Genomic DNA, 57,671 nt, shown 5'->3' on the forward strand with positions numbered 1-57,671 from the left:
CTTCTCCTAAGTATTGTAACTGGTTAATCTGGCTCGCTTTTATCTGCCCGGATAGGTTGTTCAGTACAAGCTGATAACCCGCCTGTAATTGCGAGAGTTTTTCTGCATCTTTTTTCTCCAAGGCGACCAGCAATTCACTACCTAAACGCGCAACCTCCGCCGTAACGGAACGTGCTTGCGCCATCATATAATTGAACCGATACCAAGGCACAACCGGAGATGTAGAAGAGGCCATCGTATTTATAGTATCCCCTTTCGCTACAAGAGATGCCGCCGCTGCAGGGTTAATCGGCGAGGCGTACAAAGGGATCGCATTCTGCGCGCCACTAATAGAAAGTCCATGACGGATTTTGTATAAACGATCGACCACCAGCTCCCAGTATTTTAACAACTGCTTATTGCTTGGAATACAGTAATAAGCGTCCACTATACTCTGAATCTGCTCTGGCAAGGTAGCATCCGCTCCAAGTCCCGATAATTGATTCTCCACTTCAATAAGAAAAGGTGGTACCTTCCCTTCTCCATATTCAAGTTCCATGCTGTTATAATTCACCGTAGGCTTCGTTTCTTCTGTAACTTCTTTCACCGGCATTCGGCCCAGCAAGGTGGTTGCAAGCGTGTAACGCATCGTAGCATCGGAAATGGTTTCCCAAGTATTTTGGGTAAACAAGGAATCCCCCCAGCTGATGAGGTTGTCCATATATCGCATAAAAGTAGCTTTCTGCCAAGAATTCACACGCAAGCGAGCGAGCGTATCCGGATCAAAGGGGTCGTATTCATACACCGCCATCTGCAGTGACGCCGTATAATATTGCGCTGGTTGAAAGAACGATTCCTGCCAGGCATCTCCATTTAGGATATGATAGAGTGATTGGGCGTTAATCCGGCGGAAAGGACGGAAATTCCAGAAGTTGCTATTGAGCGACAATTGTGGATAATCCTGATATATTTGCAGTAATTCTCCTTGCGATAAGGCATGGTCAAATAACATAACTTCGGCAATAGAACCATCAAAAAAATTGCTATTCGCGTCGACGGAATTTCCGCTTCCAATCGTCAATAGCCTGGCGGTGTTGACTATATAGTTTTCACAAATGACCTCCTCTACAGTAAGCGCAATACCATTTATAAATACTTGAAGGCTTTTACCATCGTAGGTTCCCGTCACGTGGATCCATTGACCAGTGCCCACATACAGTGGGGAAATCGCATTTATCCATTTCGAATCAGACGTACCCATAGTGAGTATTAGACTCCATTGTTCATTCCCTGTACCCCAAATAGCCAAATGAAAACCCTTATTTTCGGATTGCGAGCAGACCACGGAATAAGCCTGGCTATTAGCAGGGACAGACGCCAGGTTTATCCAGGCAGCTACTGTAAATTCAGGAGAATTGAGCGCTTTAGCATATGGAACAGAAAAGTAGCTGTTATTTTTCGGGTCGAGTTTCCAAATCTCTCGCGGCTTGTTCGAGAAAAAAGGTGTTTCTTCGCTGGAGGCAGTCGGGCCATTTGGTATAGCCGCCTCTCGCCCAGTCAAATTCGGAAACTGATCATTAAACGTTCGGTTCAATGGCCAGTAAGCAACTGGCGTTGCCTGATTGGTCGGATCAAAAATATACTGATACCATTTTTCGGCTGCCGGATATTTATTCGCAGTGCGTAATTTTTCAGCGACATAATAAGGTGCATAAAAGAAAATTTCCCAGAAATAAGCACCAAAAGCTCCGGAGAAGTTCATGAGATCTGTTTCAGGAAGTAGTAGGTTTGCTCCAGCGACCACAGGAGGTTTCTCCTCTGGTAAATACTGCATTGCAGGTCTTAACAAGGTATTCACTCCACCTTTGGCTAAAATGTGTATTAGTGTTGGCAGCGTATCGGTATTGACGCGTATCAATTTCATTTTCGCCTCTTGATATTCATTAACGGGCGACTGGGAAAAGTAAATATTCAAGTGTCTATTGCTCATGTAATAGTTCGGCATCAGACATTCAGATAAAAGTGCCGACTCAAAACAGGGAAGTGCTAGATAGGATTGCTTCCGTACGTTATAAATAAAGCCTGCTGCACTATTTCCCAGTCGCAACATCTGCTCCTGGCTGGGAGCCATACCACTAGACTGATATTCATCCAACAACTCTTCCGTCGAAAGTGGATTTTCCCAGACCTTTAAATTGGCAATAGAGCCAGAAAGCTGTGAATAGCTATTATTGTTTCCGTTGTTTTTTCCTATCGTTAGTTGCGGAGAGGATGATACGGGCGAATAGGGTATAGTATAAGCCGAGGAGGATGATATATCGACAGTAACTACAATTTTCGACTCAGAATTTACTGTAAGGGCAACGAAGTACCATTTCCGCTCATTTGCATTTCCGTATTTGATCTGCGTACTTATACCATTCTGTATGCCTATGCCAAACTGGAATTTACTATCTTTAATAGATATATCCCAACCACACTTTGAAGTGCTATTCGAAGGAAAAATGAAAGACAGCAGATTCTGATTTGTAGTAGGAGTTTGCAAATAGACCCAGCAGGAAACCGTGAATTTAGTAAGGCTCTGATATTTATCCCAGGGAATGGTAGCATACAGTTCGCCATCAAAAAAAACCGGCTTTAATGTGTTGTACAGCGAATTGGTTCCCGTAAGTACCGTTGGGCTTTTGGAAAAAGTTCCCGGCGCATCTGTATAAAGGGACTTGATCGTTGTATCCTCTACCAAATTCATATTCATCAGCATCGGCCAAAATGCGTCGGGAACTTTGTAAGGATTATCTATTTCAGCATCATTGCCCAATGTATCAGCAAAAAAGACCAGACTCGTTTCATCATCCAGAGGTAGCGTAGCATAATCAATAAAAAAGACGTTTGATTGGTTTATACTTAATTTCCAGGTATCGACTTCCATAGTATTGTTAAGCGTATGAACTTCTAGAATGGTAGTCACATTTCCCTTCCGAATATACGCTCTTTTTGCGGCCAAACGTAACATATTCTGATAGTCAGCAGCCGCAGGAATCATTTCGGAGGTATCCTCTTTGGGGGGATTTTTTTCCATAGAAGAGGGACAACACACCAGTGGACCATAAGTAACCAGAATTTTTTCACTCTCTGTATCAGTGGACGGCAAAACCTGTACCTTTACTTCTTTCCAGTTTCTTGCTTTATAGAATTTATCCTCGGTTTGGGAATTGCCCAAACGAGCGCCAACAAAATAGTCTTCATAGTAATTAATCGTATCTATCCCGATTGCCGGACCAAACACATCTACCAGGATGTCTTTTACGAATAATATGGGTGCTTCCCATTTACCTGAAAAATTCCGGTAGGAGTAGTAAATAGCAGCATAAACGGATGTATATTTGTTGCTGTTATTATCTGTATCTATAATTTCTGTTTGTTCTACCCAAAATATAAACTGTCGCCCAAATGCCACAACAGTTGACACATAATCAGCGTTGATTTGCAAGTTAATTTCCTGCCAGGGCCCAAAATGCATATAGGTCGCATCTTCAAATGGAGCCTTCCGGTCCAAGGCAGCAGTACTGGTAACAGCAAGCGCAGTGCGCGAGTAGAAAACAAAAGGCTTCTTCCTTGAACGGCCAATGAGATGGATCGCTTTTTTCTCATCGTCTTCCAACTCACCCGCAAGTGCCAACGAAAAAGCAGCAACATAACCATCCACCAACTCAAGACTAGCCACTTCATTAATGGTTTCCAAGTAGTTAGTTAGCGACTGTTTTACATTTTCATCGGTGATTTGTCCTTTTGATACGTCACTGATAAACGTTTTGAATGCAGGGCTTTGGAACTTTCGCAACGCGGGGTCAACATAATTTTCCGGATATAGATATATTTCACGATTCGTCTGCCAAACACGGTAGTTACTCATCCACTCCCACCAGATTTCGGGAATCTTATTTTCCGTGCCCGGTTCCAGATTGTTGATGATTCGGTTTACGTACAATTGCAAACTGTTCATGGCTGTTACCATCCAAGATATTTTTACATCGGGCGACATGCTTACGTCAATGAGCAGATACTCATAAAGATCCTGCTGACTTTTCAGCCTGTTAATGCCTCTCTGCAGTTCCCAGATCAGCCAGTCGCAAAGTACTGTTCGTACTTGAGTAGCATCACGGATTTTTAAGGTTTCGACAGCCGATGCCCCCAATTTCCCTTCCAGCATTGCCAAAGTGGTCACAGCAGAATCGGTATATTGTTGCCAATATTGGTCGTTCGTTCCTACGAACAGATTTTGCACCGAAAGTCCACGCAAAAGATTGAGTGTAGAAATATCGGTTCCGATTTTCTGCTCCAATGTCACAACATTGGCGAGCTTACGAAGACCGCCAACAGTATTGAAGTTGATAGCAGCAAAATAGGGTTGATTAACAATAGATTCAAGCTCCGTAAGATTCCAGCCTGTCATCTGCGATAGTAAAGCAAGTTGATCGCTGGATGGCGTATTGGCACCAGGGTCGTTTGCCTGCCGAAAATAATCCAGTAATCCATTTACCTTGTTGCAGCGGTTTTGCAATGATTTGTAGTCCGTCAGGGTTATCAATTGTTGCAAGCTCAGAAATTGAGTACCGTAGGATATGGATTGACCCCCGATCAACTGCGAATAGTTAAGCATAGCGCTCACTTCCTGTCCAGTAAGTTTAAGCCAGCGGGCCATCGCCGTATTGCGTTGTAAAACCGACAAATAATTATTTAGGATGTCCGGTGCTTGGCTGCCAGTATTCAGCAGCAGATTCACAAAATACGGATACGGCTCACTCGATGGGTTTGAAAACATACTTGCATTGTTAACTTCCCGAGAAGTTAAAAAACAAATTCCCGCCATGGTATCTACACTTACCGCAGCAAGCGATGCTATGGCTTTAACCACTAAATGATTTTGAGCAGTAAAGGTTTCTTGTAAAACCTGTAGTACATCTTGCTGATCGCCTTCCGAAGGTAAAAAATCTATCAGCTCCTGCGGAAGTTTCGGATCATCCTGCAATACCACACCGTCGCTATCGATAATCTCTGCCTGTACTAGTTGCGTGTAGATACCTTCGGCAGCGGCAGCGTCAACCCGATCGTTGACAAAGCTCCCGGAACTAAGCAATACCTGCTTGCTTGATTGCATCATATAATCAAGCGCTTTGCTGATTGCTGATACATCGAGTAGTTGCAAGCTTAGGTCTGGAGCGGCAATCGAAGTGAGGTAAGACAACTGCTTCATGGTAAGACACATTGCTTGCATCCATTCGGCTATTTCTATTAATCTGATTACCTCTGAAATCTTCCAGGTAAATTTGGTATCGCTGATTGCACTACCTGCAATTAAACTTAATTGAATAAAATCGGGCACGCTTAAATCGAGCATTTCAGCAAAACGCGCAATACGATAAAACCGGGATAATAAAGAGACACTAAGTGCAACGGGACTTCGAGTAACATCCGTTTTTATAGTCGACTGAATAATTGCATACAGGTCTTGAATGGAAATCTTCAGTGCAGCTGCCAACTGATTTGCTAACCTGTCGTCTTGTGACCCGACTGCGTCGAGATAAGCCCAATGTATTACAGGAGAAGTAAAGAGCGGGTTCAACGTATATGTTGGTCGGTAATAAGTAGGTTGATCCGGATCTGTACTGTTTGCCATTAAAGGTGGTCTGTTAAAGACACGATCCCAAAGCGCCTGTGAATCGGTCTCGTTCCCTCTTCCGTAGGTTTTCATCTCCGACCAAAAACTGCTCAGTTCGTCGATAGGGATTTTGTATTTCTTTACTAGCCCAGCTACCTGGCCGAGCGATTCAATAATTGCCTCATTGATTGTTGATTGTGTAGGGATATTCAAGCTATTCACAACCGTTTTTAATAACCAATCGAGTTCACCGAACGACCAACCTGTTTGTGCCTGTAAGCGAATATAGACAGCGATTTGTCTTAAAACCTGATCCGAAAGGCCTACCACTTTGGGGTCTGCAAATAAATTTAACAAGGGATTGTCCTGTGAAACTGTAGGCTTAGCGATGCCAATAAATTGACCTGATGGGAGCAAGTTATTTAAAAACAAGCCGTGTAAGATAGTGGGATTTAGTTCAGAAGTACTTCCAATAGGCACCCCCTCATAAAAAGCTGTTTCGTAACCACCCGTTGCGTCGTAATGATAAGGTCCGAAATCATAAGCCGTTTTGCCAGTCTGCTCGTTTAATGGCCAGTAAGCAAATAAATGAGCGTCCGTATAATTTTGCAAGCGGAGGTACATCATTTTTCGGATCAAATCCGCTGAACGGGCTTCTGACCAGATACGAAGCTCTGTAATTCCACCATGAAACGATGAAGCCCCTGAAATATAACCGATGCCAATTGAGGAGTTGTTTATCTGAATAGTTCCCGACACAGGGTGGGTAGAGTCGGGCACTCCATTGATATAAATCGTATTTTCATTACCATTCCTCGTCCAGGCGATATGGGTCCATGCGTGTAGGTTAAGTTCGGCCACCGAACTAAATCCGTCCGCATCTCCATACTTACATCTTATGTTTTTATTAGCTAAGTAAAAATAAAACTCCTCTCCTTTGCCTTTACCTATAATAGACATGTTGGTATAAGTTGAAGTCGGGTAAACCCAGCATTCAATCGTAATGGATCCTGCCAGTACAGCATCCGGAAAGGCTACAGTTTTAGCATCTTGACTACCTTTATCCTGCATGACATAGCTTCCACTTCCTTTTTTCAGCTGCTGATAAATGAGCTCTTCCAATTGATCCGGGCTAAGTCCAGTCTTTTGTAAAAAAACCTTTTGATCCGTTAAAGCTTCGCAAACTGCCTCATCAGAAAGGGTTTCATCATGAAATCCGTATAACTGCGTCAGAGAGGCTTGATAGGAGCCTGTTACCAGGGATAACTGTTCGGGTGATAAACTCAATGCTTCCGCCGAAGCAGCAAGTGCAGGCGCTTCAAGCAATCGGTATATAGAAGAAAGGCTAGTTCCCAATGCCTCCAGTCCGCCACGAATCGTATATAAAGAAGAATTAAAGGGTGTGCTAAACGGATAAACCCTGGCAGCCATTTGCTGCATCGGATCGGCATTATGTAAATAATTTACTTTAAGATGTTGGCAAATGACTTCATTTACGATATCTAGATAGGCTATTTCCGAATCGGAAGATCTACAATCTAAGGGCATGGTCCATAGATCGGGCCGACGATATCGTAAGGAAAAAAGCGTTTCTGGTGGTGGGCTTACATATTGCGAAACCACCCGCATCAAATCCGTAAAATACGCTGCCGGACCGAAAATACTCTGGCAATCCTTACAATCACAGGTAAACATCGGACCGAAGAGCCGTTGATAATCAGGAATACCTTGCTGAAAAATGGCATTTATCTCTTCCCCCAAAGGTTCTGCAACCTTCGCTGCCACCGTTTGGGGTACACCGAGCGCCAGTTCAAAACTTGCGCGACGGATACGTTCAGCATTTCCGAAAAGCTGGGTACAGAAGGCCCTTGGAGATTCTATATTGCTAAGCTGGGATAATGCCGGCATCACTTTTTGTGTGAAAGCGGATTTACCGGTAGCGGCAATATGATGGGCACTATGAAAACCCAATGATTCCAGCACCGCCGCAACCTTATCGTCTGGATTAATTTTCAATAGACGCTGACGGGTGCGTAAGCTTTGCAGTAGTTCCTGCTGATGAACATCCTCCGGCCAGTTATATTGAGCAAGTGCATTGGCGCTAAAGAGATCAGCAGTTTGCAGGTCGATCTGGGGGTTGGCAGTAAGGAAATCAGTGATCATTTTTAGATTCATTTGCAAGTTTATATTTTTCGTTGAATTTGGCAAGCTTCTTCCGAACCCATTCCTCATGAAAACGGTCTTTTGCTAGCTTTTTCCTTTCCCGTAAGCCTTCATTTTCTGTATCATATCCTGTCTGCTCATCATCGGCTATGTTATTAAATACAACTTGTTGTTCATATGGAAGAAACTGTACCAGTTTACGATTTTCTGGTTGACTTAGCGCTTTGAATAAAGCAACCTGCTTCCTACCCTTGTCAGCGCTCAATATGTAACGAAATGCCTTACGAGCGACTTCAAAAGTAAAGTCTAAGCTCTTTTTACTTACAGCATTAAGAAATCCTTTAAAAAGTTTTAGCGCACCATGCTTACGCCACTGTTCCGCGACAGAAACGATTGTCTCAAGTTTAAATGCATACCTCTTCTGATCATCGGTTTTAAGGCCACCAAAATCACCCCCGCTGTGTAAGATATCGGCAACTTCATGCCCCTCTTGTTCGCCTTTAATCCCGGGAAGTATTTCACGGTAATCGTTTGGTGATTCACCACCAAATACAAACGGAGCTCCACGATTATAGCGAATATGTACTTGATGATCGTTGTTTTTTACAGTAACTCCTTCATTTTTAGTGAATGTATTATAAACTATAGAATGTGGTTCACCGAATTCCTTATTTATTTGATTGTTTATATCTGTAATTTTATAGTCGTTCGATTTTTTTCTCTTTGCCGCTGGTTTATCAGTTCGGTAGCTTTTCCTTTTTTTACCCAATACAGCCTTATCCGAGCTTGTATTTTCTTCTGGCGTTGCCGGAATATGATGTCCTAATCGTTTTGCTATTCTAGCCGAACGACGTGGCCATACTGTTTGATTCTTACTCATCCCCGTCGGATCATTATAATTCACCGGATTACTGCTCACATATTCATACAGATTAGGTCCGTCCACTGGCCCCACGGGGTCCGGGCTCATCCAACGGCTTAACCAACAAGCATAGTAACGTGCGCCGTAATAATAAAGGCCGGTTAAGGCATCGCATTCTTTAGCACAAAATCGTAGCTCTTTGGCGTCGGCTTCCAGCTGGCTCCGCGCCAGCGTAAAGGCCGTTCCTCCATACACATAATATTGTTCAAAAGTGAGGAGCGTTGCCTGTTCATTCACTTCCATTGTTACCGAATCGAGCGGGTCACATAACTGATAACGATATTGAATATCACCGACCGAAATATTCCTTTGTACCGAAGGCACGATAACCCAACGATGGGTAATGAGTGCGGGAGCGTTGCCATCTTTTAGCACAAGGGTATGCTTTTCGGATTGCAGTTTTGCCGGAGCAGGAGAATCGACGCCACCGGATGCCGTCCAAGTACGCAATTGTTGGTAATTACCCAGGTAAATTTTTTCCGTGTATTCAATTTGTGTTCCACCATTTACCACGCGTTCGCTTACTTTCCGAACCCGGTTTCCGCTGCTGTTATACTGATAATATTCGGCATCATTCAAGCTACAGACTTCACCCGTTTCTGGATCCGTTATTTCACGGGCAATCATCACCACACTGGAAATATGATTGAGGTAATTCCAGTTAACCTGCGCCGTGCTACCGGGATGGAGGGTCAGCATATTGCCATTCCCATCGTATGCAAATGATGCTGAACTGCCAGAAGAATTTCCATTAGCGATACTATTTAAGCGGTTGTTCGTATCAGCAACCGTTATTTTCTGCGTCCAATTACCGCTGGCAGCCTGATGTTTTTTCAAGATCAGGTTATCTCCAAAATCATAAGCAAATTGCTGGGTATAATTTTCCAACTGCTGCAAATCGGCGGTATCCGGTGCTTTGGGAAGCGGGATACTGGCATCGATGGCGCCATTTCTTTCTTGCTTATTCAGTCCGGGCAAGGTGCGCCCCGTGGCACGGACAATACGGTAAAGCGGGTCATATCGGTACCGGTTGTAAGGCTCCATTTTCTGATTTTTATGGAACACCACAGACGCATTATTATCCAAGGTACTGATAGTATGGCCCGCCGGGTCGTACGTATAATAAATATCCTGTAACACGGCATTTTCTTCCATAGGGTCAGTTATTGTTCGTGTAGTAACGCTTCGCAGGAGCTGTTGCGTGCAGGCATCGTAAGTATAGTTCGAAATTACGCCGTTCCCGTATATCACCCGTGTATGTTTCCCCTGGGCATCGTATACTATATCGCTGATAACGGTTTGCCATTCTTGCGGATTGTCAGCAACGGCATCCATCAGTTTTTGTTTACTACCCTGTAATAAACCGTTGATATCATAGCTAAAGACATGTTGACTGCCATCCGGCAAGGTTTCAGCAATTAGTTGCCCCTGCGCGTTGTATATGTTCGATTGGGCATAATAAGGTTCACTTAAGATTTTCTGTCGCGCTTGCTCCGTCCAGTTTGATTCGGTTTTATAATCCGACCGTAGATAGGTTTTTCCTCGTAAAGGTGCTCCGGCAAGGTCATATATTTCCACAATTGATAATCCAGATTCGTCATAATCCTGATAGGGTTTCCCCATGAGGTTATAATTGGTTGCATTTGGAACCGTTTCTCCATAAACCGTTAGCTGCACCCAATGGGCAAGTGCATCCGCTTGGTCTCCCCCACTCACATACAGACCCAAAGGACGCTGCAGGTTATCATATTTACTGTCGGCTTGAAATTCACGACTGTCCCATGAACAGACTATATTGCCAGCCATATTGGTGAGCGACCAACGTAAACCGGCATCCGCACTTTCCGATTGCAGTACCTGCCCGCCTAAGCCATATTCGCTACGGAAATTGAACAGGAATGTTTCCTCCCGCACCGTTTTCAAAAAGAGGCGTGGATCGGTATGGTACAATTGCCGTCCTTGAATATCATACAGGCTCAGCGAAGTCATACAGCTTTGCGCGAGGTAATCTTCCAGGGTTTCTCCATTATCGGGAAAATGCTGTAGAAAAGTTTGATGAAAATCGGATTGATAGGGTTGAAAAGTAGGTGTAACCCAAGCTACTGCATCATCCGGGTTTTCTTTCGCCAGGTAACCGAACTCCAACAAAGCAGCCCAAGTTGCTTGCGGTGTCATTGATCCAGTTACTTTTTCCGGAATAGTATCTTCGCTGATCGCGCCCAGGTTACAAACGATGGTTCGGATCGAGTTACCCAAGTTGTCAGACACAACAGTGGAGGGTGTATTATAGCAAGGCAGCGCGGCTTGCAACGCAAATAATTCCGCTTGTTGCCAAGCTTCGGGCTGCACCGGATAGTTTGCCATAAACCATTGGTAATAGGGCGAATCGGGCATGGTATCGTTAAAATCGTAGGAGCTTGTTTCCCAAGGCGTATAAACTGTTTTCGAGAAAAAACCTTTCGGTGAATCTGTTCGCACAACCCTGCCCACCGGATCATAATGAATTACTGTAGGAGGTGGCACGAGCTTTTCCTCAATTATCTGTTGTTGATCTTCAACATAAGGTGTCGCGCTGAAATAAGCTTGGTATTGTTCTACCGGTAGGCCCTTATTGTTGTATACGGTATGCCCACTTACCAACCAACGTTCTTGGTTTGAAGTATCAGATGAAGGATTAACAAGCGTACCGTCCATTTTGCGTAAGCTTACCTCACCAGGACTCATTTTGGCTTTGCTTTGTAAAAGGGCGCCTAAGCCATTGCTATATGCAATGTTGATAGGCATTTGCAGGTCGTTAGCTGTCCCTTCCACCGCTTCCAGCTCTTGTACGTGTATGGTACGTGTAATGCTGATCGCATTAATACCCTGCCGTCTGTTTTTCCAAGCAAATAAATCATAAAAAAAATAGCTGGTTGCGCCTTGCAGGTACTTGGCCGGATTGGCAATGACATCATCAAAGGTAGCTCCCGGTTGAATGGTGTATTGATCTATCGGTAAATCGCCGCTCTCCGTTCCATTCACTTGTCCGTAAACGGTGGTAGCGATTACCTGTCCTAGGGGGTCACAGAGCACTTCGGACGCATTATTATTGGCATCGACGCTTCGCATCGGCGACATGCTCTGGTAATCATATTCATAGCGTTCATCGAGCGAAAGCGTCGTAGAGAGAATGGATGATGTTTTGGTAATTAATAACCAGTAGCGATCATATAACACCGTTGTACATCCATTAAACCCGTTTTCGTCCAACACACTTTCATCTAGCAATCCGGTAATCGTTGCTTTAGTTTGCGATGGCATATAAAACTTTGTGCTATCCCAATTGTACAGCTGCATCTGTCCGTAATTCCACCAATAGCCCTGCTGAAGCACATAACCACAACGAAGGCTGAGCAGCTCATCATTTACTTTATCACCGAACGATCGTTCTATCTCATCCGGATTCAGTATTGCTGATTCCTGATGGTGCAATAAAGCCAGTTCATTTATTTCTCCATAAGGCAATGCAGTTATTCCATCGCTGTTCCAATAAACCTGCCTGCTCCAGCTGAGCAGTCGACTCCAAGCTTGTTCGGGAGGCCTATCTGTTGGTCCTACCTGCTGCTGTAAAGCAGTTTGGATTTGCGGTAATAAATCAGCTCGCGTAAATGGCGCATCCATTGGCGCTGTTATGCTCCCGATTTCATAATCACGCGACTGCCAGTTTACACCTAGGTATTGCCAACAACTATTCGAATCTGCTGGATTATTATTTATGGTGTTAATATACGTAGCTTCATTTAGCAATAGACGCAACTGTTGCTGTTCTGGATAAATGACAGCGCTGGTTACGTTCCTACGTGGGAAGCTGATCGTTGCGCTGAGCAAAGGATGGCCATATTCGTCCATGGAAAGCACTAAATGCTGACCAATACGTGGATCTTCAGGATTACGATCATAGGTATAACTCAGCTTATTCACCTCTACTGGCATTACACTACAATAACGCCCATCCAGCCGCGGTTGCACCAGACATACCTGTAGGGTAGACATCGAAATTGTGTAGGGATTTTCCGCCAAAGAAGAATGGTCTGCGGCGTACACTTCCGCGCGAATAGGATGTCCTGTTAAGGATGCATAGGCCTGCCTTACAGAAAGCGCGTCCTGATTATTCCAGACGGATTCCAATTCAAAGGCAACGACAGCCCATTGCTGCGCGTCGCCCTTGTAAAACTGGTTTTCATATTGGGTGCAGATGGCCGGTGTCTGTTCATAAGCGCCGGTAATAAACCAAGAACGTGTATAAACCGGTGGCATCCATAAGTTTTTATCCAATAAGGCCGCTGCTTCCGGATGGTTTGTAGCAGCGTACTGAAACTGCTCATACGTTTCGCAATCCCAGGTTTCTACAAATCCAAAACCACGAAACTCACGTTCCAGTGGGTCGAAATAGCCATCATGATACCGGTACCGTTCCGTATAAACCGCATCGGTAATCTGATCGGTTGTTTTGCTTTCGCTTACTACACTTACAGCAATAGGTAGGCGTGTTGGCCAGATCCGGCCCTCCTGTTTATCACGTAACTGCTCAAGAACAGATGTGGTATAGGTTAAAGATGATAATCCCCCCACGCCATTATCAACGGTTTGCAGTAAATAGGGTTTCAGCTTATTGCTGAAATCGTAATACAGGTGTTTCACTTCTGGGGCCGTTACCGTAAAAATAAGCGAAGTGGTACCGTAACCACTCACATCACCGGCTGTTATCGCGGTAATAGCAGAATATGTAGCCGGGAAAGTTACGTCTATCGGCGCGCTAAAAGAGTTACCGTTCTGATTGAACCAGATGCGGGCATATTCCGGATAACAATACACCATGTCAGTTGTACCGCTGCCATCGGCATCAATTAAAAATACCCGTCCTGCATCAAACGAACCATCGATGAGTGGGACATTTGCAAAAGTAATGGCTTCACCAAAATGGCCATGACCAAGACAAGGCCAAACAGTGAGGTGCCCATTACGCAAACAAAAGCGATGTGATAAACCATCCCCAAGAAAATTGGAAAAACCGGTTAGCTCTTCTGCTCCATGCTGTGTTGTCATGGGGAAATGGCTGGGAATCCAGGAATATGAGGCCTCCTCGAAACCGGCTTTACCTTCAGAACGATAAAATTTCAATTGACTATTTTCAGCAAATAACAGGTCACTGCGACCCGTTCCGCTGAGATCCGTCATCTCTTTTTCAGACGATAAGTCTTCGACAGGAAAGCTGTAGAAGGGCTGAAAGGATTTCCAATCCGCACATGCAGTATGTTCAAAAAAACCATTGCTTAGACCATCACTCATGACTAAGTCGAGTACATTATTCCCATCCAATGAAGTAAGATTCGCTTGTCCAGCTTGCAGATTACGAAAAATCGGAAAGCTGTCCAATACACGCATCTGCGCATATCTTCCATTGCCGAGTGGTGCTAGGTAGCCTACAAAGGTATCACTGCTGTATAATAAACCGTCCATACCAAGGCCATCAAGATCAACAGGAATGAAACCCGATGAATTGAAATACCCAGGTGCGTCGGCCTCGAGCAGTTGCCAGGTTGACGCAAGTGGATTAAATTCCTGATAGGTTAATGCTGTTGTGGGTGTATCCGCTATCCACAAAGGTTGTTGGGGCTGCGTACGGTAACCGCGATGCATAATGCTTTTTACGATGCTTATTCCCGAAACGGGAGTTGTATCGTATGTTGGAAGCAATGCGGTTGTAGTAAAAGGAACACCACCATTTTCTTCGGTAAAATGATGTCGTAAATAAATACCTTGGCAAAGTCGTGCGGTACGAATCTCAAACCCGCTTTTATAGCTACTAAAGGGGTCGGTACGAGCCGTCCAGACAGTTGGCGTCACATCAGGATTATCTTTATCCAGTTGCCCGTAATCAAAAACAACTTCAAAAGCAAAGAGTTCCTGTTGTACATTATTTTCTGTTATAAAATAATTTCCATACTGAATGGTGTCTGGATAACGTTGCGAGGTAAAATTTCGATCTTTATTATAAACCGTATCCGGAATATTAACCGTATCACCAGGTTTATAATTATAAATAATTTTATTTCCATGCGCATCATCACTCATTTCAATGAGCCATTCGAAGATTTGATCTGGATTTTCAGGATTATAAATACGGCCATTATCGGAAACGCCATAGAGACTGGTCACATTATTTGCGGTGACCACTTTCCAATAACTTAACTGCGTAACTGTATCTGTCCATTGCTCAATAAGCGCAAAGCCGCTCTCCAGACGTGGACGATAAGCGATAATATTCCAAATTGTACCTTCAATAGTATGTTCGTATGCTGATTTTATCCATCCCTGTCCAGCTTCCGTATATTTCGGGAGCAATTCGCCGGCGCTGCTAAGAATAAATACATCCGTAGGATCATATCTTGGAATGCCATTACTGGTTTTTCGCACTACCGAGTCCAATGACACGGAAAAGCCCAACCCGAATAAACCATTGCCGGAACCTGAACTGTAAGACAAATTAATAGCCGGAGAAAAGCCGCGTGCATCTGGCAATGGAAAAGGAACAGAAAAACCACCTGAACCTGTAAATGATTGCGCTTTGAAAGGCTCGCTAATTCCGCGTAAGGCTCCACCACCAGCAGGCATGGAAACCTTAGGAGCAGTGATTTGGTTTGAATCGTTTCGTTTATTCATGAATAAAATTCAGGTATATAGTCGAATATCAAATTCAGATAATTTAATGGTTCCTATTCCTGTAAACAGGACTTGATCAAAATTAGAATTATAGAAGCAAAGCTCAGTGAATAAACTGAATAACAAAACTAAATTAGTAAATATACTTTATAAACACCTATTTTTTTGATAAATAATAATTTAAACGTAACACCCCTATATGTTGCCATGAAAAAGTACGGCTAATTTCAAAGGTACCAGGGAAACACATCCATTCGTATTGTTTTCGAACGAAAATTGAGGAATAATACAACTGTAAACACTATGTACGGCATTAGACTTACATTTACTAACGTTGATGAGCAAAAACAATGAATTATTGAGACATAATGATTTGATTGATCCATGAAAAACTTTCTTTATTTGTGTTTTTAACGCTTGCAGTCCAACTGCATAATAAAACCAATTATATCCTTATGAAAAAACGCGAACTCCCAAACATTCATTCCTTTGGCATTAACTTCTCTGGCTTGCTATGCCTTTTGCTCCTGTACGCTTGTGAAAGAAAAGGTAGCGATTCATTAAAGCCGGTAACGCAGGAAGCATCAGAATTCAATATCGATAACACCTTTACAAATCCTATATTACCGCGAGGGGCTGATCCTTGGGTTACTCAAAAGAATGGAATTTACTACTTCACTTATACCCAAGGGGGTAGATTGGTGCTGTACGAAACAACAAATATGTCTGAACTGGCATTGGCAAGTCGTCATGATGCCTGGGTTCCCGAGCCGGGAATGCCTTATTCGAAAAACATTTGGGCACCGGAGCTTCATGAAATCAACAATAAATGGTACATGTATTTTGCCGCAGACGATGGTGCTAATGCCAATCACCGCATGTACGTGGTAGAAAACAGTTCTAGCGATCCTATGCAGGGTGAATGGGTGCTAAAAGGAAAGGTGGCCGACCCGTCAAATCAGTGGGCAATAGACGGAACAGTGCTTGACTATAAAGGCCAACTCTATATGCTGTGGTCTGGTGGCAATGCAGGTGCGGCTCCCCAACAGATCTATATCGCTAAAATGAGCAATCCGTGGACGATTAGCAGCGAAAAGGTGATCATCGCCAGCCCTACATATCCGTGGGAAATGAATGGCAGCGCTATTAACGAAGGCCCTCAGGTGCTGATTAACCCAAATGGACAAGTGCAAGTGGTTTTCTCGGCAAGCGGCTTTTGGGTTGATACGTATTGTCTAGGTCTGCTCCGCCTTAACGTAGATGGCGACCCAATGAATCCGGCAGATTGGACAAAAACACCGCAGCCGGTTTTTTCAATGAAAGCGGAGAGTGGTGCTTATGGCCCTGGACATAACGGGTTTTTCAAATCTCCAGACGGCACGGAAGACTGGATTATTTACCATGCACGCAGCTTACCTAATGGGGGCGACGGAAACGGCAGAAATGCCCGTATCCAAAAATTCACTTGGAACGGCGATGGTACCCCTAATTTCGGTGAACCGGTAAAAATTGGCGATTCGATACCAAAACCGTCTGGTGAACCTATACGGAAGGTCTATCGCACAGAGAGCTGGTCAGTTACCGAGTTCAGCTCAGAGGAAACCGTCAACAACCGCCTAGCCATAAAGTTAATTGACAATGATTTAAGCTCTTATTGGATAACACGGTATTCAACTTCACCCACCAATTATCCCGATCACTTTATAACGATTGATATGGGTAGTATACTGGATGTGGATGGTTTTATGTTCGCCCAGAAAAATGGTGATCGAAAAATTAAGGAACTAGAGATCCTGGTGGGTAATGATAATGAAACATGGGAAAATCTTGGCACATTCGAATTGGCCAATGTAGATCGTGTCAAGCAATATTTAAACTTGGATGTACGGAAGCAATTTCGATATTTTAAGCTAGTCCCGATAGCGGGCTATGATAGTCAGCTTCAACCCGGATTGGCCGAGGCTGCTACCTACGTTTTGGGAGATTAGCCTTTTAAACACTTGTGTTAGCGACCTTCATATTGTTATGGAGGTCGCTACTTTATTCCTTAACCGCCGATGCCATCATCGAACTTGTAGATTTAGTCTGCACATGTTACTAGTTTACTTTATTAGCCCGGCCTTTTGCATTAAAAAAGTAGCATTTTTATTTTGCGCAATTCCCCTAATTATTTTATAATCGAAACTAAGTTTATCAGACTCAAGCCGACTTTCGAAGCAGTAATTACTTACATCTTTCGGATAGCTATTTTCGAGTGCTCCCAAAGCAAGATCATGGGTAGCGATCACGCATAGACATTCATGCGCTAAGAACTCTTCAATAAGACCAATAGATCCATGTAATTTATCAGCCGAGTTTGTTCCTTTAAGAATTTCGTCAAGGAGAATTAGCATCTTTCGTCCTTTACGCAAATTATCCATTATTTGAGAAAGTCGTTTAAGCTCCGCGTAGAAGTATGAGGTGTCCTGATCCAATGAATCTGTCACACGCATACTTGTATAAATAACTGCATTACTACAGGTGAATTTTGTTGCAAAGACTGGAGCGCCGCAATAAGCCAATATCAGATTGACTCCAATTGTCCGGAGAAATGTACTTTTACCAGACATGTTGGCCCCCGTGAGAATCACCACTTTTTCTTCTCTTAGAGATCCGAAATTGTTTGATACACATGGATGATTTTTAATTAGTGGATGTCCCAAATTTTCAGCTTCTATGAAAATTGATGCAGAAAATTTGGGGTAAGAATAGCTAGGATTGTTAAAAGCGAAATTCGCCAGTGAATTTAGTTCATCAAACGTGAAAATACTATCTAACCATTCAGGCATTTGTTTTTTATGTTTCTTTTTCCATCTGTAGAGTGCCACAATACAATGAATGTCAGAAAGAAAGACTCCATTTAATACAACTGCCACCAGATCATTTAACCGCTGATCAAAAAAACTCATGATACGCGATAGCCTATTTATCTCTGTATGGGCGTTCTCACTGTTTTTTAATAGTGTTATTAAACGTTGATTGCTAAATGTCTGCGTGTTTAAGTGTTGCAACAATTGAGCATATTTCTTTAATAGGTTGTGTTTGCGTGAAATGATAGCGTGAGCTCTATTTATGGGGCTATTGAATAGTTGTATAAATACGAGATTTATTAAAACGGAAACAATTAAACCAACATATGATATCATTCCCACGATAGCAAAGATTAAAATGGAGAGGGTGACTGTAGGTAGTAAAAAGCTAAAAAAACGAATAATGGGCCTATTTAGAGTGTTTTTTGGAGATTCTAGCCATGCGGTAAGTTGAGAAATATCTTCTGAATCCTCCCGGTTTTCTAAGCCTATTGCCATGAAATGCTGTCGAAAGTCTACCAAACACGTTAGCTCCGACACTGCATGTTGGCGTTCGAGTATCTTCGCAACATTTACATTCGTACATTTAAGACTCTCTACCAGAAAACGTTCACCGGAAAATGTGCACGTTCGATTCATATTCTGGAAAAGAGAGTTGGCTCCAAAAACGTCTAAATCGTATGAAAAGGGGTGATTTGTATCTACATATATGGAACCAGATGGCAAAGACGAATATTCCCCTCTTAAGGAAGATTTTTCTTGTTCATTGATTGTTTTTAAACGATAAAAATGTAAACGCTGTTTATTTGCCTTGGCATCGGCAATAACTATCACAAGAAAACTTGCTGTGCTAATTAGTGCTATTGATAGCCAAAACGTAGACAAATATGTCATAGCCATCCATGTTCCAGCTACTATAAAAATCCCAAGAACTAATCTCAAGGAAGAAAAGAGCTTGCCTCTTTTTTTGAAATGGGCTTCTTTTTCTGAAAAATCGCCAATACGGTTGGCATAAAGTATATCCAAGTCTTTTGCCATATAAATATCTGAAGGTATATTGTTGTTACTATTTTGTATCAAAGTTCAGTGTTTTTTGCGCAGCTTTTATATGATCTTATACTTTTTTAATATTTACATCATTACAAAGTATAGTTGTGGAACTTGAATATACTTTCTTTAAAACCAACCTTTCTCGTAAAGAAAATTGAGTTGGATTGCCCTTTTCGGTACAAGCCATCTCCTATTCGTATTCTCAATCGTATTTATTAATCTCCCGACGGCCGCGCGCTGTGGAATACTATTTGTTCACTTGAATCATTTTGAACAAACTTGCTTCAATCTTGCTCAACGATATTTTCAACAAAAAGGTAATTTGCTGAACGAAATATAACAAAAATTAACGGTCATGTATCTTAGCATCATTAAATCAGGTAAAACCTATAAATTAATTTCTCTATATGTTTTATGTATAATTTCGACTACTGCTTCAATTGCACAAACGTTGTTCGTTGATCCAAAAGGAAAAGATGATGCTACAGGAGCAATGCATGACCCTTTGGCTAGCCTTGAAAAAGCAGTTTCCTTAGCAAATGGTTTTAGTGGAAATGATCCCATTACAATAAAATTGGCCCCAGGTTTGTATTCACTTACCAGGCAGGTGGTTCTTGAATCCAGCGGTATAACAGAAAATAGCGCAAAATATACAATAGAAGCTTCTATTTTGCCCGATAGTGAGGATTGGTTGCCGTCCAAAATGCCTGTGATACAGTCTGTCTCTCCCAACAACAAAAATTATGGAAATTTCGATCATTGTATAGGTATTCAGGTTGAAAGAAATAATACTTGCTTTAGGGGTATAAAATTTGTTGGCAATAGCCACCCTTCAGTCGTTTATTATTACGCCATTGAACGTCATCGCCCCGAGCTGGAAGGTATGGAAATATCGCAATGTTATTTTGTCGGGAATAAACATGCTGCTCCAATCCAGGGAGCGGTCTTTGCCCAAGGGAGTGATATTAAAATAGACCATTGCATATTTTATGAATGCAAGAATGCACTTTTGCTATTTTTATCCGTCACGGGCTTTTCATTAACTAATTCTATCTTATACGGATCTTATGAAGGCGCTATCTGGTTTGGGAAATATTCAGATTTTGTTTTCAGCGATAATATTGTAGCCAATAACAATTGCTTTTGGGTAAGTATGAAAGATTATAAATCACACTACATTTTTAACAATTCCTTGATCACCAGCAATGCCCGCTTTATGGGTCTGAATAATAATGGAACTATTGAGAAAGATACAAGTAATATTCCAATAATGTGGAACATTCAGCAATCGGGCCGGGTTATTTTGAATGAAATAGATCAGGATACTATTCCTAGGGATTATCTACATCTATCCCCAAACTCTGCTGGAAGACATATCTCAGCCGGCATATTCCGATCCCCAAAAAAACGTTAAAACTTGCAACTATTTTTTCTTTACCTAATGACCATAAATTCTCCCTGATCTTGTGGCAGAACAAGAAATGTATAGTTCAAGAAAATATACTAGCATTATAGGTACAGAAGCTGGTAAATTATAGAGGTATACCAAACGAATAGATCGAATCTATTATTTGCTTTGATACACATTATCGAAATTTTGCAACACATTGACTTTGTTAATAAAATCACTTTGCCTTATTTTGTAGAAACCCATTATAAATGAATTACATGCTTATCCGCCCAATTGTTATTCTCTTTTTTATTTGTTGTACAAATATTATTTTAGCTCAAACACCCGCAATAAACAGCCAAAAGTTCGATAAAAAAGCTGGGGCAAGCTTAACATATGGAGACAAGATCTTAAAAATAAAATGGCCTGCCGGTAATAATGATTATGGACAAGTTGAGCTCGATATGGAAAACGGGAAACCCCTGTTTAGTCGTATCCTGTTAGGAAAGGTGAAATCGGCCAAGCTTGTTTCTTCAAATCTAGACCCTTCTTTTTTGTTAACTATCGGTAAAAGAGACTTGGTCTCACAAAACGGTTGGAACATTTTTTTTGATAAGGTACCAAAAAAACCTTTTAAAACTTACGACGTAAAACTGGAAAAATCTAGCGCAGTGGTGGAAACTGTTGGAAGCCACACGGTAGTAAAAATCTCCTCGCTTAAGGCAGATAGCTTCAACGGCGACCTTGAAATCACCTTTTATAATGGTAGTCCGCTTTTTAATATTGCGGCAGTAATGGCCACAGATATCGATTCTTCTGCTATCGTTTACGATGCTGGTTTAGTAAGCCAGGCCCCAGAATGGGAAACTGTATCCTGGATCAATACAGCCGACAGTTTGCAAACCACTAATATGGTTCCGACTGATACTTCCAAAAATATTGCTGTAAAATACCGCACCATTGCCGCAAAAGGAAAACAAGGTACGCTAGCGTTGTTTCCTGCACCGCACCAATACTTTTATCCGCTTGATGAAGCCTTTAATCTTAAATTCACCTGGTATGGTAATAACTATCGAAAAATGGTTGACGGATATGGTATTGGCATCCGACAAGACCTGCAGGGCGACAAAAGATTTGTGCCTTGGTTCAATGCTCCTCCGGGAACCAAGCAACGCCTAAATTTCTTTTGCCTGTTGAGCACGGAAGATGAAAACAGTACCTTTTCCGCCATAAAAAAATTCACGCATAATGATGCGTATGTTAAACTTCCGGGTTATAAAACGATGTCAAGCCATTTTCACAACGAATTCATCATGAACGTTGTACTGGCAAATAAGCCCATCCCTGAAGTTCCTGATTTTGTTAAGGTATTTAAAAGAACAGGGGTTGATATCGTGCATTTGGCCGAATTTCATTATACAGCACACCCTAAAGGACCAGATGAACAAAGGTTAAAAGAACTACACGCCCTTTTTGAACAATGCAAACGACTGTCGGACGATAGGCTTCTCCTTCTGCCTGGCGAAGAACCCAATGAATTCTTTGGGGGCCACTGGCTTTCTCTTTTTCCCAAGCCTGTTTATTGGATTATGTCGCGTGAAAAAGGGCTCGCATTTTCAGAGAACCATCCATCATATGGAAAGATATACCATATTGGGGATAAAAAGGATATGCTTAAACTTCTTGAACAGGAAAATGGTCTAGCGTGGACAGCCCACGCACGGACAAAAGGCTCAGTGGAGACGCCCGATCTCTATAAAAATGAAGACTTCTTTTTATCGGATCATTTTATGGGCGCCGCATGGAAGCCTATGCCCGCCGACTTATCCCAACCAAGACTTGGCAAACGGGTACTTGATTTAATGGACGACATGAACAACTGGAACTTAAAAAAGACCGTCATCTCCGAAGCCGATCTTTTTACAATAACACCGGAAAACGAGATGTATGCCCATATGAACGTAAATTATCTGATGCTCGACTCTCTACCTAAATTTACTGATAGCTGGCAGCCAGTGCTCAATAGTATGCAAAAAGGCCGGTTCTTCACCAGTACCGGAGAAGTATTAATGCCAAGCTTAACCATCAATGGTAAGCAATCAGGAGAAACGTTACAACTCGACGATTCCGGGCTTGCCACGGTTAAGCTCGATCTAAACTGGACTTTTCCAATGAATTTTGTGGAAGTGATTTCGGGTGATGGGAATAAAGTTTATAGAGAAAAGATCGATCTTACTAAAACAGAGGCTTTTGGATCACAGTCATTACAGTTTAAAACGAAACTTAGTGATAGAACATGGGTTCGAATTGAGGCCTGGGACATTGCTGCAAATGGTGCCTTTAGCCAGTCTTTCTATATAGCTAAGTAATCTTGTTATTGGATATTAGATAGGCTTTTATATTTAGTTAAAAAACTATTAAAATAAAGCAATTATAAATCTTTATAACAGCAAAACCAGCTATTGCATTGTCGTATTGTTTATAGTCAATTCTTCATCAACTCAGCATTGGTGGTGGTACTGACTGACTTCTGAATTTTGTACTATCCTATTTCTGTTAAGTTTCTCTTGCTTATAAATCATTATTTTTACGTAGGTTTGGCTTTTATATTTTTTTTAGACAAATGTTAAACAATACAACCGAAAGAGCTTATCCTTCCTCGTTTAAGAGGCCGATCCTCTTTACCGAAGCGTTCTTCAACGACTCACCCATTCGTGCAATCTAATAAATAGAGCCTTTTCCTGCTCTATATCCCCTTTGGTATCGACATCATATCGGGGTAGTTTCTTATTGAATTTATTAAATACAAATTGATTGACACTATCGGTATCATCTGATAGGAAATTAAAAAAAATGAAAAAGTCATATTTAGCAATGCACGCTGCTATTATTCTTGCTGGTTTTACAGGTGTATTCGGAAAACTAATAGATCTTAATGAAGGATTGTTAGCCTGGTATAGGGTATTGTTCTCAGCCATTGCAGCATATATATTATTGCTTATCACCAAAACACCTTCGAAGTTAAGAATGGCAGAACAATTTGCCGTTGGCAAGGTGGGGATCTTCCTCGCCATACACTGGGTGTTTTTCTATGCCAGTATCAAGTATGCTAACATATCAATCGGAGCTGTCTGTTACTGCCTAACCAGTTTCTTTACCGCAATTTTTGAACCGCTGATTAACAGAAGAAAATTCTCCATGTCAGAGCTCCTGCTAAGTGCCATAACGCTTTTTGGCATTAGTCTAATCTTCCATTTTGATGCCTCCTATCAACTGGGGATCGTATTTGGCGTAATATCATCAGCCTTTGCGGCGCTCTACACTATCTTCAACGAACGTTTAGTTAGTAAGCATGACGCAAAATTGATCAATTTTTACCAAATGTGTACAGGAACAATTGGCTTAGGTTTACTGATGCCTGTCTACCTATATTTCTTCCCGACACAGCGTCTCTTCCCGAGTCAAAGCGACTTTTTCTATCTGCTCCTATTGGCTATTTTTTGTACGGTAGGACTCTATATATTGTTTGCGGAATCTTTGAAGCGCTTTTCGGCATTTACGGTAAATCTGAGCTTTAACCTCGAGCCGCTCTATGCTATCTTACTTGCATTCCTTTTTTTTAAGGAGGGTAAGGAGATGAATGCCTCTTTTTATATAGGATTGTTGTTTGTTATGAGCTCAGTGTTACTCCAGACGGTTATCTCCGCAAAGAAAAGGTATAAATCTTTAAGCCACTGAATTCGGTTCTACAAATCAGACACCATAGTTCGACATCCGTTAAATTAAGTTAATCAAAATTCAGCTCGCAATTTTAATTTGTTGACTTTTTTCAAAGTTTTATAACTGGAACTAACTAAATTTATAAAAAAAAGACATGGCTGAACTTGGTATACAAAAATTGAGGCACGAGCAGGTGCAATACATCGAATTTCTATCAAAAAATATTGATCGAGCCAAAGCATTTTACGCAAAATGCTTTGGCTGGGTTTTCACTGGCTACGGGCCCACCTACACTGCTTTTGAAGGTGATTATGTTGATGGCGGTTTTACGACTGGTGAACCTGTAAAAGGTACGATACTACTTGTTCTCTATTCGAAAAATATTGAAGTAACCAAGGATAAAATTGTAAAGGCCGGAGGCATTATTGAAAAAGATATATTTAATTTCCCTGGTGGTAAACGCTTTCATTTTATAGATCCTGATGGTTATGAGCTTGCCGTCTGGTCGCAACAATAAGTAAGATAATTGGCTTAAACAAGACAAATTTCGATTACCGATTCCTGGATGGGAAATACAAAAGCTTAGCTTTAATCTATCCACTTGTTATTCAATTGTCTTTCTATTTTGAATTATAGACCAAATGAAATTCATCACTATACAGCCACCAGCCTCACTTTCAAGGTATGTGTCTAGCTTTTGGGCACTTGAAGGAAGTTCCAGTATTTTGAGCCCATATGTTTTCAGGCTAATGGCTGATGGTATGGCCGCGTTAGTATTTCACTATTCCGGTGCTTTTAATGAAGTTTATCACGATGGGCGCCAGGAAGAATCGATTATATCCGGGCTTACTTCTCAATCGGAAAAATTTAGAATATTTTCAATAAATAGGGATTTTGCCATGTTTGGGGCACATTTATATCCCTATGCTATATCTCATCTTTTTTCAATCCCTTCTACTGAGCTAAAAAACCAACTGATAGACCTGAAATCACTGCTTGGCAAACATGACGATGGTCTTGAAGAAGGAATCATGTTGGCAAAAGATCTTCCAGCAAGGGTAAAAATTATTACAAGATTTTTAGAAAACAGGCTTTGCAAAATCCCTCCTATTCCACCTGGAATTTTTGAGACCATTAACTATATTACGAAAACGAATGGCACCATTGAGGTGGATGCATTGGCTCAACGAAACTTCCTGTCGATGCGGCAATTTGAACGAAATTTCAAACAGTATTCAGGCTTCAGCCCAAAAACATTTTCTCGGATTATTAGATTTCAAAACGCCTTATCTCAAAAGGATAAATCCAAAAAAACGCTGACACAAATAGCTTTTGATGCGGGCTATTCTGACCAAGCACATTTTATAAGAGATTTTAAAGAATTTTCGGGCATTACACCAAAAGAGTACTTTCGTGAAAGGAGTGAAAATTCCAATTTCAAATTATAGAATGACTGATAATAGAGGTCGCCAATGACTCACCAGGCTTAAGGGTGATAAGCTGATCCCTGTTCATATATAACCGTACCTTATAAAAAAAATTAAAATGTCGTGTTTATTCAATTTTCATGAGATCGGTTGGCCGATTTTTGTTGAGAAATTAACAGGAAAGTTATGAGTATGCCAAACTGCCTGCAAGTGCTGATACAATCCTTTCGGCAATACTTGGTGGATAACTTTTCCAAATAGTTAACCTTTATTCAATTAACGAATATGAATTTGAAATCTGTTTTTCAAGAAGAAACTCGAAGGGAATTAATCAATAGGATAAACTCCCTAAGTTCTGACAACAATGCCTTGTGGGGCAAAATGAATAGCTATCAAATGACTAAACATTGCACTATCTGGGACGAATGGATACAAGGAAAGAATAGTCCAGTATATAAACAAGATTTTCTTGGTAAGCTTTTTGGCAAAATGGCATTAAAAAGCAATACCAAAGATGACAAACCAATGAGTAAAGGAATGCCTGCCGGTAAATTTGCAGTGAAAGAAAAAGAGGGGGATATTGAAAACCAAAAGCACATCTGGGTGTCTCTTATTGCTAATTATGAATATTACGAGAATCCAAACTTTATACATGATTTTTTTGGACGCATGACACGTGATCAAATAGGGATTTTTGTTTATAAACATGCTGATCACCATTTACGACAGTTTGGCCTTTAAATCAGGCCCTAACACTATGATTAAGGGAGCAGGTGCTGCTTTTCTTTTTTACTTTAATAGTTCTCCAAATATGGAATCGATTTGATATATTCGAACGCCTGCTGCTTTAAGCTTTTCAGCTTTCGATGATGCCATTGCTGTGATGCTTTCCCTATCTGACATGCTCCAAGCATTGATAACACCAACAACAGGAACACCTTCTTTTTCAGCCCAGCTTACATCTTCTCGACTAATATTGTCAGAAAAAAGATAATAATATTCGGCCTTGTATCCTGGCTTTTGCTTATTTTCCTCTATTTGTTGACGTGTACAACTCAACTTAATCTTTCCGGTAAAATAGGTTGTGGACTCCTCTCTTCCTATCATATAAGCGTCTTCCAACTGATCATATTGTTTCATAATCTTCAGTATTTTTGAGAATAATATCGTGTCATTCCCCGTAATCTTGTTATCGATCATTAATTTGATCTTACCTCGACTGTTTCTGAGCACTTCCTCAAAGGTGAGTATTTTGGTACCTACATCACTTGTAAGACTACTTATTTCAGACCATTTTAGCTCATTAACCTTCCGATCTACATTAAAGAACCGATTAAAATTGTTATCGTGATGGACAAACAATACACTATCACGGCTCATTCGTAAATCTACCTCTACCATCCAATAACCCGCTTCAATAGCACGGTTCAATGCCGGTAGGCTATTTTCTGGTGTATACTCGTCAACGACACCCCCGCGATGAGCTATTAATTTATAGGAAGACCGGTCTCGTTGCTGCGCAAGTATACTGAAACAGAACAGTAACCCAAGTAACGAAAGAGAAGCACCTTTCATATATTAAATTTGTGTTTATCATTAATAATGCCCCAACAATAACAAAAAAACATAAAAAAAGCTAAATTTATGTTAATACTAAGTTATCATTTCTTCTACCCAAATGTATCTGATTTAGGTAGACTCTTTTTTGTAAATAAATACGGATAACACTATATCTTTTATGCTTGGCATGCCCTAAGTAAGTGCTTAGGGCATGCCATTTAACAATAATCTATCTAAAAAAACTGCAGAATAAGGATCGAAAGTTCTCTATTTCGAGATACTTGCCAAAAAACAGGCCTAATGGTCCTGCTGTTCAACAAATGAATAGATCCCTCCGGCAATGGGCATAAAGATACCATACAACAGCATGAGACCAAATTGCACGGCACTTTCGATGGCTTTCGCTTTGAGATCTTTCGTCAGCGCAATCGGGAATTCCATAATACCACCGAAATTGAAGCAAAAGTTGCCAATTGATTCGGGAATCAGTGATTTATAGGTAGAATTCCAGTAACTATAATTGTCCACGATATTCATGATCACCGGCACGTTCCACACAACGTTTATAAACGATTCAATGAACGCTGAAACTTGTCCAAAAATCGGCTTACTTGCCACGGAAATTGGAATGTTTATGAATCCTTTTACAACACTAATTCCGGTAAGGGCGTTGTTGAGTTGCTGGTACCAATTATCGGTCACGGCGTTGATGATTGTAGCAATATTTGGTGAGATGTAAGCAACATTGGCAATGGCCGAAATCGTTGCGAGCGTTTTTGGCAAAGGGTTGTCAAACGGTAATTCGTCGAGTACACGCTGGATTCCCGTAACGACAATCAGTACGGCACTACCCAAAAAAGCAAAGATACCGGTTACAAAACCGAACACTTTCAGTCTCGTTTGGTTAAGCACTGGGGTCTCCGTTTTCACAACAGCCATACCGCTCGTGATGTGTCCAGCTATCATGGTATTTTCGTAAACCGGCGATGTGGTATAGAAAAGCGCCTGAATTTCTTCAAAACTTCCGGCATTGATCATACTTTCGGAAAAAGCATCATCTTGAGGAAATGGAGCAACCCCAGCACTGATTTTATAAATAATTGTTGCCGGAATAGCTCCAATCAAGCAAATCAGGTCGAGAAATGATAGATCTTCACCGCTGATTTCCTTGTACAGCCAGGACAGAACTGGAATGTCGAGTTTGGCCGTCAGCAAGTCCATCATACCCTGTACCAATTGAATAAATACATCGAGCGCTGCCTCCATGACGTTTTCAGCCGTTTGGATTAACGTATCTGCAAGTATTGCCATAAATTTCTGAATAATCTGTGTCATGCTCAATGAATTGATCTGATCAATGATGTCTATTTTAATCGCTTCACATGCTCCAGATAGCGTAGCACCTTCGTTCTGCATCAGTGTGATCAGGTCCTGAAAGATGGTCTCGGTTACCGTTCCAGGGTTGATGGTGGAACTTACGTTTTCAGCATTTCCTTGAAAATGATGAATACCCAAGTTGGCAGGAGAGCTGTTTTGTCCACCCAACGGTTGATTGGATGAGGTTACGCTCGCGGGTGTCTGATCGAAATTCGGAATGTCAGCCCATTGGTTAATATCCGACTGCAGTGATTGAAACATGGCCGCGAGATTAGCCTTGTAATCACTGAGGTTGTCGATACTCTGCTGTGAAAATTGGGTGATAACATTCTTCATTACTTTGTGCGTAGTGAGAATATCCTGCCATCCGAATAGGAATTGTAGGAATTTAATGAGGTCTTCGATTGCCGTTTTGATTACATTGAATACCCAGACGGCGGCCTCTACAACTTTCTCCACGACGTCGAGCACACAAGCGTAGACCTTGCCTGCAATTCTCACAACAAAATTCCACACTTTATTTGCGGCGTCTTCGATAATCTGCACAAAGGCCTCTACACCTGATTCCAGCCAGCGGAACAAATCGCCGGCATCCACCCAGAGTGCATCCAGAAAGTCACCGGCAGCAGTGGCTTGTGGCGTCGCCACTGCAAGCTTCAACCCATACCCGCCACGCTTTGAAAAGGAGTAAGATCCGTTTGTCGACAAATGATTGTATGCATTTCCAAGACTAGTATTGCTTTGTGCCGCTACTTGCAAATCCTGATCAGAGACAGCGCTACTAACGAGCGGTACTGTTGAGCCATCGTCATTTGTAATAACGGCATTACGCAGACTGGAAACCGTATTCAGGGCGGCAATCTTCTGCATTGATCCGTCCATCGGATTCAGAGCGCTTATCTTCCCGTCGCTGCTGCCTGAAATATTAAGCTGCGTACCTGTAAGGCCGTCCACCCATTCGATTACGGTGACATTCCCAAACTGGTCTGTATCCACGGTAATGCCAGTTGGGTCGACCACATAATACAGGTGATTAATGTAAACACCAGTACGCGTATTGGCCTTGATAGAAATAGGTTTATTTACAACTGCTTGATCATTCTCGTCGGTTAGCTGAATTGTTGTAGTATAGGAGTTATACTGCTGTGTATCGCTCATATCGAGCGTCGGAAGTGCAATACTTTGAGAGCTCCAAAGGGAAGTTTCTACCGACTTTACCAGCTTTTGCAGCGTATTGCCGGCTACCGCAAAAAACGTATTACCATAATCGACCACGTTGATATACGGCGAGAACATATCTACGTCAGTGAGGATAGGGAGCGGAATTGACCATGAGCTAGCATCCGTTTCTTGTCCAACCGGACATGTTAGGTAAAAAACCTGGTCGTTGCCGTTAAGTCCCCATAGCATCACGATGTTATCGATCTGTACAGTGAACATTTTGGATATGCCGGTTAACAGTGCATTTTGCAGAATCAGCACGCCAGTACTGCCGTCATTCTGGTTACTACTGGCAAAATAATATAATCCATCGCCGCTCGTCACATACAGATCGGTAGATAAATCGCTTTTTCGGCAAGAAGAAAGGTACTCCGGAATGAGCTGCCCTGGTAGGTTGAGACGTGCGCTCGGTGCAGGCAGTTTGGAATTGAAAACATTGTAAAGCGGCTGAAAAATGAATTGTGCTTTTCCGTCAACCTGCCCACAGGTATAAAGACCGTCGATGGTGGGTTGATGCGGACTCTCTGTGAGGTATTGGCGCCCGAGACAGCTTACATATTGATCTGCTTCAAGATCAATGCTGATATCATGCGCCTGCCATGTATAGCCATTTGTCTTTTTCGTATCAATGTAGTAGCGAGAAATGAGCTGTTCTGGGCTACTTGGATCACGCAGCACGTCTACTACAATATATTGGCTGCTGTTAATCGTTTCGCTGATCTCGATATTAACGATTACAACTTTACTTAACGGTTTGTCGGGATTGTCGTAAGGGTAACTGACCCAGTTGGGATTGCTTGTCCATGAGGTGTCTGCATTGGAATTACCTAAACACAGGAACAGGTTATCTCCGGTGGAATCGTTGATTGCCATGGCAATACCAATGGTTTCGTCGATTGCACTTTGCGCCGCCTCGAATGTTTTACATATTGCACCTCCTTGTGGGAATGCCGGCTGAACAAGAGCGGAGCTAAGATCTGTTTTTACCCAACCCACCTGTGTAGTGGGACTTTCTTGTGTTACATAGAACACGTTATCTGTTCCGATCGAGAACAACATCGAATTACCTATGCTTGTCTGCAAGGCTTCGAATTTCTTTTCAGGCGACATGATTGCAGCCTGCTTATAGTTCTTCATTAATTCTGAAGTAACGGATATTTTAGTTGCTGACATAGTTTCTTCTGTTTAAGTGTAAGAAATAGCCGTTCCGTAACGTCGCCGTACGGAAAACATGCTAGAAGAAAAGGCCTCGAGCAACCGTCCGGCTACCTAGGCCTGATCGATTATTCTTCTATGACTATTTTATTGAATTGCGCGAGCTTTTGAGCGTACTCGCCTGTTGGCTGTACGTATGTGATGTGGGATACAAGATCTTGATAATCCGAAAAGACAACATCTTTGAAGGTGAATGTGTTACCACCTGGGAATACAAACTTCTGCGGGCTGTTAGCTACACCGCTGATTGAGTTGTCGAAACCGTCCATGAAGTCGGTTAATATACCTTGTAGGTATGACCGCTCTGCATCGATTACGTCATTAACTGTACCGAGACTAGTAAATTTAGACCAGCCGCTAATATCCGGATTTTCAGAATTGTCGGTTACGTTTGGTGGTGAAACATTAGCCACCAGGTTTCCGTACTGGTTGACACTTAATGTATATATTACCTCTGAGGCGTAGCTGGCAAAATTACCTTCCGTTACGCCGCCTTCAACGTTTACGTGGACAAATGCATTAACCGATGTATTTACTTTAATTTGGTTTCCCTTTATTGCTATAGTTGAAGCAGACGTGTAGGTACAGCTCAAGTTACCCCATACTCCGTACCATGGCGAGCCTCCATCTTGGCCGGAATACTGTGAATAATTGAAATTCAGCACCTGCGTAAATCCTCCCGAGTCGGTCGTTCTTGGATTAATCACGCTATAGGATTGTGGAGACGCATCCGGATCGAAGCTTATCTGATAGTACAGTTCTATCCAATTTTCATCCCAACATTTACAGTTCGGCTTAAACGTAATGGAGTTAAGCGACAAAGAGAACTGCGACCGAATCCACTCGATGAAATTATCACTGCGAATAGACACTACCCCGTTGAAGTCTGCCTCTTCGGATTGATCAATCCAATTCCAGCTGAACTGTACGCTAGCCGGTAATGAATTATCATTAATAGCACCGAGATAATTCAGCGTGTTTAAATCGGGTACATCTTGTTTTTTTGTTGTCGGATCAACGTACGGACTCACTTCCAGTGCGAGATCGGTCAATGTAAATGTGGAAGGGTCGTAATCGTTAGGGTTGTTCGGAAGTATCGAGTAGTTTAGTACTGGCTGTGCCGTTTTTTTCATGGCTTCGAAATAAGCACCAGTAAAGACCTGTGAAAGTGCGTTATATGCCGGTGTTCCTGGTTCAATACCACTGATAACAGGGACCGATTCAAGCGCTGCATTATCCAAATCGAATAACAACTGCTGTACGCTGAATGCATTTGGCCCTAAATTATTGAGCTCCTTCTGGACGTCAGGCGGCAAGTTCTCGTTATCGAAAATGTCTTTCAGTGCAACGGTCGATGTAAACATCCACGGTGCGTTTTCAGGCTGCGATACATTGAGAAGACTCAATAGTCCGTGGCGACCGAAGTTACAGGTAACAACGGTAAATTGCGCACAAAGTAGGCTGAAGACTACCGAGTTGCTATTGACCTGTAAAGTCACAATATCCGGAATTTGAGATGGATCCATCTCGCTCGGAATACCGATTGCCGCTTCAAATGCGAAATAAAAATTACTGTTGTTAATATTCTGTATCTCCGGTGTCATCGGATCGCTACTGTTCCAACTATGAACGGTCAACGGATCGGTACCGTTAGTTTGTTGCATCAGATCATCATAGGAAACAGGAACGGGATTTCCGTCGTTATCTTGATTCCAGTACATTTTAACTGGGGTGAATACCGTATTGTAAAGATACTCTTTCATGGTTGCATTAATGCTTTCCTGTGTAGTGGCTACCACCAGATCGTAGCCATATTGGGGATTCCCCAAATTGGATTGATTTGCACTCATTAGTTTTTGCTTTTTGAACGTAAATAATAGCTTCTGTTACCGGAAGAGCTGCGGCTCTGCTTTCCGTATCATTGAAACGACGAGCGTATTATGCTCGTTCTGCCAATTGGCGCTAACTTCGATGGTAGAACCATCCTCATTGAACATAATTCCCGCACGATGTTCACCCGTTACAGCATCTATCATCAGCACGATGCGGTTGAGAATCACTTGCTGTCCGTCAATTTGGTAGCCGGTAGGCTTCATGTCAGACATGAAGGCAAGCATACCTGCGATTCCTGTAGGATGAAGGACTATGCCCAGCTTCGTGCTATTGATAGCATCAAGTGAGGCCTGCCCCATGTTAGTATTAAAGTCCCATGTGTAGCTAAATGCGCATATGGGGGTTTCGATGACCGTCTTGCCAGTGATCGTTTTCGTCAGAACGATGTCGAAACTGTTTTTCGAAGGGATGATACCGGATTGTGACATAATGTTACATAATTTAGTGAGTAATTTTTTGTCCTTCCTTGACAAATAATAAGACAATATTAAAGCTTTGGAAGCCTATTTTTAAGCGTAAAAATACCCGAATAAACAATCAGGTATTTTTACGGGTTTTGTTTAATGAAGGATGTGGGATAAGTGGCAGATAGGACGCTTGTTCGTAGACAAAGATAAGACGAATGCGATCATTGATCTTCGTGAAGCTAGTCTAATAATCTACTTTGGCACTATGCTTGCCTGTTATTATCAAAAAGGGAGATTTATGAAAAACAGGATTAAAGTATTAGGAGCAGTAATTATGGTCACATTAATGTTTTCTGTGGCTTGCAGTAAAGATGATGATCCGGCAGACAACGATCTTTTTGTAGGAACTTATAACGGAACCATCACATTTAATAACGATGGAGAAACGATCACTGATGATGACGGCCGTGTGACGGTTGTTAAAGTAGACGACTCCTATTCATTTGATTTTGGAAGCAATATCCCGAATATTACAGGGGTAAAATTTCAACAGGAAGACGATAACACTTACGTTAGTGTTGGGGATGGACTAACCGGAATCACTATTACTGCCAGTTCATTAAAAATGCTCGTATCGAACAACACAGGAACCTGGACAGCGAATTGTACTAGATAATTATTTTCAAGTATATCTTTTTAACATAACCCATCTATCAGTACTTGCTCATAGGTGGGTTATTTAGTTCTACTATCAATTCTTTGAGCTTTTGACAGAACCACCTTTACGACTGGGTTATTCATCATATTTAAGACTACCGTCACCTATTATCAACTCACCGTTTTCTGACTTTGTTATTTTGATGGCCACGGTATATCGGTCTCCTTTATAATTATCAGAATAAATATATTCTAAGGGTTTATCCTTTGATGAATTGTCTTTATTCACATCATCTAGCTCTTTTTTTATTTCCGCAATAATCTTCGCATCAAGTTTATGGTTTTTGAATGCCTCGATTATGGTCGAAATTATTTCTTGTTCATTTCCCATATCTCTAAATTACGAATTCAATTTTGCTTTGCCCGCTATTTCAGGAATATTTCTAAATGCCTAAATTATCATTTAGCTTATCTACTAAATTTCGTTTATAAAACCGGCCAATCGGAATGGATTCTGCACCAATTTTCAAGCGATCACTTTTAAAAGAAGTAACTTTTTGAAGGTTCACAATAAATGATTTATGTGTTCTTATAAAATTATCCTCCGGTAATTTTTCTTCCATATAACTAATACGTTGGTACGTCACAATAGTTTTTTGATGCATCACAATCTTTATATAGTCTTTGATACTCTCTATATAAAGAATATCTTTTAGAAATACTTTCAGTAGTTCCTTATTTACATTAAAATACATATAAACATCTTCTTGTTGAATGTTTGTAGTTACCTCAACGCTGTTTACAGCTGATGTTGTATGGGTGTATTTACATACAGCCTTCAAGAAGCGTTCAAATCGAAATGGTTTAACTAAATAGTCTAACACATCGAGATCAAAGCCCTCGGCGGCATGTTCCCGATAGGCTGTTGTCATGATAACAGCCGGCCTATGAAATAAAGCTTTTATAAATTCCAGTCCGTTAAGTCCCGGCATTTGGATATCTATAAAAAGAATATCCACTTCATGATGCTGAATAAAATTAAATGCTTCTAAGGCATTACTACTATGGAAAACCAATTGTAGTGAACTGATTTTTTCAATGTAAGAAGTAAGCAATTGCAACGCTGGTGGCTCGTCATCTACCGCCATGCACTTGATTTTATTTAATGGTTCCATTTTTTATTTTAAGTATGGCCAAAAAAGTACCCGACTCCTTCAAAACACTAAACTCATGCCCCCCTTCGTATAAAATTTCCAATCGTCTTTTTACATTTTCCAGACCTATTCCAGCGCTCTCGGTTCCATTTTTACTATATTCCAGGCAATTATTTTCTACCTTCACCGTTAGGACATCTCTTTTAACAGAAATATCTATGCGTATCCATGCATCCTGTTGCAATTTTCCCGCTCCGTGTTTAAAAGCATTTTCTACCAAAGGCAGTAACAACATCGGACTTATATTGAATTTTTCAATCTCAGATAAAATGTTTAAAGACACATCCAATCTATTTCCAAAGCGGATCTTTTCCAGTTCAATATAATGTTGAAGGTATTCAATTTCTTTCGATAGAGGCACCGTATTATCTTTGGCTTTATACAAATTGTAATCGAGAAAAGATGACAGACGGTGTATCAGATCCGCTGTTTTGGGTTTTTGCTGAAGCGAAAAGGAGTAAATATTATTTAAGGTATTAAAAATAAAATGAGGATGTACCTGTAACTTCAGCAATTCCAGTTCCGACCTAATTTTTTCCTTTTGAAGCGTAGCTGTTAGCTTTTGTTGTTCGTAATAAGACCGGAAGAAATAAATAAGCGAATATAAGCCAACTATTAAATACATATTTACTACATCGATAACTAATTTAGGTACATAAATGAATGGTTGCTGCATTCCCTCTGGGTAATATAGGGGATAGATATAATAATAATAAAAAAGTCGGCGAACTAAAAGCAAGACACACATTGTACTGATAGCCGCTATCCAAAACCAACGGCGTTTATTCTTTAAATATAATTTAGCAAAATAAACATGCACCGTTAGCATAGAAGCCAAAAATGTAGTGGGCACCATCAAGCAGGCTGAAATGAAATATCTCCTATACTCGCTATTCATAGATGCAACACTAAGCCATTCATAAAGAAAATAAAGTATCCAGAATAGTGCAGCAAATCCATATTGATGATTCAACCACTTTTTAGTTAGCGCTATCATGTTCTTTCTATATTGGAAATCTAATTTACCTAAATTCCAATTAGATCCATATTTTTTTGCTAAACAACGTTTTACGCACGACGAACGACCTTTGAAGCACATAACCAGCCACTAGTCTAAATACTTGCTGTTGGGCTAAAATTCATTGGATATCGTACTTTCATTGTCTTTTTTTGTCAAGATGTTAGGAAAGCACAATAAAATGCTTAAGAAAAATTTCATCGCCATTTGAACTAAGGTGTTCAATTAAAAATTTTATATAACCCATTAAATACATTAGTTATGAAAAAGATGTGGTCAGTAAGAACAGTTGTCGTGATAATAACTGTTTTTTTCACAAGTCTTGCCAGTGCTCAGCTATTGGCTTTAAAAGGGACAACAAAACCAGGTGCAAAACGAAATGCCCAATCATTCGACATGGTACATAATCCTGACGTTCCTTATGACGTCAATCCACGCATAATAAACCACTTCACAAAAAACTTTGATGCTTCAAATAAAGTGAAATGGTACGGAATTGGTGATGGAGTGGTTGCAAAATTCAAGCGTGATTCTATTCCACACGCTGTAACTTATAATAATGATGGTAATTGGATGTATACTATTAAATACTATACAAAACAAAATGTTCCAACCAATATTGCAGCCAGTGTATATAAAAAATTTAGAAATTTCTCTATCCTTCGTGCACGAGAGATTATGATTCCAAATATATCTCAACCTGTATATCTCGTACAGATACAAAACGGCAACCGCTATAAAGAGTTACGTATAAACCGCGAGGGTATCTATGTTTTGCAAGCTCTAGAGACAGCAAAGACAACGCAGTAAACATTCAAAATCAACCTAAACCTTAATACAAAGTGTAACATAACTAATCTCAATGAGTATATGGATTAAAAACTTCGTATGTAAGGTCTACTAATTAAAGGTGAAAATGGCCATGGGATAGCAAGAAAAATAAAGATAAGTGCTACCGTAAACCACAAAAACATGGTTTTAAATTTATCTGTGCTCAGCTCATTCCGTTTAGCGAGTGAAGATCCGACAGTAATGAGCACCACAGCGGAAATCATGAAAGTAATATGAACAATTTTGAAAAAATAAGCTTCGCTTATTAAGCTTCCGTTCTCCTCGCTAGTGAACGTATAGTTAACAATTGGACTATTAAAGTATAACACCATTCCGATTGTTAATTGAATGTGGGAGATAGTAGCCGTCCAATGTCGTATAGCATTATCGATTTTGTTAAAAGACCGACCAGCCAAATAGGCCTTTGCCGATCGATAGATTGCATATAAAAGAATCAGCAGGACTAGCCATCGAAAAAATGAATGTAAGGTCAATAGTATTTGGAGCATAGATCTGTTGTATAAAATAAAATACCAATTAGTATGTTTTTAGCTAAAAAAATTATTGCTGCAGAAGATACTTTTTAAGCTCATTAAGATAAGTTTTATAACAAGTTTTGCCAAAGATCTTTCCCATATTTCTAATACCACTATAACCAGAAGAGACAAATAATGCAATCTGCTCGGGCATCAATTCTTTATTTATCTTGCCTTTTTTCTGGGCAATCAACAATGTATTTTTGATTGCTTCTTGCCACTGAACAATCAATTGCATTAAGGCCTTTCTAAATGCTTCATTTAATGGGGCCATTTCATCAATTAAGTTGATAGCTGGACAACCATATTTCACTTCGAAAAATGGATTTTTTAAAAGCAGTGCTTTCATCATTTCATAAATTTCATTCAGCGGATCATCGGCATCCAACAAAGGCTTTATCATAGATGCATACATACCTGGATACATGATTTCATGAATCATGGCCAACCCCATTTCTTCCTTTGATTTAAAATGATAAAAAAAAGCTCCCTTCGTTACTTGTGTAGTTGCAATGATATCATCAATACTCGTTGCCTGATAGCCCTTTCTATAGATAAGATAAAAAGCTTTCTGTAAAATAGTAAGTCTTGTTGTAGCTGCTTTTGACATTACGTACTAGTTAGTATGTTTTGCAAAAAAAAATTTAAAAAAACTTATATATTTAATCTAAATGTCATTTTAAACAAGAGACGTAGGTAACCTAGTTGGCCGTTCAGGTGGTGGGTATTTTAACAAAGTTCGACATCAAGGAAATCACTGACAGGCTCATATCCAATTTTTTGATACATTTTATTTGATATCGGATAATCTTTATCTGTGAATAATCCACAGCTAGTATATCCTTGCCTGAAGATATATTCACTTAATTTTTTTACGCAATTTAGGGCGTAACCATTACCCCTTTCTTCTTGAGGAGTGTAAACCATTCCTACAATTGCTATGTGATCAGTGCGTCTGATGATAGCGGCCATACTTACCAGTTTTTCATGCCTAACCCAACAGAAAAGGGATGACGTTTCTATTAATGTATTAACTATCTTTTGAACGGCAGCTTCGTTTTTCTGAGGTAATGACCTGATTTCATTATAGAATTGAACAGACCATTCGACCAGTTGTTGACGGTAGATCTCTGTTGCCGGAACAAATTTTCCACCCACCGTAGAGGTTTGCTTAAATGCTGAAAGACCATATAAACATAATCTCGTTTGTTGATTAATATTCCTATGAAAAAACTTGGTGAATAGTTCGACACCGGACAGCGGACCAACAACTCCTTTCTGTCTATCCCAATAGGCCGCAACATAACCAGTCAAAAGCCTAATCCCCTCCTCCCCTATATCCTCTGTCGACGCAAGTATAATTTTTAATGGCGTGCTTATGGCACTTACTGCTAATTTGTCCCCCTCTAAAACGTTCAGAAATCGATAACCTTCGTTTAATTCACGTTGATCGAATAGCTGGTTACAGATACCTAATATCAAATTATTCTCCAACTCTTTCTGTAAAAGCGCTGTTTTTGTAGCTTTAAGGTATTGTGCTACCGTCAGGTAAGTCTCGATTAACATTTAGGGGATAGTTTAGTATATATTCACTGATGGATCGTGCCTAACTAAATGCGATAATATAGGGTAATTCAATAATTTCTTCATCTAAACGAGCCAGCCTCTTTCCTGTACCCGTCACTTCAAGAATTACATACAGCCTCTCATCTTCTTTGCGCAAAGAAATACGCTTATTTTTTACTTTTCTTTCCTTCAGAAAATTCTCCATACGATGCAAATTTTCCATATTCCCATTTTCAAACGTAATATTCAACAACTTCTGATTATGGATTAACGCCATTAGGGCTTCTACTTTTGTAAACAAGGATAAGACAATAATGGTGACTGCGGTTAACGTAAGTGCTAATGCATGATACCCAATACCAGCGGCCATCCCAATACCAGCGGTTGTCCATATTACCGCTGCCGTGGTTAATCCCAATACCGACAATCGATCTTTAAATATCACACCGGCGCCAATAAAACCGATTCCTGTAATAATATTAGCGGAAATTCTATCGTCACTGCCTACGCCATACTTAGATACGATGGTGAAAATTGTTGAACCTAAGCAAATAAGTACAATAGTCCGCAAGCCTGCTGATTTATTATTATATTCTCGCTCAATACCAATAATGCAACCGCATATTACAGAAATCAAAAAACTCATCATATCTTTTGGTTCCAGTAGCCATTCAATATCTGTTTCTTTCATCATAAATATTCCTTATTATACCTGTTAATCATTAGAAACTGTGAAACCAGCCTATATTCAACCAGCACTGATGTTCCGTGTCTTTTGAAACGATGTCTTCGGCACGATAATCTAACCCTGTCTCAAACTTCATTTTATCCGATAAATTATATCCAAGAGAGGCCAATGCTCTTATTTCTATATCAAATGAACGTTCACTATATGTTGGCAAATATTCATTATTAAATTTCAGATAAAACTCCTTAGGATCTATTTCTAGTCCTGCCAACGGTTTTTCTATGCCAAATCTATACCTAAACCTGAAAGAAAAATCACCGTCATCCAGTGTTTGATCAGTTCTAAATCGATGTGCAAGACGAAAACCACCTTTTTTTCGTATGAAGGAATATTGCTGGATAAAACGATGAATAATCTGTCCTTCTTCTACCCTAAAAAGGTACCCTACTGCTATTCCATCTAAGGGACTTAACTTTCTATTCAACACTGTTTCTATGTCTGTACGTTCAAAATGGAATCCTTTACCTGCTGCTATATTTTCAGGCCCATCTTTCAGAAGTTGTCGTACTTCAAGCTTTGAGTTAAGTTCGTATTCATCCCCAAATGCAAATCCATTATTGATTTGTGGAATCACTCCAAATTGATAACGATCTTGTCCAAAACTAAAAAGAAGCGAAAACAATAGTACAAGGGTGAATAAATAGGTTCTTTTCATTAATATCAATTAAACTTCAAAATATTAGATGGTTAACCCTTCTTTCGACAATCTTCAACTGGTGAACAACTTTTCCGTGCTCATCAATTAATATTTCGTAAAATGTCTTTATTTTATCGCCCTCACGTTTACCCTCCACCACAAGTTCGTATTTCTCATGCACCATGCTTGAATTATTGGTTTTATTAAGTATCGCTGCCTGCAAGGCAGACTCATTACCCGTTAATTGTAGTTGAGTTTTGTTAATTTTATACGTTTGAAAAGTGTTACTCAAATAGTTATCAACTCCCCTCTTGATGACATCATTTAACATCTGGTATTGAACAGTAATTTCTATATCTTGAAGTTTACCTAATGTATCGAACTCAATGCTATGCTTTTTACCTTCCCATTTAAGCTTTGCTTCGATGGTAAAACCATTCAGGCTTTCTTCTCGGTACCATTTCACCTTTGTCCTCATATAAGTTTTATGCACGAAAGCGCGTGCTCTTTCAGGCGCTGCAGAGGCTTTAATACCATATTCTCTTTCCATTTTCTTTTGTGCATATAGTCGAGATGTTGATAAACTTAAAATCAGCAATAAAAGCCCCAAAAACAAATAACATTTAGTGCCCTTTGGACCTAAGCTTACTATTTTCTTTTGGTCTATCCTACCAGCAAATTTTAGTTTTATCATTTTATTTCATGGAATTAAATTGTTCTTTTTTTAATTTTACTTGAAAGGAGAAGCAATAGCATTCATGGTTGCTAAAATACAATAACAAATCTCCACTTCCAGTGTTTTTATATAAACATATATTTAAAGCTTGATTATGAAACAAATGAAGATTGCAGAACAACTGAAAGTGTCTATAAACTACGAAGGGAAAGAGCTTTCGAAAGCAGTTAAGGAGCTGCAACCAGTTGTATTTCAAGACGGAAACGAATTTTGTTGCTTATTAGGTCCAGACATGAAAGCGGGTATATTTGGCTGTGGAATTTCACCTCAAGAGGCCTTAAAAGATTGGGAAAGAAACCTAGAGAAAAGAATCGGTGCGGTAACAGAGGGCGATGAAGTTGCTTTATATGCAATAGATGTATTAAAAGCATCTAATAAAAAAGTATGGTAAAATAGAGGATTGTTGCCAACAATACGCAATGGGATTCATGAAAAGAGGAACTTTTTTAAAGCTGAAGCAGCTCGTTATCATCATTATTGCCTGGCTAATACTAGGGTTCTTTGTCGCTGTATATGATCATCTGGTTCTTCATACGAATGCCTCTTTAGGCCCCGCAGCAAATTACTCCTTTCTATTATCTGTACTCCGAAATATGGGGGCCGGACTTATAGGTGCTTTACTTGGAGGCAGCATGCTCGTTTTTTACATAGATGAAAAATATAGGGATAAACCCTACGGTTATACGATTTTTATTGTCAGTATCTCTTTTATCTTAATCGTAGGCTTTATTACATTGGTGATGGGTATTACCATCGTTCCTTTACAAACAGGGAAACCGCTGTCAGACCCAACAACAAGAAAGGCAATTTTTGACTTTATTACGGATAGCTACCCTCTTAAAAATGGCCTGGTATGGGCTTTTATAGTTGCTCTTACGCAATTGTTATTACAAGTAAGCAGTAAATTCGGCCATCGAACTTTTTTAAATATTATCAGTGGAAAATATAATATTCCTAAAGAAGAAAAACGCATCTTTATGTTCTTAGATCTCAATGCTTCTACCACAATTGCAGAACGACTGGGGAATGAAACATATCATGCCCTACTCAAAGATTTCTTTGCCGATATAACCAATCCCATTCTTGAAAACAAGGGCAACATTTATCAATATGTCGGAGATGAAGTGGTGGTTGCTTGGAGCTATAAAGATGGTATGGAAAATGCACATTGCTTAAAGTGTTTCTTTGATATAAAAATGACTATCGAAAAAAAGAGACAAAAATATCAAGAACGTTATGGTTTAGTGCCCACCTTTAAAGCCGGCATCCATTCGGGAGATGTCATTGCAGGTGAAATTGGTATCGTAAAAAGAGATATTACCTATTCGGGGGATGTGCTTAATACGACTTCCAGAATTTTGGGTAAATGCAATGAATTCAACGAAGAATTCATTATAAGTGCCGATCTATTATCTATGTTAAATGTCGCGAAAGATTATAGCAGTAAAATATTAGGCAGCATTCAGCTAAAAGGCAAACACCAAGAGGTAGCTATTCATGCCCTACTCCCAAAAAATTAAAATAAGTCCTCCACGGATGGATATATATGCTAAAATGCCACACACAATTGTCATCCATTTAAGAATGTGCTCAAATATGTAGAATGTTAAAGCAACCTTTGTCATTTTTTGTCGTCTTCATAGGATGAAGATTACTAACGTGAGAACCCCAAACCAAATAAGCGCTAAACAAATAATCATTCTATTATTGGTCCCCACACTGCTTTCGCCGTTTACAGTTTTTACACAGACTGTTAAATCGCCCTTGGTGATGCAGCAAGCTTTAGAACAAAAAAACTACTTTTTATTGAACGACTATTATCAAAGAGATAGCACACTCTTATCGGAAGAGCAGCAATCTTACTACAAAGCTTTCCTTTTAAATGCTTTTAACAATTGCCTCGCATCAAATGCGCAAATAAAAAAACTGATTAAAACTTCCGCTAAATTTCCTGATTCGCTTTATGTTAAATTATTTATGTTAAAGCAAGACAATGAAGTAAAGACTTTTCAATACCGAGAGGCTGCAGAAACGGGTGAATTATTGTTGCATCAATATAGGAACAGCATGACGAAAGAAGAATTGGCTGATTTAATCAATTCAAATAAAATTTGGACAGCTTTAGAGAAGACTCCTCCCCAAACAGTTGCTAAACATAACACTACCATCTCTTGGCAACGAGACAAGGCTGATTTACTGAATATACCCGTGACTATTAATAATACTACAGATGAATTCATATTTGATACGGGAGCTAATTTTTCAACTATCAGTAAAAGCAATGCGGATCGACTAGGTTTAGAAATATTACCTGTCTCCTTCGATGTCGATGGAGCTTCTAAAAGCAATAAGTCCTCTCTCGCTATAGGCAAAAGTGTAAAATTGGGCGACATTGAATTTAAAAATGTTGTCTTTCTTGTAATTCCAGACGAGCAACTTAGCTTTCCGCAGATAGATTATAAAATAGAAGGCATTTTGGGCTACCCGGTAATAAGCCAGTTAGATGAAATTCATATTATGCAACAAAGCAAGCAGATGCTTATTCGGACGGCTCCAACGGAAGTAGTTGCACCTAATCTCGCTATGGATAATCTTACGCCAATAGTGCTGGTGAAAGTCAATGACCAATCTTTACCATTTTATTTTGATACGGGTGCAAAATCATCCTATTTTAACAGTAGCTATTTTAATCACAGCCGAGCAGAAATAATAAAGAACGGTCGGCAAGATAGCCTTCTACTCGGTGGCGCTGGTGGTGCACGTAAAAATAACAGCTTTTTAGTAAAAAATTATATGCTACAGATTGGCAATAATAAAGTACAAATGCCTAAAATGCATGTGATGACAACCAAAAACAATCTAAACGACGAAAAGGCCTATGGCACTATTGGGCAGGATTTTATCAGTCAATTTTCGGAAATGATCATTAGCTTTAAATCAATGATATTGAACTTCAAATAAAGATAATGCTGATATGTTATCTTAAATTGCTAAATTTAACACGCAAGACAGATAAACATATGGCACCTATAAAAGATATCAAGTAAATGTAGGGTATTCCATTTTACAATTGTCATAATAAAGACAAGACATTAACTATAGGAAGCAAATGATAAAAGCAAATAATAAAGGACAGGCTCAACTATTTAAAAACAAATACCTGGAAATGCTCACCAAAACGCATCCATTGGTGATATGGGGCCTATATATTCCTATTATTGGATATATGTTATATTATAGTAAAACAAGCCTTAATTTTAGCAGTCTTTCCATTATTACCCTATTTATTTTATCCATGTTTTCATGGACCTTATTTGAGTACCTAGCGCATCGTTATATCTTTCATTGGGTAAGTAAAAAAAATTTTCTAAAAAAAGTAACTTATACATTGCATGGAAATCACCATGAATACCCTAGAGATAGACAGCGACTTTTTATGCCCCCATTGCCAAGTATCATCATTTCGTCCATTATATTCGCTGTGTTTTATTTAATAGCAGGCAATTATGCGTTTATTTGGTTTCCGGGTTTTATTCTCGGATACTTGATGTATGCAAGTATGCATTATGCTATCCATGCCTTTCCTCCTCCCTTCAAATGGATGAAACCGCTTTGGAGAAACCATCATTTACATCACTATAAAGATGAAGAAAAGGGTTTTGGAGTAAGTTCCCTTTTATGGGACTGGATATTTAACACGCGTTTTGATTTAAAAAAGGAAAAAGAAGACAAGGAAAAAGTGAAAGAACTACTGTTTGATAACAACAAGTACCAATAGTTGCCCGAACCAAATACATTCAGCTTCTAAAATCTATTTCGATATTGTATTTACTTAATAGACCCTGAATACCGAATACGGAAAATTTAGCCTTTTTAATCCTATTCATTTCGGGATCAATTACATAGTTTATAGCGGTACGAAAATCAGCTTTCTCTAAAACAGTGCCGTTAAATATTGCTCGTGCTAAATCACAAACATCAAAGACAGCGCCGGTTAAATTACTTTCACTAAAATCTACTTCCTGAAGTTGAACATTCTTAAAAATAGTTTTTTGAAGCTTTATACGATAGAAGGAGGAATGGTTAAGCATGCAATTTTCAAACCGAAGGGCAAAACCGAATGCATTACAATGTTCAAATCGCAAACCTAACATCTTACAATCCTTAAATTTAATATCCTGCAGAGAAGTCCCCTTAAGCTTAGTAAGGCTTAAATTGCAATGTAAAAATTCGCAGCTTGAAAATCTAAAGTTTGACAAATCTATATTAGAAAAATCACAGCTGTTAAATGTACATCCTTCATAGTCGCCTTTTTTTAATGCGCTGATTGTAAAATCCGTTCTGCTAAATACCTTGTCTTCAATAAAATCGTTTTCCATTTGATTTAAAATATTGTCTTTTTATTAACAACAAATGTATAACATATATGCTAGTAGCACCTGAACATTTATTTTTTGCTGTATATTTAATTAGTATAATATTTCCTCCAAGATATATTTCTGACTATTTATAAAATAATTCGTTGCACTTTATTAAATTGCCCTAGACATTCAATCACTTTCAGATAGATCGTAAAAAAAGAGATTACAACATTGAATAACGGAGAGAAATCACTACAAGACGTACATCAAAGTATAGACACCCATAAGCCGTCGAAGTTCAAGAAAATATTGAGTTTTTTCGGTCCGGCATACCTGATTAGTGTTGGCTATATGGATCCGGGAAACTGGGCTACCGACTTGGCCGGCGGAAGTCAATTTGGTTACACCCTTATTTGGGTATTACTTATGAGTAATATTATGGCACTCATACTTCAAAGTCATGCAGCACGTTTAGGCATTGTATGGGGGAAAGACCTCGCTCAATGTAATAGGGAGACTTATCCAAAAGGAATGAATTTCATTCTTTACATTTTAGCCGAAATAGCCATTGCAGCGTGTGATCTTGCAGAGGTACTGGGTATGGCTATAGGTCTTAATTTGCTATTCGGGTTAGATCTCCTTTGGGGTGTATCCATCAGTTTTTTAGATACTTTCCTTTTACTTTATCTACAAAGACTTGGGATGCGTAAAATGGAAATGTTTATCATTGGCCTTATTTTTATGATAGGTATGTGCTTTGTAGTTGAAATGAGCTTAGCTCAGCCAGACGTTGCAGGTATAATGAGTGGCTTTATTCCATCAATACCAAACAGCGCAGCCTTGTACATAAGTATCGGTATTATTGGTGCGACCGTAATGCCACACAATCTTTATCTCCATTCAGCCTTGGTTCAAACAAGAAAAATAGGTAGGGATGCGTATTCAATCAAAAAAGCATTGAAGTATAATTTTTGGGATAGTGCCATTGCCTTGAATTTAGCTTTCTTTGTAAACGCCGCTATCCTCATCCTCGCCGCTGCCGTTTTTCATGAAAAAGGCTTACATCATGTAGCCGACCTTCAGGATGCGCATAAACTGTTGGCTCCATCTTTAGGCAGTGAATGGGCACCCCGTTTATTTGCTGTGGCATTGATATTGGCCGGACAAAGCTCAACAGTTACCGGGACACTGGCCGGACAAATCGTTATGGAAGGTTATTTACGTTTACGTATCAGCCCTGCATTGAGAAGGATGCTCACCCGTTTAATTGCTATAGTGCCTGCTATTTTAGTTATTTATATAGCAGGAGATGATGAAGTAGGCCCCATGTTGGTATTTAGCCAAGTATTGTTAAGCATGCAGTTAGCTTTTGCCGTCATACCACTAATACACTTTGTAAGTGATAAGAAAAGAATGGGAGTTTTTACTATTTCATTACCTGTAAAAATTATATCTTGGCTCATTGCCTTTATCATATCTTTCTTGAATTTTCAATTGGTATTCGATGAAATTACTAATTGGATACATTCGACCCAAAACCCTTGGCTCTCATTTGCATTAACCTTTGGGGGTATAGGATTATTAATCCTACTACTCTTAACCACGCTTTATCCCATATTAAAACGAAAAAAGAAAGTTAATATGGAAGTGCATCCGCCATTTCAAGCGTCTCTTCCGCAATCCAAAACAACGTTATCTTTTGAACGCATTGCACTCGCATTAGACTATTCACCATCTGATCAATTGGTTATCGAATATGCGCTGAAATTAGCTTCTGTAAAAACTCATTTTATTCTCATTCATGTGGCTGAAAGTGCCTCCTCCCGTATGATGGAAGAAGATACTGATGATTATGAAAAAAGACATGACGAGCAACGAATGGACAAGTATCTGGCCTTCTTTAAGGAAAAGGGATACGAAGCTATTTTTGAAGTAGGTGATGCGAAACGAGTTAAATTTATTGCCAAAATATGCAAAGAATATAAGGCAGATTTGCTCATAGTCGGCAGTCATGGGCACCGTGGAATCAAAGATTTTATTTATGGTGAAACCGTTAATCAGTTGAGACATAAAGTAAATATTCCAGTTTTCATTGCGCAATAATGAAAACTGGAATATTTATTTTAAGCTAGGTATGGGTACAACGGCAATAAGCGATCATTATCCATCTTTATCTGTTATTAATAGCCGATCAGTTAATCTAACCTGGGTAATTTTACTGGTAACACTTCCTTTAACAGCGACGAATTTAATTTCCAATGCTACTGTTGTAGATAAATCTCTGGGCAGCGGGTAACAATGTATAGCAAGCTCCCCAACTTGTTTAGCGCTTTCAGCGGAAACTTCCATTCTTTTTCCATTTATCATTACGTCGTAATGTCCATCATTCGACGATTTAAGTGATTGAACGTATAAGTATTTAGCTTGCCTGCTCTTATTTATAAATTGATAACTGAACCAACTTTTCGTTTGTCGCCAGTGCAATCCATTATCATAACCGGTCCATGAATCTTCCGATTGAAATGTATGATCCGATTCGGGTTGTTGTTCCCCACATATCACCTTGTCTAGCGTTATTCGTTCCATTGCTTGCATTTTTCTTTCCTCCTCTTCCATCCGAAGAAAAAGAGTCTTCGCTTTATCAGTTGTAGCTTGGGGCCAATAAAGGATGTAACGCGATTCAGCTACTCGAAAAAAGGGTGTTAGTTCCATCCCATTTGCGAATTTCTTGGGTGCTAACCCCTTTAAATGAAAGGTAAGTGGTTTGCCATCAATCGGCCTTAACAAGGAAAGCATGCTATCGGGATTACTCACCAAGAGCGGCATTTCTTGTAAAGGTATTTGCTTTCCTTTAGCTATGTGTCCGCCACGGCTGTCATCCGCGAATAGTCCCAGTTGATCAGCCGTATCAGTCTTCGCGGCCAACGCAATCGGGCCGTAAAGAAACGTGTAATTTGGAGAATTCCCTAACAGTTGTTCGGCCGACAACTGCATAGGCATCTCTACGATTATTTTATCTCCTTTTCTCCATGTTCGCTCAAGCGCCACATAAGAACCTGGCGTTTGTTTAATCGGATAAGGAGTCCCGTTAATGGTTACGTTGAAATCTCCTCTGTTTACCCACTGTGGGTAGCGTAAAAAGATGGTAAATTTGGCTTCTTTATTCGGACTGACCGTTAAAGTTGTTTTACTTTCATCTGGAAAAGATGTTTCTTGTTTAATAGACACCCCCTTTTCATCCCACTGTAAGGCAGATGGAATAAACAAGTTAACATATAGATTATTTCCCTGATGGGCATAAATCATTTCTCCGTATTTTGCATGATTTTCTAAGCCCGATCCCACACAACACCAAAAACTTGTTTGAGGCTGTGAATATACACGATAATGCCCAGGTCGCATTGGCGTAAAATAAACGAAGCCCCCTGTATTTGGATTTTGAGTAGATAAAATATGGTTATAGAGAACTCGTTCATAAAATGCTATATATTTTTCATCATGAGAACTTTGATACAGCATTTTAGACAACTTCAACATATTGTAACTGTTACAGGTTTCAGGTCCTTCGACGCTATTCAGCATCTTTGAAAAATCATCAACAGGATTAAAATGTTCACCCACACTATTACCTCCTATTGAAACGGAACGATTCTTAACCACCGTTTCCCAAAAAAACTGTGCTGCATTTGCCCAAGCCTCATTATTTTCAAGATCGGCTATCCGTTTAAAGCCTAACACTTTGGGTATTTGTGTATTCGCATGCAGACCTGTCAGTTGATCTTTATTCTCAAGCAGTGGAGCAAGTATTTGCTGGTGTGAGAATTGATGCGCAAGCTTCAAATATTTTTCATTGCCAGTAATTGCATATACGTCTGCAAAAATTTCATTTAATCCTCCATGTTCACTTTTCAATATTTCCTGGATTTGTTCTTCAGAGAGTTGCGAAACTAAAACCACCGCCCAATCCGCCATTTTAATTAACATGTCTTTCGCTGTTTTATCGCCTGCATGGAGATATGCATCACGCAAACCAGCATAGGTCTTATGTATATTATACAGGGGTACCCATTTACCATTCAGATCAAAACTACCAGCTTTTATCTTTCCAGCAGCAAGCTCTTTCCACATGACCTTTCCCCCGGGCACTCCTCCAAGGTAACCATCTCCATTAGCTTGCTGGCAACGATTTAATTCATGAACCATATAGCTTAATCGTTCTCTTATAGCTACATCGCCCGTAGAGGCATACATGAGTGCTAGTGCCGACAAATAATGTCCTCCAATATGTCCATCCAAACCTGTGTTTTCCCAGTTCCCATAACTTTCAGCTTTTTGAGGCAGGCCCGCTTCTCTCAAAAAAGGAGCAAGTAAACGATCAGGATTTAATTCAAGCAGGTACTTTTTATCTAATTCTTCTGCATGTTTAAAAGGGCCCTCTAATAGGCGAACAGTCCATAAAGGGAAGTATTCCATTCCCTCCTTGTCCTGCGCATGAATGCGAAGGCAGGCGATAAAAAGTATTATTAGCACAGATGCTTTTTTCATTGTATATAAATTATTTTTAACGGATAATAGGGACAGTCTAAAATTCGTCATTTCGAGCGAAACGCAGTGAAGTCTAGAAATCTTTTATTAGTTATTGCTCCCTTATCAGATTTCTCCATTACGCTTTGCTCCAGTGGGAATGACGGCTACAGGCTTTTCAGGCGCCCCAATCCTTAAATCGTTCACGTTCTCTCAATTAATAACCTGGGTTTTGAGATAAATTACTATTCGTTAACAGTTCTGAATTTGGAATCGGAAACAGCTTTCTATAATCACCATTAGGGTCGTGTGAGAACCATGACTTTTTGGTAAACACATCAAACCTAATCATATCTTGTCTTCGTCGTCCCTCTTGCGTAAATTCCCAGCTCAGCTCATCTAAAAAACGACCGTATCTTATATCTGCACCACCCTGTTGTGTTGAAGTGCCGTTGTCACGGCGACCATAATCATATGTGCTCCCCATCAGTAATTGCGGCCCTGTCACAATAGCTTTCTCGGGTTTCGATTGAAAATTACGTTCCCTTACTTGCGTCACAATAGCTGCTGCTTCATTTTCTCTTCCAGATCTCAACAAGGATTCAGCTTTCATCAGTAGCACGTCTGCATAACGAAACAGTGGCCAGTCATTACTTAGCCTATTGGTAATACCCTGCGCGTACTCAAACTTACCCCATCTAAGACCATGAACCTCTTGCGATTCATCAATACTGGGCACTTCATTGATATAACTTAATGGTCTCCCTGCAAAAGCGCCCATAGTGCAGTTCAGTGCGACGCCTGTTGAAGAATATTGTTGCCCCTGAATAAAATTGGCAGCCAGTCGATTATCATCAGGATCAAAAGAATTTATATACTGAGGCATCACACATACCCCACCCCAAGGAGTGGCTGTAAAATTGTAAGTGGCCTGATTGGCTGGCTGTAAGGTGTACATATGAAAATCAAATGCATTCCAATCACTTACATAATTTTCATCGAACGCTAGCGCCATAATAATCTCTTTTGAGTTTTCATTATTGGTGGCAAATACATCCGATTGATTAGCTTCCAAAACATGTTTGCCTGCGTTAATAACTTGATCACATGCCTGTATACATTCTTCCCAGCGCGATGTTCCACTGTAAACTTCCGCATTGAGATAAACCTTTGCTAATAATGAATAGGCAGCTAGCTTATTGAAACGACCGTAAAATTCTCCTCCAACGGTTTCGCTTAGCTTATCTATATTACTGGTAATTTCAGATATAATGAAGTCATACACTTCCTGCCTTGTATTCTGTTCTGGTAAATAACCATCTGGGACATCAAATTGCGTGACAATAGGCACATTACCATACAGGTCACATAATAAATAATAGTAGGAAGCGCGCAATATCCTTAATTCTGCCAATACTTGTTCTTTCAGGTCGGGTATATCTATGGATCCAGATTCAATTTGATAAATAATCCGATTACAGCTGTTAACACCTACATAAGTACGATTCCAACAATTCTGCACCACCTCATCTTCAGAAGTCCATTTATGCTGATGCAATCTTTTATAAACACCACCATCGACCCATCCATTAGGACGGGCAGGCAACACATCTTGATCGGCCGTCAGCATCTGCGCCCTTACCACACCATTCCACAATAACATGGTATGTCGCCAGGGCACGTAAGCGGATCCAACTAATGCAGTAAGATCGCTTCCGGAGGCCACAAATTCATCTGCAATAACACTGTCGTAACTTTCATTTTTTAATTTTGTGCACGACTGATTAACGGCTAATATAACCATTAATCCAATTATTAATATTCTCGTTTTCATTTCATTAATTTTTGATCGCTGTCTATAGCTGATGGTTAAGTTATGTGCAGCAAGCACATTAAAAACTCACATTCGCTCCAATTGTAAAAGATCGAATGCTAGGATATTGATCACGGTTATCGTAGCCTGGATTTAGTCCTGAACGATTTACCTCTGGGTCGATTCCCTTGTAACCAGTAATAATAAAGGTATTCAAACTCGAGGCGTACAAACGCAATGCCTTTACATTCTTCCATTTTTTCGAGTTAAATGTATAGCCTAGGGTAATATTATCAATTTTCCAATGATTGCCATTTTCAACATAATAGCTATTAAATTCGCCGGGAACCAAACTATTGAGTACCGCCTTTCCGTAAATTTTATCATAAGCTGATTTTAAGCGGTTGTATTGCTCCAGATTAGTGTTTTCATAATACATTCTTGCACCATTAATAATCTGATAACCAAAGGCTCCACGCATACTGATATTCAAGTCGAATTGCTTATATTGAAATGAATGATTCCAACCGGCATACCATCTGGGCAAGCCATTACCGATTACTTTTTTATCTTGAAAAGCACGCGAAAAATCGTCATAAGCAACGGCATTGCCATCCTTATCCTCATATATCCATTTGCCATCGTCAGCAATATCGATCACTTTAAAGCCGTAAAAATTACCAATCTTATCGCCCACTCTTACGATGTGCGATTCTGTTTTTACTGGCTCACTGATCCAACCCGTCATGAAATAATCGCTGGAAGATTGATACAATTCATTGGACAAGCTGATAAGTTTATTGCTGTTGGTTGAGAAATTGACAGAAGTGGTCCAGTTGAAATCTTTTTTGCGAATGGGGTTAAATGATAATAACACCTCCACGCCTCTATTTCTCATTTTGCCCACGTTAGCTCTAGTAGTTGTATATAAATTAGGAGGACTAGGTACTGCATAATCGTATAAAAGTCCGTTGATATCTCTATTATATACATCAATGGAACCCGTAATTCTACTATTTAGCATACTAAAATCCAAACCAATATTAGTTTCGTGTTTTTCTTCCCATCGGAGATATTCATTTGAATTCTGAGCCGGTGTGATAATCTGTATCCATGTACCATTTGAATAAAAATAATCACTATAATTTAGTAATGCTACCCCAAGAAACGAGGCGTTTGGCTGACTTCCAGTAACACCATAACCGGCTCTAAGTTTAAGATCATCAAATAAATGTTGGTTTTCCATGAAGGCTTCTTTAGAAAGTCTCCACCCAAGTGATATCGCCGGAAAAGTTCCCCAAGGCTTACGTGTTCCGTATAACTGACTGGCTGCTTCGTGACGCAAACTGGCCAGCAATAGATATTTATCTTTATAAGAATAAGTGAGCCGTCCAAAAAAACCAATCAGGTTAGTTGTTCTCCTTATCGTCCTCTCTTCGGTTAATCCTTCCTTTAAAGCCCTGCCTGTGCTTATATTATGGTAGCTAAAATTGTCTGTAGGAAAATCCCAATTAGTCATCCGTTGAAACGTGTAATCTGTCTCCTGATAACTGTAACCTCCCAGGAGATTGAAAGAATGGTCATTTATATCTTTACTATATTGTGCAGTAAGCTCCATTAACTTACTGGTATTTGCATTGGAGCTAACAGCAGCAAAACCATTTCTGCCATCGCGAAGGGTAGAAATATGGTTTTTTGTTTCATAATAACCTCCATTTTGCTGGCTTTTTACGTAGGAGAATAAGGCATTAAGCTTTAAGTCTTTGATCGGGTTATAGCTGATATTTCCATTATACCGCATCTCTGTGCTATCTTGCTTTCCGTCACTCTCATAGAGACGCGATAAGGGGTTCTCATATTCAAAAAGCCCCGTCTGTTCTTGCCAATTTCCTTCCGCATCATAAATAGGCGCTGTAGGATTTCTGATTAAGGCCTGCCGATATACATATGAATTAAAACCATACCCATCTCCTGTAGCGGTATAACTTGTTTGATTACCAATGATACCAATGTTAAACTTTAGTTTATCATCAAACATCGAATGGTTGATTTCTATACGTCCTTGGAAAACATTGTTATTAGATCTTTTAAAAATTCCCTGCAATGCTCTGTAATTAAGGTTAGCAATATAATTTGTTTTTCCATTACCACCTTTGAATGTTAGATTATGAACATGACTAATCGGGGTTCTTGTAATTTCATTTAGCCAATTTGTTGATGCTCCGAGATCCCATGAAGCGTCTCTGGTACCGGCAGCAATTTGGTCTCTATAATCTGCTGCTGTAAGCATATCGAGCCTTCTAATAATCTGAGATGTACTTGCATAAGCACTATAGTCTACCTGGTTGAGATCATTGCCCTTAGCCTTTTTAGTTGTGATTAAAATTACGCCGTTAGTACCTCTCGTGCCATATATTGCAGCAGCAGAGCCATCTTTTAATACGTCTACACTCTCTATATCCTCGGGAGCCACGGTATTAAAACTACCAGGTACACCGTCTATTAAGACTAACGGATTCGAATTAGCACCTAAAATAGTTGTATTGCCCCTTAACAGAACTTGCGTATTTGCCGTTGGATCACCACTTGGATTAGTAATCGTTAAACCAGCCACTTTTCCTTGAATTAACTGTCCAGCATCCCTTACAGATCCTTTTAAGAAATCTTCAGATTTAACAGTTGCTACGGAACTGGTAAGATCCCCTTTGCGCTGCGTACCGTAACCAATAACAACTACTTCATCCAATTCGTTATCAACACTTTTCAGCTTTATTCTAAGCATTGTTTCGGTTGTTAAGGGCATTTCCTGAGTTAAAAAACCCATGTAGGAAAAGACTAACACAGTGGTATCATTCGATACATCTAAAGCAAAATTACCTTGCGAATCGGTGACTGTACCCCGTGCTGTATCCTTTATTTTTACACTCACACCGGGTAGACTCAGTCCTGTTTCGTCGGTTACTATTCCTTTAATTTGCCTATCCTGTAGCTTAGCTAAGGGCTTATCGACTGTAATAGGGCCTTGCGACGGAGATTCTTTTTCTAGAATGATAACACTTTCTTTGCGGAGTTCATAGTCAAGCTCCGTGTTCGCTAGTAGATGGTCAAGAACAACCGATAGACGCTGCTTTTCTTCTTTTATACTTAGTTGCTGATACTTTTTAATGAGTTTTTCATTGTAAATCATTCTTAAGCCGCTCTTCTCTCCAAATGTATTTAGTATATCCTTTAAGGGTTTATTTGTTTCGTTAAGGCTGATTAACGTCTCACTCAACGATTGTTTTTCAAGCGCATGCCCTAACAAAAACACGCCCTGTAAGCCCAATAAAAGCCATAATACACAGATAAGTTTCTTGCATTTTTTGAGCAATGCAAGTGCATTGGCATAATTTTTCATACCTTTAAAATTGTTCGGTTAATTGGTTTATTGACTGAATAGCAAAGCATGATCTGGTGATTAGCGTTACAGAATCATGCTATCAAAGAGTAGAACACTATGTTCTGCTCTTTCTTTTTGAAGTTTATTTCATTTCTCTCTTTAATTTGATATTTTAAACGTTAAAATTAATATAGCGTCACCTTTTCATTTTCCCATTTATATCTAATATTGTTTGCTTTTGCTAACTCGTAAATAACATCTGCTGGTTTATCAGCTAGACTAAAACTTGCAGAGAACTTGATATTACGAATACTTTCTTCCTTTAGCACCACCTGGACCCCGTAAGCTTTAATTAATACCTTTATGGCCTCCTCCAATGATTGGTTGTCAAAATAGATTCGATTCCATCCAATAATTTGCGAAGTATTTACCTTTTTTTTTAATGGCAATCTATTTCTTTCTAGCACCAGCTGTTCATTCGGTTTAAGGTCGATACTTCCCTGCATAGCATCTGCTTTCTTTCTTGACACGCGAACGGCACCATTGACAAGGGTGATGACCGCTTTATCTGATTTACCCGTCTTGATGTTGAAAGTTGTACCTAAAACTTGTGTCTGACTAGCATTAGTCTCTACAATAAATGGCCTTGTCTTGTCGGTCGCAATATCAAAAAAAGCCTCACCGCCTAATAGATTGACCGCCCGCTTTTCTTTATTGAATGTTTTAGGGTATTCAAATCTGCTTTCTGCGTTTAGCCAAACAACAGATCCGTCTATTAGTTTAACTCGGATCTTTTTACCTTTAGGTACATTGATCAAATAATTCTCTTGTTTGTAAGCATTTACTCCGCCGTAATAGTATTTGATACTTAGCGTAAATAGGGTGACGAAAATAAAACCGACAACTAAGGTTAGATTAATACGCCTGTATTTATTGCGAATAATTTTTTGATCAATCTTGGTTTTTAGTTTCTCTCTGATTGCTATTGGATCAAGTTTTTGTTTATGGTTATCCTCATTCTGCTTCTGTCCGATCCAATCATCTATTATATTTTTTTCTTCGTCAGAAGCCTTATTGTTGAGATACTTCTTTAATAATAATGCAAGCCGACGCTTATCCATAAATAGGTAATTTATCTTAGGTCGTAAAAAAAGCGTGTTGGTAGTATAAAATTATTTTTTTTACTAAATATCACTCAATAAAAAAAACAGCAAGAGAAAAATATTATTTCGAAAGGGGGTGGCAGATAGTTTACACCTAAAGAATTTGAGTGCATTATTAATCTGCTTTTTTACTGTTGTTGGAGATATTTGGAGTTTCATTGCAATAGCTTTGTGATTGAGAAGCTCTAGTCGACTTAATTCATAAATCTCTCTTGTTTTAGGAGGCATGGCTTTTATGCATGCATCAATAAAACTTGCTAGCTCCTTTGCCACCTGAAGCTCCAATGGAGAAGGCTGTTCTTGGTGTAGATCATATTTCTCTTCAAATGATCTTTTTTTTATCTGCAAACGAATAACATCTATCGCTTGAAATTTCGCGCATTTAAATAGATATCCACTTAAGGAATCAATTTTAGAGAAAGATCTTCGGCGTTCCCAAAAAGACACAAATATATTTTGTAATAAATCTTCGGCCAATTGCTCATCGGCTAGCATTTTAATAAGGTAATTGAATAATGGTGTGCAGTAACGATTATACACCTCGTCAAAAGCCCTCGTATCATGATCGATTACAAGGCTTATTAAGATTTTATCAGAAAGTAAGCTATAATTTTTCTGAAGCATGGGTATTCAGGTTATATAGAAAAGGTTAGCAATTAAGCCAAATAATTGTCAAATATACGATTATTAATCGTGCAAGCAAGTATGCCGAAATCGTTTTTCTTTTAACATTCCAAAAGATGATAAGGGAGCATAAGGAGACATTTGACATGCTATCGGGATCAACATCGTTAGAAAATTAAAAAACAATTTAAGAGAGCCTGTTAAATAAAAGATTTTAACTTTGCGCCCTCATGAAAAAATTGCGCATCAGTATCTTCTTTCTTTTTTTAACGAACATAGGTCTTTGTCAAACGATAGTAAAGGGTAAAGTAGTTCGGATAGCGGACGGTG

General features: G+C 39.8%; 37 protein-coding genes (2 of these 37 cut by a window edge). 15 read left to right on the top strand and 22 right to left on the bottom strand.

Translation table 11 applies throughout. The annotated features are described in order from the left end of the window. Together BMY50_RS09925 and BMY50_RS09930 are read right to left on the bottom strand one after the other, a co-directional pair. On the bottom strand, positions 1–7,801 hold the 5' portion of the coding sequence (locus BMY50_RS09925; protein ID WP_202907778.1) for a Tc toxin subunit A-related protein. The gene continues 1,748 nt to the left of window position 1, outside the view; 7,801 of the gene's 9,549 nt are visible here — the first part of the coding sequence; it begins with the start codon at positions 7,799–7,801; its stop codon lies beyond the left edge, outside the window. Then, positions 7,791–15,425, bottom strand: a complete 7,635-nt coding sequence (locus tag BMY50_RS09930) for a SpvB/TcaC N-terminal domain-containing protein (RefSeq protein ID WP_093323009.1) — start codon at positions 15,423–15,425, stop codon at positions 7,791–7,793. The genes BMY50_RS09925 and BMY50_RS09930 overlap by 11 nt, the downstream gene beginning before the upstream one ends. 455 nt (positions 15,426–15,880) lie before the next feature. Between BMY50_RS09930 and BMY50_RS09935 the strand changes: the two genes are divergently transcribed. Continuing rightward, on the top strand, positions 15,881–17,413 hold the full coding sequence (locus tag BMY50_RS09935; protein WP_093323788.1) for a family 43 glycosylhydrolase: 1,533 nt from the start codon (positions 15,881–15,883) through the stop codon (positions 17,411–17,413). A 114-nt stretch (positions 17,414–17,527) separates the two neighbouring features. Here BMY50_RS09935 and BMY50_RS09940 read toward each other — a convergent pair whose 3' ends face one another. Continuing rightward, on the bottom strand, positions 17,528–19,354 hold the full coding sequence (locus tag BMY50_RS09940) for a MutS-related protein (RefSeq protein ID WP_162276574.1): 1,827 nt from the start codon (positions 19,352–19,354) through the stop codon (positions 17,528–17,530). Positions 19,355–19,679: 325 nt separating this feature from the next. Here BMY50_RS09940 and BMY50_RS09945 point away from each other — a divergent pair, with 325 nt between their 5' ends. From BMY50_RS09945 to BMY50_RS09970, 6 genes are all read left to right on the top strand, one after another. Further along, the gene (locus BMY50_RS09945; protein WP_093323016.1) at positions 19,680–20,738 is read left to right on the top strand and encodes a right-handed parallel beta-helix repeat-containing protein; all 1,059 of its coding nucleotides are present in this window, start codon (positions 19,680–19,682) and stop codon (positions 20,736–20,738) included. A 254-nt stretch (positions 20,739–20,992) separates the two neighbouring features. Next, the gene (locus BMY50_RS09950) at positions 20,993–23,083 is read left to right on the top strand and encodes a CehA/McbA family metallohydrolase domain-containing protein (protein ID WP_238383711.1); all 2,091 of its coding nucleotides are present in this window, start codon (positions 20,993–20,995) and stop codon (positions 23,081–23,083) included. 484 nt (positions 23,084–23,567) lie between these two features. Further along, the gene (locus BMY50_RS09955) at positions 23,568–24,452 is read left to right on the top strand and encodes a DMT family transporter (RefSeq protein WP_093323022.1); all 885 of its coding nucleotides are present in this window, start codon (positions 23,568–23,570) and stop codon (positions 24,450–24,452) included. A gap of 136 nt (positions 24,453–24,588) precedes the next feature. Continuing rightward, positions 24,589–24,951, top strand: a complete 363-nt coding sequence (locus tag BMY50_RS09960) for a VOC family protein (protein WP_093323024.1) — start codon at positions 24,589–24,591, stop codon at positions 24,949–24,951. Positions 24,952–25,075: 124 nt separating this feature from the next. Then, on the top strand, positions 25,076–25,882 hold the full coding sequence (locus BMY50_RS09965) for an AraC family transcriptional regulator (protein ID WP_093323025.1): 807 nt from the start codon (positions 25,076–25,078) through the stop codon (positions 25,880–25,882). 264 nt (positions 25,883–26,146) lie between these two features. After that, a complete protein-coding gene (locus tag BMY50_RS09970) occupies positions 26,147–26,602 on the top strand; it encodes a DUF1569 domain-containing protein (protein WP_202907779.1) in 456 nt (151 codons plus the stop codon). 48 nt (positions 26,603–26,650) lie between these two features. On the opposite strand, the gene BMY50_RS09975 is transcribed toward BMY50_RS09970, so the two are convergent. The 4 genes from BMY50_RS09975 to BMY50_RS09990 all read right to left on the bottom strand — a co-directional run bounded on the left by BMY50_RS09975 (position 26,651) and on the right by BMY50_RS09990 (position 33,555). Continuing rightward, the gene (locus BMY50_RS09975; protein WP_093323027.1) at positions 26,651–27,436 is read right to left on the bottom strand and encodes a glycerophosphodiester phosphodiesterase; all 786 of its coding nucleotides are present in this window, start codon (positions 27,434–27,436) and stop codon (positions 26,651–26,653) included. 282 nt (positions 27,437–27,718) lie between these two features. Then, entirely contained in the window at positions 27,719–31,192 is a 3,474-nt protein-coding gene (locus tag BMY50_RS09980) for a hypothetical protein (RefSeq protein WP_093323029.1), read from the bottom strand. A 110-nt stretch (positions 31,193–31,302) separates the two neighbouring features. Beyond that, positions 31,303–33,084 (bottom strand): hypothetical protein, encoded by a 1,782-nt coding sequence (locus BMY50_RS09985; RefSeq protein ID WP_093323032.1) that lies wholly within the window; start codon positions 33,082–33,084, stop codon positions 31,303–31,305. A 36-nt stretch (positions 33,085–33,120) separates the two neighbouring features. Beyond that, on the bottom strand, positions 33,121–33,555 hold the full coding sequence (locus BMY50_RS09990; RefSeq protein ID WP_093323035.1) for a hypothetical protein: 435 nt from the start codon (positions 33,553–33,555) through the stop codon (positions 33,121–33,123). Between the two features lie 277 nt (positions 33,556–33,832). On the opposite strand from BMY50_RS09990, the gene BMY50_RS09995 reads away from it, so the two are divergent. Then, positions 33,833–34,210, top strand: coding sequence for a hypothetical protein (locus tag BMY50_RS09995; RefSeq protein ID WP_093323794.1), 378 nt, complete (start codon positions 33,833–33,835; stop codon positions 34,208–34,210). A 117-nt stretch (positions 34,211–34,327) separates the two neighbouring features. Here the strand turns inward: BMY50_RS09995 and BMY50_RS10000 are convergent, their stop codons facing one another. The 3 genes from BMY50_RS10000 to BMY50_RS10010 are packed head-to-tail and all read right to left on the bottom strand — an operon-like array spanning position 34,328 to position 36,402. After that, positions 34,328–34,582 carry a hypothetical protein gene (locus BMY50_RS10000; RefSeq protein ID WP_093323037.1) on the bottom strand — a complete coding sequence of 85 codons (255 nt, stop codon included), beginning with the start codon at positions 34,580–34,582 and terminating at the stop codon, positions 34,328–34,330. Between the two features lie 52 nt (positions 34,583–34,634). Then, positions 34,635–35,366: a LytR/AlgR family response regulator transcription factor gene (locus BMY50_RS10005; RefSeq protein ID WP_093323039.1), complete on the bottom strand. Its 732-nt coding sequence runs from the start codon at positions 35,364–35,366 to the stop codon at positions 34,635–34,637. Beyond that, positions 35,350–36,402 carry a sensor histidine kinase gene (locus BMY50_RS10010; protein ID WP_093323796.1) on the bottom strand — a complete coding sequence of 351 codons (1,053 nt, stop codon included), beginning with the start codon at positions 36,400–36,402 and terminating at the stop codon, positions 35,350–35,352. Before BMY50_RS10010 ends, BMY50_RS10005 begins: the two co-directional genes overlap by 17 nt. A gap of 282 nt (positions 36,403–36,684) precedes the next feature. Between BMY50_RS10010 and BMY50_RS10015 the strand changes: the two genes are divergently transcribed. After that, on the top strand, positions 36,685–37,233 hold the full coding sequence (locus tag BMY50_RS10015; protein ID WP_093323042.1) for a hypothetical protein: 549 nt from the start codon (positions 36,685–36,687) through the stop codon (positions 37,231–37,233). A gap of 65 nt (positions 37,234–37,298) precedes the next feature. On the opposite strand, the gene BMY50_RS10020 is transcribed toward BMY50_RS10015, so the two are convergent. From BMY50_RS10020 to BMY50_RS10045, 6 genes are all read right to left on the bottom strand, one after another. Continuing rightward, positions 37,299–37,763 carry a hypothetical protein gene (locus BMY50_RS10020; RefSeq protein WP_093323044.1) on the bottom strand — a complete coding sequence of 155 codons (465 nt, stop codon included), beginning with the start codon at positions 37,761–37,763 and terminating at the stop codon, positions 37,299–37,301. 52 nt (positions 37,764–37,815) lie between these two features. Next, positions 37,816–38,400: a TetR/AcrR family transcriptional regulator gene (locus BMY50_RS10025; RefSeq protein ID WP_093323047.1), complete on the bottom strand. Its 585-nt coding sequence runs from the start codon at positions 38,398–38,400 to the stop codon at positions 37,816–37,818. 119 nt (positions 38,401–38,519) lie between these two features. Beyond that, complete coding sequence (locus BMY50_RS10030; RefSeq protein WP_093323050.1) at positions 38,520–39,356, bottom strand: GNAT family N-acetyltransferase; 837 nt, start codon at positions 39,354–39,356, stop codon at positions 38,520–38,522. A 40-nt stretch (positions 39,357–39,396) separates the two neighbouring features. Next, positions 39,397–40,050: an MgtC/SapB family protein gene (locus BMY50_RS10035; protein ID WP_238383712.1), complete on the bottom strand. Its 654-nt coding sequence runs from the start codon at positions 40,048–40,050 to the stop codon at positions 39,397–39,399. Positions 40,051–40,078: 28 nt separating this feature from the next. Beyond that, entirely contained in the window at positions 40,079–40,759 is a 681-nt protein-coding gene (locus BMY50_RS10040; RefSeq protein ID WP_093323053.1) for a DUF2490 domain-containing protein, read from the bottom strand. Between the two features lie 16 nt (positions 40,760–40,775). Continuing rightward, positions 40,776–41,435: a hypothetical protein gene (locus BMY50_RS10045; protein ID WP_093323056.1), complete on the bottom strand. Its 660-nt coding sequence runs from the start codon at positions 41,433–41,435 to the stop codon at positions 40,776–40,778. Positions 41,436–41,571: 136 nt separating this feature from the next. Here BMY50_RS10045 and BMY50_RS10050 point away from each other — a divergent pair, with 136 nt between their 5' ends. From BMY50_RS10050 to BMY50_RS10065, 4 genes are all read left to right on the top strand, one after another. Beyond that, complete coding sequence (locus tag BMY50_RS10050; protein WP_093323059.1) at positions 41,572–41,868, top strand: hypothetical protein; 297 nt, start codon at positions 41,572–41,574, stop codon at positions 41,866–41,868. Between the two features lie 37 nt (positions 41,869–41,905). Continuing rightward, positions 41,906–42,997 (top strand): adenylate/guanylate cyclase domain-containing protein, encoded by a 1,092-nt coding sequence (locus BMY50_RS10055; RefSeq protein WP_093323063.1) that lies wholly within the window; start codon positions 41,906–41,908, stop codon positions 42,995–42,997. Between the two features lie 124 nt (positions 42,998–43,121). Further along, positions 43,122–44,438, top strand: a complete 1,317-nt coding sequence (locus BMY50_RS10060; RefSeq protein WP_093323067.1) for a retropepsin-like aspartic protease — start codon at positions 43,122–43,124, stop codon at positions 44,436–44,438. A 148-nt stretch (positions 44,439–44,586) separates the two neighbouring features. Beyond that, positions 44,587–45,255: a sterol desaturase family protein gene (locus tag BMY50_RS10065; RefSeq protein ID WP_093323070.1), complete on the top strand. Its 669-nt coding sequence runs from the start codon at positions 44,587–44,589 to the stop codon at positions 45,253–45,255. Between the two features lie 19 nt (positions 45,256–45,274). On the opposite strand, the gene BMY50_RS10070 is transcribed toward BMY50_RS10065, so the two are convergent. Further along, on the bottom strand, positions 45,275–45,856 hold the full coding sequence (locus BMY50_RS10070) for a pentapeptide repeat-containing protein (protein ID WP_093323073.1): 582 nt from the start codon (positions 45,854–45,856) through the stop codon (positions 45,275–45,277). Between the two features lie 213 nt (positions 45,857–46,069). On the opposite strand from BMY50_RS10070, the gene BMY50_RS10075 reads away from it, so the two are divergent. Then, entirely contained in the window at positions 46,070–47,941 is a 1,872-nt protein-coding gene (locus BMY50_RS10075; RefSeq protein ID WP_093323076.1) for an Nramp family divalent metal transporter, read from the top strand. Between the two features lie 57 nt (positions 47,942–47,998). Here the strand turns inward: BMY50_RS10075 and BMY50_RS10080 are convergent, their stop codons facing one another. The 5 genes from BMY50_RS10080 to BMY50_RS10100 all read right to left on the bottom strand — a co-directional run bounded on the left by BMY50_RS10080 (position 47,999) and on the right by BMY50_RS10100 (position 57,341). Beyond that, positions 47,999–50,383: a glycoside hydrolase family 127 protein gene (locus BMY50_RS10080; protein WP_093323079.1), complete on the bottom strand. Its 2,385-nt coding sequence runs from the start codon at positions 50,381–50,383 to the stop codon at positions 47,999–48,001. Between the two features lie 196 nt (positions 50,384–50,579). After that, positions 50,580–52,196, bottom strand: coding sequence for a RagB/SusD family nutrient uptake outer membrane protein (locus BMY50_RS10085; protein ID WP_093323802.1), 1,617 nt, complete (start codon positions 52,194–52,196; stop codon positions 50,580–50,582). A 58-nt stretch (positions 52,197–52,254) separates the two neighbouring features. After that, the gene (locus BMY50_RS10090; RefSeq protein WP_202907780.1) at positions 52,255–55,572 is read right to left on the bottom strand and encodes a SusC/RagA family TonB-linked outer membrane protein; all 3,318 of its coding nucleotides are present in this window, start codon (positions 55,570–55,572) and stop codon (positions 52,255–52,257) included. 167 nt (positions 55,573–55,739) lie between these two features. Next, positions 55,740–56,675 (bottom strand): FecR family protein, encoded by a 936-nt coding sequence (locus BMY50_RS10095; protein ID WP_093323081.1) that lies wholly within the window; start codon positions 56,673–56,675, stop codon positions 55,740–55,742. Positions 56,676–56,738: 63 nt separating this feature from the next. Continuing rightward, positions 56,739–57,341, bottom strand: a complete 603-nt coding sequence (locus BMY50_RS10100; RefSeq protein WP_093323084.1) for an RNA polymerase sigma factor — start codon at positions 57,339–57,341, stop codon at positions 56,739–56,741. 230 nt (positions 57,342–57,571) lie between these two features. Here BMY50_RS10100 and BMY50_RS10105 point away from each other — a divergent pair, with 230 nt between their 5' ends. Next, on the top strand, positions 57,572–57,671 hold the start of the coding sequence (locus tag BMY50_RS10105; RefSeq protein ID WP_093323087.1) for a thermonuclease family protein. It continues 371 nt past the right edge of the window; only the first 100 of its 471 coding nucleotides appear in the window; it begins with the start codon at positions 57,572–57,574; its stop codon lies off the right edge, out of view.

The sequence above is a fragment of the Olivibacter domesticus genome (assembly GCF_900109575.1).
GTDB lineage: Bacteria > Bacteroidota > Bacteroidia > Sphingobacteriales > Sphingobacteriaceae > Olivibacter > Olivibacter domesticus.

What these genes read in the sequence shown, in the direction of transcription:
- BMY50_RS09930 (WP_093323009.1), bottom strand. Translation starts at nt 15,425, where the DNA reads ATGAATAAACGAAACGATTCAAACCAAATCACTGCTCCTAAGGTTTCC.
- BMY50_RS09935 (WP_093323788.1), top strand. Translation starts at nt 15,881, where the DNA reads ATGAAAAAACGCGAACTCCCAAACATTCATTCCTTTGGCATTAACTTC.
- BMY50_RS09945 (WP_093323016.1), top strand. Translation starts at nt 19,680, where the DNA reads ATGTATCTTAGCATCATTAAATCAGGTAAAACCTATAAATTAATTTCT.
- BMY50_RS09950 (WP_238383711.1), top strand. Translation starts at nt 20,993, where the DNA reads ATGCTTATCCGCCCAATTGTTATTCTCTTTTTTATTTGTTGTACAAAT.
- BMY50_RS09955 (WP_093323022.1), top strand. Translation starts at nt 23,568, where the DNA reads ATGAAAAAGTCATATTTAGCAATGCACGCTGCTATTATTCTTGCTGGT.
- BMY50_RS09960 (WP_093323024.1), top strand. Translation starts at nt 24,589, where the DNA reads ATGGCTGAACTTGGTATACAAAAATTGAGGCACGAGCAGGTGCAATAC.
- BMY50_RS09965 (WP_093323025.1), top strand. Translation starts at nt 25,076, where the DNA reads ATGAAATTCATCACTATACAGCCACCAGCCTCACTTTCAAGGTATGTG.
- BMY50_RS09970 (WP_202907779.1), top strand. Translation starts at nt 26,147, where the DNA reads ATGAATTTGAAATCTGTTTTTCAAGAAGAAACTCGAAGGGAATTAATC.
- BMY50_RS09975 (WP_093323027.1), bottom strand. Translation starts at nt 27,436, where the DNA reads ATGAAAGGTGCTTCTCTTTCGTTACTTGGGTTACTGTTCTGTTTCAGT.
- BMY50_RS09980 (WP_093323029.1), bottom strand. Translation starts at nt 31,192, where the DNA reads ATGTCAGCAACTAAAATATCCGTTACTTCAGAATTAATGAAGAACTAT.
- BMY50_RS09985 (WP_093323032.1), bottom strand. Translation starts at nt 33,084, where the DNA reads ATGAGTGCAAATCAATCCAATTTGGGGAATCCCCAATATGGCTACGAT.
- BMY50_RS09990 (WP_093323035.1), bottom strand. Translation starts at nt 33,555, where the DNA reads ATGTCACAATCCGGTATCATCCCTTCGAAAAACAGTTTCGACATCGTT.
- BMY50_RS09995 (WP_093323794.1), top strand. Translation starts at nt 33,833, where the DNA reads ATGAAAAACAGGATTAAAGTATTAGGAGCAGTAATTATGGTCACATTA.
- BMY50_RS10000 (WP_093323037.1), bottom strand. Translation starts at nt 34,582, where the DNA reads ATGGGAAATGAACAAGAAATAATTTCGACCATAATCGAGGCATTCAAA.
- BMY50_RS10005 (WP_093323039.1), bottom strand. Translation starts at nt 35,366, where the DNA reads ATGGAACCATTAAATAAAATCAAGTGCATGGCGGTAGATGACGAGCCA.
- BMY50_RS10010 (WP_093323796.1), bottom strand. Translation starts at nt 36,402, where the DNA reads ATGATAGCGCTAACTAAAAAGTGGTTGAATCATCAATATGGATTTGCT.
- BMY50_RS10015 (WP_093323042.1), top strand. Translation starts at nt 36,685, where the DNA reads ATGAAAAAGATGTGGTCAGTAAGAACAGTTGTCGTGATAATAACTGTT.
- BMY50_RS10020 (WP_093323044.1), bottom strand. Translation starts at nt 37,763, where the DNA reads ATGCTCCAAATACTATTGACCTTACATTCATTTTTTCGATGGCTAGTC.
- BMY50_RS10025 (WP_093323047.1), bottom strand. Translation starts at nt 38,400, where the DNA reads ATGTCAAAAGCAGCTACAACAAGACTTACTATTTTACAGAAAGCTTTT.
- BMY50_RS10030 (WP_093323050.1), bottom strand. Translation starts at nt 39,356, where the DNA reads ATGTTAATCGAGACTTACCTGACGGTAGCACAATACCTTAAAGCTACA.
- BMY50_RS10035 (WP_238383712.1), bottom strand. Translation starts at nt 40,050, where the DNA reads ATGATGAAAGAAACAGATATTGAATGGCTACTGGAACCAAAAGATATG.
- BMY50_RS10040 (WP_093323053.1), bottom strand. Translation starts at nt 40,759, where the DNA reads ATGAAAAGAACCTATTTATTCACCCTTGTACTATTGTTTTCGCTTCTT.
- BMY50_RS10045 (WP_093323056.1), bottom strand. Translation starts at nt 41,435, where the DNA reads ATGATAAAACTAAAATTTGCTGGTAGGATAGACCAAAAGAAAATAGTA.
- BMY50_RS10050 (WP_093323059.1), top strand. Translation starts at nt 41,572, where the DNA reads ATGAAACAAATGAAGATTGCAGAACAACTGAAAGTGTCTATAAACTAC.
- BMY50_RS10055 (WP_093323063.1), top strand. Translation starts at nt 41,906, where the DNA reads ATGAAAAGAGGAACTTTTTTAAAGCTGAAGCAGCTCGTTATCATCATT.
- BMY50_RS10060 (WP_093323067.1), top strand. Translation starts at nt 43,122, where the DNA reads ATGAAGATTACTAACGTGAGAACCCCAAACCAAATAAGCGCTAAACAA.
- BMY50_RS10065 (WP_093323070.1), top strand. Translation starts at nt 44,587, where the DNA reads ATGATAAAAGCAAATAATAAAGGACAGGCTCAACTATTTAAAAACAAA.
- BMY50_RS10070 (WP_093323073.1), bottom strand. Translation starts at nt 45,856, where the DNA reads ATGGAAAACGATTTTATTGAAGACAAGGTATTTAGCAGAACGGATTTT.
- BMY50_RS10080 (WP_093323079.1), bottom strand. Translation starts at nt 50,383, where the DNA reads ATGAAAAAAGCATCTGTGCTAATAATACTTTTTATCGCCTGCCTTCGC.
- BMY50_RS10085 (WP_093323802.1), bottom strand. Translation starts at nt 52,196, where the DNA reads ATGAAAACGAGAATATTAATAATTGGATTAATGGTTATATTAGCCGTT.
- BMY50_RS10090 (WP_202907780.1), bottom strand. Translation starts at nt 55,572, where the DNA reads ATGAAAAATTATGCCAATGCACTTGCATTGCTCAAAAAATGCAAGAAA.
- BMY50_RS10095 (WP_093323081.1), bottom strand. Translation starts at nt 56,675, where the DNA reads ATGGATAAGCGTCGGCTTGCATTATTATTAAAGAAGTATCTCAACAAT.
- BMY50_RS10100 (WP_093323084.1), bottom strand. Translation starts at nt 57,341, where the DNA reads ATGCTTCAGAAAAATTATAGCTTACTTTCTGATAAAATCTTAATAAGC.